We start from the raw sequence: 57671 nt of genomic DNA, 5'->3' as shown, positions 1-57671 counted from the left end.
TGCATTGGGCGTGACCGGACCCCCTCTGCGCGCTTCCGGTGTCGACTTCGACGTCCGCCGCGACATGCCTTACTCCGGCTATGAGAAGTTTCAGTTCAACGTACCGGTCTCCGATGTCGGTGACGTCTGGGCGCGCTACATCGTCCGCATGCAGGAGTTCCGCGAGTCGGTCAAGATCTGTCTTCAGGCTCTCGACGGTCTTCCCGAAGGGCCCATCGTCGCGGATGCCCCCAAGATCATTCTTCCGAATCGCGAACAGATGAAGACGCAGATGGAATCACTGATCCATCACTTCAAGATAGTGACCGAAGGCTTTGGAGTTCCTGCTGGTGAGGCAACCAGCTCCGTCGAAGCGCCACACGGCATGATGAACTACTACGTCGTCTCCGACGGCACCGCGAAGCCCTATCGTGTGCATATGCGCAACCCGGGATTCGCGACTTTACAGGCGTTAGAAACCATGTGCAAAGGCCGTCTGCTCGCAGACGTTGTAGCTGTCATCGGATCGATCGATATCGTCCTTGGCGAGATCGACCGCTAACCTCTGATGCTCGAAGCACGCCTCAGAGCTGAACTTTGGACCTCGTGGGCATCGCTGCTTCGCTCTTACGCGGCTGCCCACGGAATCAACAGCAAGCATCACGCAGTCGTCGAAGTTGGGGCTGAAGAGATTACACTTCGTGTGGCAAGCCGCTGGCTTCGCTTCACGCACGAGATGATGGAATTGAGTGACGGTGGTCGTTCCACCTTCGAGATGCAGGAAGATGGAACGGTTAAACTGAACGGTGTCGCCGAAGAGATGGACCTTGCCGCCGAACGGCTGGCGCGGGAGATGATGCAGAGTGAGTGAAATAGCCAATACGATCTTTTCGCCGGAGCTGGCCGCACGCTTCGACAAACTCGTTACCATCTACCCTCTCAGGCGCTCTGCGCTCGTCCCCATGCTGCTCTACGCGCAGGACGAGGTCGGCTACGTCTCCGATGAAGTGATCGCCGAAATCGCTGAGCGCATCGGCATTCTGGAGTTGGACGTTCGCAACGTACTTTCGTACTACTCCATGCTGCGCACCAAGTCCGCGGGCAAATACAACGTGCAGGTGTGCACCAACATCTCCTGCATGCTGCGCGGCGGCTATGAGATCCTCGACCACTGCAAACACAAACTCGGCATCGGGCACAAAGAGACGACATCAGACGGTGTCTTTTCTCTGGAAGAAGTTGAGTGCATCGGAGCCTGTTGCTGGGCTCCTGCCATTCAGATCAACTATGACTTCCACGACGACCTCACGCCTGAGAAAGTGGATGTCCTCTTCCAGATGTACCGCGACGGCCAGGGAAAGGACGTGAAGTAAATGCCAACACTCGTCTCGCATCCCGATGAAGTAAAAGTAGTCTCCCGCCGCTTTGGCATGGGCGCTACGGACATCGACAAGTACGTTGAACTCGACGGCTATAAGGCTGTTCAGGAAGCCATCGCCAAGGGACCGGAGTGGATCATCAACGAGATGAAAGCCAGTGGTCTACGTGGCCGCGGCGGTGCTGGATTTCCGACGGGCATGAAGTGGTCTTTCGTCCCGAAGCAGTCCGAAAAGCCGAAGTACGTCCTGGTCAATGGCGACGAATCCGAGCCCGGCACCTGCAAAGATCACGTCCTCTTCCTGCACGATCCCCACGCCGTCATTGAAGGGACGATGATTGCCGGTCTCGCCATCGGCTCCAAACTCGGCTTCATCTATCTGCGCGGCGAGTACCGTTATCTGCTCAAGATCGTCGAAAAAGCCGTTGCTGACGCGTACGCGAAGGGCTTTCTCGGCAAGAACATCTTTGGCACCGGCGTGGACTTCGATGTCATCACGCAGACGGGAGCCGGGGCGTATGAGGTTGGCGAAGAGTCCGCGCTCATGGAGTCGCTCGAAGGCAAGCGCGGGGTGCCTCGCATCAAACCTCCCTTCCCTGCCGTGGTCGGTCTTTATGGTGGTCCTACCGTCATTAATAACGCAGAGACAATCGCCAATGCCCCACACATTCTGCTGATGGGTGGCGAGGCTTACGCGAAGCTCGGCAGCGAGCGCAACGGCGGCACACGCCTGTTTGGCATTAGTGGCCACGTTGAGCGGCCTGGCGTCTATGAGCTTCCAATGGGTTACTCGCTGCGTAAGGCAATCTACGACGTAGCAGGCGGCATCAAGGATGGCAAAAAACTGAAAGCAGTCGTTCCCGGAGGCTCGAGCTGCCCGGTCATGCTGCCGGAAGAGATCGACGTAGGTCTCGACTTCGACCAGATGGGCAAAGCCGGCACCATGCTCGGCTCAGGCGGTATCGTGGTGCTCGATGAGACCGTATCCATCGTCGAATTCGCTCTGCGCACAATTGCTTTTTACCAGCACGAATCCTGCGGCTGGTGCATTCCCTGCCGCGAGGGCACGGATTGGATCAAGAAGACTCTCACCCGCGTCTACAATGGCGGCGGCAATAAGAAGGACGTCGACAACGTTCAGTATCTCGCCGAAAACATGCTGGGCCGCACCTTCTGTCCGCTCGGTGACGCAGCAGCCATGCCTACCATCGCGTTCGTCAAGAAGTTCCGCAAAGAGTTTGAAGACTACATCGCAGGCAACAAGGCCGGAACCCCCATCATCACCGTAGAACAACTGGTCGGAGCACATTAATGCCAGACGTAAAATTCACCGTAGACGGCAAACAACTCACTGCCCCCGCAGGCACCTTCCTCATCGAAGCCTGCAAGACCAACGGCATCGAGGTTCCCGCCTTCTGCTACTACCCCGGCATCTCGCTGAAGGCCGCCTGTCGTATGTGCGTGGTCCGCATCGAGAAGATGCCCAAGCTCCAGACCGCCTGCACCACCCCAGTAGCTGAAGGCATGGTCGTCCAGACTGAGACGCCTGAGATTGCTCAGGCCCGCAAAGCTACCTTGCAACTGCTCCTCGGCAACCATCCACTTGACTGTCCTGTCTGCGACGCCGGCGGCGAGTGCGAGTTGCAGGACATGACCTTCAAGTACGGCGCCGCCGAAAGCTTCTACGCCGAGCCCAAGCATCACCGCGAAGAGCAGAAGTGGTCGCCCGTTGTCTACTACGACCGCCCACGCTGCATCCTCTGCTACCGCTGCATCAGCATGTGCGGCGAAGGCATGGACGTCTTCGCCCTCGGCATTCAGGCTCGCGGCAGCTCCTCGGTAATCGCCCCCAACGTCCCGGCTCAGATGTCTCCCGATGACCTCGCCCATGTCGACTGTGAGCAGTGCGGTATGTGCATCGACGCATGCCCCGTCGGCGCCCTCACCTCCGGAACATATCGATACAAGACCCGCCCCTGGGAGATGAATCACGTTTCGACTGTCTGCACCCACTGCGGCGACGGCTGCAAGACCACCCTCGGCGTCCGCTCCACCTCCGACGGCAGCGAAATCGTCCGCGGCGACAACCGCGACAAGTCCGGCATCAATAATGATTTTCTCTGCAACAAGGGGCGTTATGCGTTCGACTTCGCCAACAACGAAGACCGCATCACGCAACCGCTGGTTCGCCAGCCGAATGGCGAACTGAAGCCGGTCAGTTGGGAGACGGCCTTTGACCACGTCGGAACGAAGCTCCGCGAACTTCGCGATACCCGGGGCGGCAAAAGCATCGGAGTCATCGGCTCGAACCGCACCACGAACGAAGAAGCATACCTGCTGCAGAAGTTCGCCCGCACCGTTCTCGGCACAAACAACATCGATCACCACCGCACCGCCGACTACGTCTCCTTCGCGCAGTCTCTTGCTGGCACGACCGGACGCACCGCATCGCTCAGAGAAACTCTCACTGCACCAGCGATTTTGATTGTTGGCGGTGATCCCACCGTTCAAGCTCCCGGTACAGCGTGGAACATCCGCACCAATGTACGCAACCACCGCGGCCGCCTTTACGTCGCGAACTCCGCCGAGATCAAGCTTCGCCGCCAAGCAAAGAGCTTCCTCCATCTCGCTCCCTTTGGCTACAGTGCCCTAGCCTCTTACCTCGCTGGTGACGCCGTCGCAGCCAACGAAGCGGTAGCCGACACCAATGCTCTGACGACATTCCGCGAAGCCATCAAGGCCGAGGAAAATCTGTTGATCCTCATCGGTTCCGAGCTGCGCGGCAAAGACCTCAAGAAGCTCATTGACTTCGGCCTTACCATTCCCGGAGCAAAGTTTGCTTTGATCTCCGACTACGCCAACTCTCGCGGCGCAGCCGACATGGGCCTTTTACCTGACCTGCTCCCCGGCTACACTCCACTTGCAGGCAACACCACGTTTGCCGAGTACAACACTCCCGCCGCTCCCGGCCTCGACATGATCGAAATATTCGAGGCAGCCGAACGCGGTGATCTCTCGGCCCTTTACGTCGTCGGATCGAATCCAGTCTCCCGCTATGGCATCGATCCTGCTTCGCTGAAGAACACCTTTGTCGTGGTGCAGGACATGTTCCTCACCGAGACCGCCGCTCTGGCCGATGTCATCCTTCCGGCCGCGAACCTCTACGAGAAATCCGGTTCCGTCACCAACAGCTACGGCGACCTTCAGCTCGTCAGCAAGGCCGGCGACCGCGCTGGTGTCCGCACGGACTTCGAGATGATCGTTCGCATCGCCGACAAGATGGGTGCCAACATGCGCGAGCTGATTCCCTTCGGCAAAGGCACTCGCGCCGACATGGGCCAGTCCCGCGGCGTTCACTCCGGCGAAGCAGACCGCCACGCCGTTTGGCTCGCCGCGAATAACATGGAGCCGAAGCTCAGCCCATTCGACCCGTTCGCCATTCTCGATGAGATCCAGCGCCTGGTCCCGGGATACAACCTGCTGCGTCTCCAGTTGCTCAGCGGCAATGATCAACACCTGCAACCTGCGGCATCCAACGACCTCGTTCAAATCGGCAGCCGCCGCGACCTCGTCCTGCCAGCGAACGATACACTGTTTACCTCGGGCACCCTGGGCCGCTACTCCGCCATGCTCTCCGACCTGCAGCACAACGAGAGCCTTCGTCCTCCAACCGGACTCACCCAGATCCAACCCGCTGCCGACTAAAAAACACTAAACTAGCAGACGCACACAACTACAGGAGCCCAACCGACCGCCGTGAGCCACCTCAGCCCATTTCAGACATTTCTGCTGCTCAGTATCCTCAAGGTTGTGGTGGTGCTCGTCCTCACTTTGATGGCGGTCGCCTATACAGTCCTGCTGGAGCGAAAGTTTTTGGGCCGCATCCAGAACCGCTGGGGACCCTCCCGCGTCGGACCCTTCGGCCTGATGCAACCGATGGCAGACGGCATCAAACTCTTCCTCAAAGAAGATCTCCTGCCAATCGCGGCGGAACGTCCTCTCTTCATCATCGCGCCCATCATCGCGCTGGCCTGTTCGCTCATCTCCATCTCCGTCGTTCCCTTCGGTCAGGTCACCCGCGTCAAGGGAGTCGATATCTTTCAGATTGCCGACCTCAACATCGGCCTGTTGGTAATCCTCGGCATCACCTCCATCGGCGTGTATGGCATCGCGCTCTCCGGATGGTCGTCGAATAACAAATTCGCGCTGCTCGGCAGCCTCCGCGCTACTTCGCAGATGATCAGCTACGAGCTCGCCCTTGGACTCTCGCTGGTCGGAGTGGTCCTCCGCGCCCAATCTCTCAGCCTGCGTGACATCGTCAACAGCCAAAGCGCCCACGGCATGCTCAGCTGGAATGTCTTCGGTGGTTTCCAGTTCGTCGCGTTTTTTATCTACCTCATGGCCGCATACGCCGAAACCAACCGCGCTCCCTTCGACCTTCCCGAGGCTGAATCCGAACTCGTCGCCGGCTACCACACCGAATACAGCTCCATGAAGTTCGCCATGTTCTTCATGGCCGAGTACGCCAACATGATTACCGTGGCCTGTGTGGCGAGCCTGCTCTTCCTCGGCGGCGCTTCCAGTCCGTTGGGTCATCTCCTCCCCGACAACTTCGGCGGCCCGTTTCTGACTGCCGTCTTTCCCATCCTTTGGTTCATCGCCAAGGTCCTGTTTTTTCTCCTGCTCTATATTTGGGTGCGCGGCACGCTGCCTCGCTTCCGTTATGACCAACTGATGAGCTTCGGCTGGAAGTTTCTCCTGCCGCTCGCGATGGCCAATATCATCGTCACCAGCCTGGTCATGGCTTTACGCAGTTAACTTCACCGAAGGTAGCAACAAGCTGTTTTACAATCAGCAGATAGCCCCTAACGCCGTCTGCTCCGTTTCAAGCGTCTCAAACGATTCAAGAGATCCAAAAAGGAATCGCGGAACATCATGCAACTGGCACTCTTCCTCATCTTTGGCGGGCTGGCCGTAGCGGGAGCAATCAATCTCCTTCTGCAGCGTCACCCCATCAACAGCGCTCTCTCGCTGGTCGTCGTCATGATGTCGCTCGCCGTCCTTTACTGGTCGCTCGGAGCCGAGTTCCTCGCCGCCTCACAGGTCATCGTCTACTCCGGCGCCATCATGGTCTTCTTCGTCTTCGTCATCATGCTCCTCAACGCCGGCGAAGAAGAGCGCACACACGGCAGCCGCGCAGCATACATCGTCGGCTTCCCAGGCGCCGCCGCGATCTTCTGCCTGCTCAGCTTCGTCTTCCTGTCAGAGCGCCATGCCCTTGGCTCCTCAAACATCGGCGGCTATCTGAACCACGTCACCAGCAACATCGCAGAGATCAGCACCCTGCTCTTCACCAAGCTTCTTCTCCCCTTCGAAGTTACTTCCGTCCTGATCCTGGTCGCCATTCTCGGAGCCGTCGTGCTCGCGCGAAAGGAGCAGTAGCCCCATGAACTCTTTTGCAACCGCGCAAGTCCCCGTCGCTGCCTACCTCATCCTCGCTGCCGCGCTCTTCTCCGTCGGCGTCGCCGCCTTCCTCATCAAGCGCAACCTCATCACCATCTTCATGTCGATCGAGCTCATGCTCAACGCCGTCAACCTCACCTTCGTCGCCTTCGCGCACATGTGGCACGAGGTCTCCGGACAGATCTTTGTCTTCTTCGTCATGGTGGTCGCTGCAGCCGAGGCCGCCGTCGGCCTTGCCATCATCATCGCCATCTTCCGCACTCGCCAGACACTGAACGTCGATCAGATCGACCTGATGAAATCGTGACCTCTATGCCTTCTGACTATCTCTGGCTCATCCCGATCGTGCCCTTCGTTGGATTCCTCATCAACGGAACCATTGGCCGTAAGTTTCCGCGCTCGCTTGTTACCGCCGTCGCCCTCATCTGCACTTCGATTCCCGCCATCCTCGTCGCCTGGCTCTGGATCACCATGAAGACCGCTGGCGCGCCCGAAGTCCTCCGTGTCGTCAGCGCGCCCTGGATCGCAATTACCGGCCTCCAGATCGACTTCGCCTTCACCGTCGATCACCTCACTCTCATTATGCTTGGCGTCGTCACCGGCGTAGGCTTCCTCATCCACGTCTACGCTGCCGGCTACATGGCTCATGAAGAGGGCTACTGGCGCTTCTTCGCTTACCTCAACCTCTTCATGTTCTTCATGCTGATCCTGGTCCTCGCCGAAAGCTTCCTCCTCCTCTTCGTCGGTTGGGAGGGTGTCGGCCTTGCCTCGTACCTGCTGGTTGGCTTCTACTTCACGAAAGACTCCGCCGCCAACGCCGGAAAGAAGGCCTTCATCGTCAACCGCATTGGCGACTTCGGATTTCTGCTGGCGATGTTCCTCATCGTTCGCGAGTTCGGCTCGCTCGACTTCTCCCACGTCTTCCAGGCCATCAGCGTCAATCCCGACTGGAACGGCGGTGTTATCACAGCCATCGCCCTTCTTCTTGTCCTCGGGGCAACCGGCAAGTCCGCACAGATTCCGCTCTATGTCTGGCTCCCAGACGCGATGGAAGGCCCTACACCCGTCTCCGCTCTCATTCACGCGGCAACGATGGTCACGGCCGGCATCTACATGGTCGCCCGCTGCCACGTGCTCTTTGATCGCAGCCCCTACGCTCTCGGCGTCGTCGCCATCATCGGAGCCGCCACAGCCATCTTCGCCGCCTGCATCGGCATGGTGCAGCACGACATCAAGCGGGTCCTCGCCTACTCCACCGTCTCGCAGCTTGGCTACATGTTCCTGGCCTGCGGAGTCGGAGCGTACACCGCAGGAATCTTCCACCTCCTGACCCACGCTTTCTTCAAGGCCCTCCTCTTCCTCTCCGCCGGCGCCGTCATTCACTCGCTCTCTGGCGAGCAGGACATGCGCAAGATGGGCGGCCTCCGCAAGCGCATTCCCATCACCTTCTGGACCATGACGATGGGCGTCTTCGCCATCTCAGGGATTCCGCCATTTGCCGGCTTCTTCTCCAAAGACGAGATCCTCTACCAGGCTTTTGTCTCAACCAATCCTCTCGGCAAGCTGCTCTGGTTCGTCGGCCTCGTAACCGCCGGCATGACCGCGTTCTATATGTTCCGCCTCTGGTTCAAAACTTTCTTCGGACCCGAGCACTTTGAGGAACACACCGACCTCCACGCCCACGGAGCAGCTGTCCACACGCACTCGGACTCTCATACCGTGATGGTCGCGGATCACGAAGAGAACCACGCTCACGGCATCCACGAATCGCCAGCGATCATGACCGTCCCGCTCGCCATCCTCGCCCTGTTGTCGATCATCGGCGGCTGGGTCGGTGTTCCAGCAGCTCTTGGCGGTCATAACGAAATCGAACACTTCCTCGAGCCTGTTTTCAGCAGCGGCACCGCCGTAGAAGCAGCAACAACAAGTCAGGGCTCCGAGTTAGGACTTGCTGCCGTCTCTGTCGCCGTCGCTCTCTTCGGCCTGTTCATCGCCTACCTCTTCTACTATAAGAAGCCCGGCACCGCCGCAGCTCTCGCCAGACGCGCTCCAGCCCTCTACAACCTTGTCCTCAACAAGTTCTACATCGACGAGCTTTATCGCGCCGTGATCATCACCCCGTTGCTTATGTTCAGTCGCCTCTTCCTCGGCGGCCTCGTAGACGGCGGCATCGTCAACGGCTCCGGCGCAGTTGCTGGCGCCACCACACGAGGTCTCAGTTCCCTGGTTCGCCGCGTTCAATCCGGAAATATCCGTTCCTACGCCGGCTGGCTCGCACTTGGAGCCGCCGCCGTCCTGCTCGTCATGATCTTTGGCCGTTCCATCTGGATGCATTAAGAAGAACTCGCTCTATTCGGCATTTGCTTTCGCAACACCTATAAGGAAACGATGAATATCGACCACACCATCCTGACCATCATCACCTTCGTCCCTCTCGCGGGCGCGGTCCTGCTGGCCCTGCTGCCCGACAAAGGCAGGTTGATGCAATGGGGTGCTCTCGCTGTCACCCTGATCACCTTTTTCTGCACCCTGCACCTGCCCGCGCGCTTCGACTATTCAGCCGCCGCAGGCTCCTTCCAGTTCGAGCAGAACTCCGCCTGGATCAGTTCTCCCGCCATCCGTTATCACCTCGGCGTCGATGGCCTCTCCATGTGGCTCATCGTTCTCACCGGCTTCCTCGCTCCCCTCGGCGTTCTCATCTCATGGAACACCATCGGCGACCGCAAAAAGCTCTTCTACACCCTCTTCCTCCTCCAGCAGGTCGCGATGCTCGGCATCTTCGTTTCGCTCGACCTCTTCCTCTACTACGCCTTCTGGGAGCTCTCCCTCGTTCCAATGGCGCTTCTCATCGCCACCTTTGGCCGCACCGCCAATCGCCGCCGCGCCGCCATCAAGTACTTCCTCTACGCCTTCATCCCATCGGCCATCCTGCTGGTGGGCATGCTTTGGATCTACGCGCGCACCGGCACCTTTCAGTTCCCAGAGCTCGCCCAGCTTGCCGCCACGCACAACATCTCCGGCAATGAAGCTGCCCTCTGGCTTGCCTCCCTCTCCTTCCTGATAGCCTTCGCCGTCAAAGTTCCGGTCTTCCCTCTCCACGGCTGGCTCACGGACGCCATCTCTGAAGCACCCACCGCGGCCGTCATGGTTTTGGTCGGCAAGCTCGGCCTCTACTCCATCCTGCGCTTCTCCTTCGGCATCTTCCCCGAGCAATCCCGCCACATCGCCCCGCTCATGATTGCCCTCGGAGCCATCGGCATTGTCTACGGCGCTCTCATCGCTCTCGTCCAAAAAGACCTCAAGCAGCTAGCCGCCTACGGTGCACTCGGACACGTCAGCGTTGTCGTCCTCGGCATCTTCACCTTCACCATCGCCGGCCTGGACGGCGGCATCTACGCCACCCTCAACGAAGGCATCGGTGCTGGAGCCTTCTTCATCCTGCTCGGCATCCTCTACGAGCGCTACGGCACCTACGACATGCGCGACTACGGCGGCCTCGCAGCCAAGCTTCCCTGGATGGTGACTCTCTTCGTGATCACCACGCTGTCCGTCATCGGCCTTCCGATGCTCAACGGCTTCATCGGCGAGTTCCTCGTCCTCACGGGCGCCATGCAGTCGAGCGTCACCCACCACATCGGCTGGACGGTTCTCGGGACCACCGGCGTCATCCTAACCGCTTCCTACATGCTCTGGATGATTCAACGCGTCTTCTACGGCGACCTGAACGAGAACACCGCCGACGTGCCAGTCCCTGACGTCACCGCTCGCGAGCATCTCGCGCTCTGGCCCCTCATTGCAGTCATGCTGGCTATGGGTGTCGCATCCCCCTATTGGTTGCGAGCCATCGACACCGCAGGCAGCTATCTCGCGCAGGAGCCCCAGCCCGTAGAGCCTGCCGCTTCCTTGAGCCCGACTGATACCCAGACGCAGATCCCCGCCGCCCAGGAGGCCACGAAGTAAATGTCATCCAACGTCCTGGCTCTCCTTCCCGAACTTATCCTCACCCTAGTCGGCGTCATCGTCATGTTGGCAGAGCCATGCCTGAAGCCCGGCTCAAGCCGCAAACCCCTTGGCTGGCTCGCCATTGCCGGCACTGTCGGATCTCTCATCGCCAGTTGGTACCAGATCCAGTTCGGCACCATCCATGCCTTCTCCGGCACTATTCAAGTTGACGCTTTCTCAGTCCTCTTTCACTTTGTCATTGCCTCAGTAGTCCTGGTCACACTCCTCGGCTCATTGGACTTCTTCGAAGGCAACGCCAGCCACGCCGGCGAATACTTCGCCCTTACGCTCTTCGGCGCCGTCGGCATGATGCTGATGACCTGTTCGGTTGAACTCCTCATGATCTTCGTAGGCCTCGAGATCTCTTCCATCTCGACCTACATCATGTGCGGCTTCCGCAAGGGGCAAGCCACAGGCACCGAATCCTCCATCAAGTACTTCCTCCTTGGCTCCTTCGCCACGGCCTTCTTCCTTTACGGCGTAGCCCTCGCCTTCGGAGCCACAGGATCGACCAACATCTACGCCATCGCGCACGGCCTAGAGACCACCGCGACTCCAGCCCTGGCCTTCACGGCGCTGGCCCTTATCATCATTGGCCTCGGCTTCAAAGTCTCGGCTGCCCCCTTTCATGTCTGGACCCCCGACGTCTACCAGGGCGCACCAGCACCGGTCGTCGGACTCATGTCGACCGCACCCAAAGCCGCCGCTTTCGCCGTCCTTCTCCGCATCACCTTCACTGGCTTCCCCACGTATCAACATCGCTGGGCCATCTTGTTGTGGGTGCTCGCGGCACTCTCAATGACCATCGGTAACCTCGGTGCGCTCCAGCAGCGTGACGTCAAACGTATGCTCGCCTACTCGAGCATCGCCCACGCCGGTTATCTGCTGGTCGCCTTCACGGCATTTCCATTCGACGGAATCGCCGCAGCCTGCTTCTACACCGCCACCTACGCCGCGATGAACGTCGGCGCCTTCGCCGTCGTCACCCAGATCGCCGGCTACGACGAACGCGCCCGAACCATCGACGACTTCACCGGCCTCGGCCAAAAGCGGCCCTACCTTGCTGCCCTGCTCGGCTTCTTCCTGCTCTCGCTCATCGGAATCCCCTTCACTGGCGGCTTCTTCGGCAAGTTCTACGTCTTCTCCGCTGCCATTCATGGCGGGAACATGTGGCTCGCCGTCATCGGCCTGCTCAACAGTGGCGTCGCCTGCTTCTACTATCTCCGCCTGCTGGCCGCCGTCTATACCCGCCCCGGCAGCGAGAGCACACGCCTCAATCAGCTTCGACGCATCAGCGTCCCCGCAGCGATCGGTATTGCCTTAGCCGCTGTCGCGACAGGGGCCCTTGGCATCCTGCCCAGTGGAGCAGTCTCCTTCGCTGAGTATGCGAGCCACTCCACCTTGATCGAACAAGGCCGACAGGAGTGCGCCGCCTCGCCCGACAGCTGCAACCTACAGCTCAACTACGACGTGAAATAACACCGTCCTACAGCGGTCCTCCTGTTGGCCGGAATCATGGTTGCCGACCAACGGGAGGCCCAGCCGAAGGCGTATGCAAGTCACGAAGTGACCGCCCCGCGCGCAGCGGGCCCGTCCGGCAGGAGACCCCCACCAAAAAAGAAAAGCCCCCGCAGAAGCGGAGGCCTTTCCCAAAAACAACTTTAAACCTTACTGAACCTTCAAGAAGATGATAACGAAGGTGAACAGCGCAAGCGACTCAATAAACGCAAGGCCGAGAATCAGGAAGATAAAGATTCCAGGACGTGCGCCCGGGTTGCGTGCCAGCGCTTCAGTTGCCGAGGCGGTCGCCTTACCCTGACCCAGACCGCAAAGACCAGCAGCCAGCGCCATGCCAAGACCAGCAGCCAGAGGAACCCACTGGGCTCCGGGGCTTGGAGCGGCAGCGCCCTGCGCAAAAGCCGGCGTCGCAAAAAGCAGCGCGGCCAACGACATAAACAGATATTGCAACTTCTTCATGGTGTTACTCCTGCCTCCGTGGATACGCCGCCAGTGGGTGGTTGATGCTCACCGTGCTGGCACCCTCACGCTATGCGGCGTTGTTGCACACTGCGAGAGGAGGCCCCAACGCAGCGAAACTTAGTAGCCGAAGACTGGAAAGCCTTGGCCGTCTGGAGCATTAGTGATCGTGCGCCGTTGCCAGCGAGAGATAAATCGCCGCCAGCAAAAAGAACACATAAGCCTGAACCACGGCAACGCCAAGGTGCAGCCCGAGAAAGATCAGCGGAATTCCCACCGGCACCAGCGAAAAGAAGGCCAGCGTTACCAGATCGCCCGCAAACATATTGGCGTAAAGACGAACCGTGAGCGACAGAACGCGTGCAAGGTGCGAGATGATTTCAATCGGCAGCAGCAGCGGGTACAACCACCACACCGGCCCGAGAAACTGCTTGATGTACGCCCAGCCATTCTCCCGAATACCGTGGTAGTGGTAGTACACGAAGGTGACAAGCGCAAATCCCAGCGGAACCACTGCATACGCAGTAGGCGACTTCAATCCCGGAATAATGCCCATCAGGTTCGCCAGCAGGATGAACAGACCCAAAGCCGTCAGATAGCTCGTAAACCGCTCGGACCCGTGCCCAATGATCTGCGAGCCCTGCTCCGAGACAAACTCATGGGTAATCTCCGCCAGATGCTGCACACCGGCTGGCTTTTCGACGCTCAACGTCATCCGCACCGCGATGAAGTAAGCGATCAAAACCAGGAACACCAGCAGCTCCATCGCGAACGCATCTGTAATCGGATACGCCGGATGCTTCGGCTGCACGTGCAGCGTCTGCAGAAAAGAGGTCGTAAACGCACCGAAGTGCTGATTCAAAAATTGGGTGAACAGTGTCTGTGTTGGCATATAAAAATAAGCTTCTGCGAAACGTAATCTGCGAACGCCCGGCCTAAACCGTCCACGCTTTCATAAGCCTCAAACCCTCGACCGTCAGTGCAAACACACCCAGAGCGAGGCCAGCGGCAAGCGCGTAGACCGAACCATTCAGAATCTTAAGGCTAACATAAAGCAGCACCACGGTCAGCCCCAGGCGCAGGAAGAAACCGAACAAAATCAGTCCCATCGGCTTCGCTTTGCCCCCGCCGTCCATCCTCACCATCACGGCAGTCATCAGCCGCAGCCACTCGAACAAGCCCGACCCCGAGATCAACGATCCCACCAGCAGCAATACCGCGGACTGCCATCCCATCTTCCACCAGATCACCGGGGCCGCAATCGCAGTAATCACCACCAGCAACCGCAACGCACTCCAGATCGTCCGCTTGAAGTCCGCGTCGCTGAAGCTCTCCAACGTTCTCACAAAATCACCCTCGTCCGACCCGTTATCCACGCTTGATGTACCGCGATGCCGTCCTGAAGATTTGCACAAAACCCGCCGCAGCCCCCAGCAGAATTCCCACAATCGAAATCCAGCTTTGATGAAGGTGCCGATCCAGCCAGCTCCCCACCAGCCACCCGATCACGCATCCAGCCGGCAGCGCAACCGCCAGCTGAATCATCGACTCCGCCTTCACCAGCTCGCCGAGCGCACCCTTCCCTCCACCTGCCGCGCCATTGCCGCTCTTACCTGATCCCTCATCCGCCATAGCAGACTATTACACCACGCACGCCCCCAACGTGGCACACACTTCTCTCTCGAGAAGATCCTCCAGGCACGCCTCGCTATACTGAGATGTCCGCAACATCAAGCTAAAGGAATCCCTGTGTACGAGTCTGAATTTGAAAAGAATCTTTACCAGCAGCGCCGCGAGAAGCTCCAGCAGATTGCCGCCCTCGGCCAGCTCGATGGCCTCAGTCACGCCGACGCGACCTACCCGAATCACTACGCCTTCAGCCATACCATTCCGGAGCTTCGCGCCGCCTACGACTCCCTGACCGCCGAACAGTTCGAAGCGGATCACATCAACGTGAGCGTTGCCGGCCGCATCATGGCCATTCGCGTCCAGGGCAAAGCGGGATTCGCGCAACTCCAGCAAGGTGGCCAGCGTTTTCAGATCTACGTCCGCAAAGACGACGTCGGAGAAAACACCTTCGCGCTCTATAAACTCCTGGATCTCGGTGACCACATCGGTGTTCGCGGCCGCCTCTTTCGCACTCGCACCGGCGAGCTCACCGTCCACGTCGGCAGCTTCGACAACCTACCCGCCATAACCTTCCTCACCAAGGCAATGCTCGCCCTACCCGACAAGTACCATGGCCTCGAAGACACCGAACTCCGCTATCGCCAGCGCTACGTTGACCTCTTCATGAACACCGGCGCATCCAAACACTCCGCCTCAAGCGAAGCGCAAACCGAACCGACCGAACCAGAGACCCCGAACGTCCGCGAAGTCTTCGTCAAGCGTGCCGCCATCCTGCGCGCCATCCGCAAATTCTTTGACCAGCGCAGCTACCTTGAAGTCGAAACCCCCATGATGCATCAGGTAGCCGGAGGCGCAGCCGCTCAGCCCTTCACCACGCATCACAACGCGCTCGACCTCGACCTCTTCCTCCGCATCGCGCCCGAGCTCTACCTCAAGCGCCTCGTCGTCGGCGGTATGGACCGCGTCTACGAGATCAACCGCAACTTCCGCAACGAAGGCATCAGCACCCGCCACAACCCCGAGTTCACCATGCTCGAGTTCTACCAGGCCTACGCGAACTATCACGACCTGATGAAACTCAGCGAAGAACTCATCATCTATGTCGCCAACGAAGTCAATGGAACCACGATCACCCACTTCAATGGCCACGAGATCGATCTAGGCAAATGGACGAAACTCTCCATGCGCGAAGCAATCATGAAGTGGTGGCCGCCGAACGCACCCGTCCAGCCGACTATGGAAGATTTTTCGTCGGATGCGAAGTTCAGGGCACTCGTGAATGAAGGCGAGAAGTTTGCCGATCCCGAAAAATCCTCCTTCGATCGAGCTCTCAATCGCCTCGGCGCGGACTGTCACTTCGTTCGAGAGTTCGTCCTCGACAAAGGCGCACCCTACGGCAAAGCCATCTCCGACCTCTTCGAGCTCCGCGCCGAAGCCTTACGAGGCGGTGAGATGGGCATCGAGGAGCCCCTCATCCAGCCCACCATCATCTACGACTTCCCCCTGGCCGTCAGCCCGCTCTCCAAAAACAAGCCCGACGAACCAGACTGGGTCGAGCGCTTCGAGTTCTACATCGGCGGCTTCGAGGTCGGCAACGCCTTCTCCGAGCTCAACGACCCCGACGACCAACGTACCCGCTTCGAGCAGCAGATGGCCGAAAAGGCCCGCGGCGACGCGGAGGCTCACCAGATGGACGAAGACTACGTGCGCGCCCTCGGCTACGGTTTGCCTCCGACTGCTGGCGAAGGCATCGGCATCGATCGCCTAACCATGCTCCTAACCAACTCGAAGTCGATCCGCGACGTCATCCTCTTCCCACTCCTCCGTCCTCAGGCCAAACAGCCCAACGCAACCGTAGAGGCCCCCCACGGAGAGTCTGCCGAATAGCGCCCACTCGGGCGACGCCGCCCCGCCGCGTCGCCCGAAACCGCGTTATCCTTACACTGTGGCTACCTCCGCGACAACCGATCACGTCCTCGCTCCCGCGAAGCCCCACTCGCTGCTCGCCGACTACGCCACCCTCTTCAAACTGCGCATCTCCACCATGGTCATCATCACCGCCGGAGCCGGCTATTATCTCGGCAGCCTTCGCAGCGGAATAAGTCCCTTCCACGCAGGTCTTCTGCAAGCCCTCATCGGAATCGCGGTAGTCACCTGCGGCAGCAGCGCGCTCAACCAGGCACTCGAGCGAAAATCAGACTCCCTCATGCGCCGCACCGCCGACCGCCCCATGGCAGCGGGTCGCATCTCCCTCGCCCACGGCCTCATTCTAGGCTTCGCAGCCACTTTTCTCGGCTCGCTCTATCTCGCCTACACCACCAACCTCCTCACCGGCACCCTGACGCTGCTCACCGCCATCGGCTACGTCGCCATCTACACCCCGCTCAAGCGCGTCACCACCATCAACACCTTCATCGGCGCCTTCCCCGGCGCTCTGCCCCCGCTCATCGGCTGGACCGCCGCACGCGGCGTCATCGAGTGGCCTGGCGTCGCCCTCTTTGCCATCCTCTTCGTCTGGCAGTTCCCGCACTTCATGGCCATCGGCTGGATGTACCGCGACGACTACGCCCGCGCCGGAATCCGGCTCACCCCGAATCTCCCGAACACCCGCTACGCCGCTCAGAGCACCGTGATTCAGGCCCTCTTCTACGCGGTCCTTATGATCCCAACCAGCCTTTGGCTCAGCTGGCTCCACATCACCGGACTCCCGTACACCATCGTCGCGACCCTTCTCGGCCTCTGGTATCTCTATGCGACCATCCGCTTTGCCCGCATTCTGCACAGTTCCAACGATGCAGACAACACCGCGATCGCCCGCAATCTTCTCAAAACTTCGGTTCTTTATCTGCCCCTGCTAATGCTCGCCATGATTCTCAACGCACAGGGCCGCCTGCTCTTCTAACCAATCTTCTATCCCGTAAGGAACGAATCAATGCCCGCACCCGTCGTCGCAGTCAATCCGGACTATCGCACCCCACCCTCAGTCATCGCCGCGATCATCGGAATCAGTGCAGTTGCCTCGCTCTTCCTCGCTTGGTTGGTCTACTATCATCCTCCCATTGACGTCGCCGGAACGCACCTGGCCTTCCTGCCCGCGCTTGACGCTGTCCTGAATGCCCTATGTGCCTTCTTCCTTGTCCTTGGCTTCCGCTACATCCGTCGCCGCCAGATCACTGCACACAGAAACAGCATGTTCGGCGCCTTCATCGTCTCGAGCGTCTTCCTCGTCGCTTACATCGTGAACCATGTCCTCCATGGTGACTTGCTCTTCCCCAGGGCCTATCCCATCGCTCGCTTCATCTATCTTTGGATCCTGCTGACACCACACATTCTTCTTGCCGTCGTCTGCCTTCCCATGATCTTGATTACTTTCTTTCTCTCGCTCACCGGTCGCTTCCCTGCGCATCGCCGCCTTGCGCGCTGGACCTATCCGATCTGGCTCTACGTCTCCGTCTCCGGTGTCATCGTCTACGCCATGCTGGCCGCCTACCGCTAACGCAATCCCCGTCATCGTCCGCCTGGAAATCGTCTCACCCTATGCAGCCAGACACTCGCAAACTCCTCCGTACCGGCTTCCTCATCTTCGGCGCCGGAGTCATCGCAGCCGCACTCATCTTCACCAGCTTCGGCGGCATCTCCCGTCATCAAGGACCCCACACAAACCTCGGATGGCTCTCCTTGATGCTCGCGATGGGCTGCCTGCCCACAGGCTTCCTCACGCTTCTTCTCGCCGCGATCAAACTCATCGGCGACCGCCACCGCTAAGCAATCCCTTCTGGCCTAAGCAAGAAAAAGCCCCAGCCGTCAGACTGGGGCTTGTCGAAACAATCTCTCCCTACTTGCCTAAAGTCGGCGGATTCGAACTGCTTCCCACCGCCGCTCCCGTCGCGCCCGTGCTCACTCCGTCAAGCGATGCCTGGTACGACACAATCGTCTTCAACGTCTCGTAAGGAATCCCAGTCAGCGGCAACAGGTGCCCATTCACCGCAAGCATCGGTGTCTGCTCGACATTGACATCCTGCGCCAGTTTGATCGAAGCATTCACCTGGTCCTTGGTCGCCTGCGTCGCCGCACAAGCATCAATCGCCGCCGGGTCCAGCCCAGCCTTGGTCACCGCGTCTTTCAACGTCTGGTCCCCGGTCTCCGGAGTCAAAGCGCCCTGCGTATCGAACACCGCCGCAGCGTAAACGAAGTATGCATCGTTCTTCTGCTTCTGCACGCAGTACCCATACGCCGCCGCCTTGAACGCGAACGGATGCAGATCGACCAACGGAAAGCTCTGGTACACAACACGAGCATTCGGGAAGTCCTTCACCAACTGATCCATCGTGGACTGAGCTTCCTTGCAATGCGGGCACTGCAGATCCGCAAACTCCACCAGCAGCAGATCCTTGCTCGCCACCCCACGAGTCGCACCATCAGCCCGAGTCTGCAACGTCCTACGCAGGTCCGCAAACGGAGTCACGCCAAACGGCACCACCGCGTCACCTGCAACGGCATGCTTTCCATCCGGCATCACAAAAAATGCCGTCGGCTGAACCTTCGCGTTAGGAGTTTTGTCCGAAACAAACACCACCACCTTGCTCACATTCGGAGCAGCGGTCGTCTGAATCGCCTCGACTCGCCAGATGCGGTTCGGATCATATCCCCACAACGCCTTCAAAAAACCGTTGACCGTATCCACCGTCGGCGTAGAAGCCGTAAAGAACTTCTCATTCACAGGTGGAAATGGATCTGCCTTTGTCTGCTGTCCCAGGCTCTGCAACTGCAACGGAGCGCCAGCCTTCTGCGCCGCCGGAGCCGATTGTGCTGCCGGAGCCGGCTGTGCCGCCGCTCCTGTCCCTGTTTGCGCACCCGCCGTTACCGTAATGCTGAGAGCCCCCACCAATCCTGCCAACATCCACTGTGAAATCTTCAAAGACACCATCCTCCGCCGTCGCTATGCGCGCAGCTCCTCTATTACACCTGAACTTTGACCGCAATGGGAAATCGCCGGCCCATTCCGAACGACTTTCTCGTAACTTTCAACACCGGAGCCGCTTGCTGTCGCTTATACTCGCTCTTCTCCACCAGCTGCAGAACCGATCGCACCAGCGCCACATCCACGCCCTGCTCCTCGGCAATCTGCTCCGCCGAGCAATACCGCTCCACATACGCCTCAAGTATCGGATCGAGCACCTCGTACGGTGGCAGCGAGTCCGTATCCTGCTGCCCCGGCCGCAGCTCCGCCGAAGGCGCCTTCGAAATCGTCGCCCGAGGTATAACCTCTCCCGCACGGTTCACATACCGGCTCAGCGCATACACCCGCGTCTTCATCACATCGCCAATGACGGCCAGTGCCCCCACCATGTCGCCGTACAACGTGCAGTACCCGGTCGACATCTCGCTCTTATTTCCGGTCGTCAACACCAGCGCGCCGAACTTATTCGACAATGCCATCAACAGCGTTCCGCGAATTCGCGGCTGCAAGTTCTCTTCCGCCAGTCCAAACGGCGTTCCCTTGAACAGCGGTTGCAACAAAAACTGAAACTGCGCGAACACGTCATGGACCGGCAGCAACTCAAACCTCACCCCAAGATTCTTCGCCAGCTTTTTCGCATCCTCAATCGAGCCCAGCGACGAGTACTCCGTCGGCATTCCGACACCGATCACGTTCTCCTTGCCCAGGGCCTCCACCGCAATGGCCGCCACCAGCGCCGAATCAATCCCGCCGCTCAGCCCCACCAGCACCTTGCTGAATCCGCACTTCCTCACATAGTCCCGCGTCCCAAGCACCAGCGCATCCCACATCGCCGCAACTTCATCCACCGGCTTCTCGACTGCAACAGCCGCGCCATCCTCCGTATCGAAGACAATCAGGTCCTCAACAAACGAAGCAGCCTGCGCCACCACCTCGCCATCGGGCCGAATCACCAGTGACGTGCCGTCGAACACCAGGCTGTCATTGCCTCCCACCTGATTCGCCATCGCCACAAACGCACCATGCCGCCGCGCCAGTGCAGCCAGCATGCTCTGGCGCACCTGCTGCTTTCCCTGCCAATACGGCGAAGCTGAGATATTCAAAATAACCCGTGGCTGGCCTGCAATCTCCGTCGACTGCGCCTCCCACTTGCCCATCAGCTTCTCAACGGGATCCACCGGATACATCTGCCGCGGCCAGAATCCCTTATCGTTCCAAGCGTCCTCGCAGATCGTAATCGCCAGCGGCTCACCGCGCACACAAACCAGCGCTTGTTCCGTTGCAGGCTCAAAGTATCTCTGCTCGTCGAAGACGTCGTAGAACGGCAGCAGCATCTTCTGCTGCACAAAGCTCAACTTACCCCCATCAAGCAGCGCCGCGACATTCCTCACCTGCTTGCCGACATTCGCTCTGGTGGCCATCACCGTTCCGCACAAAATCGCCGGTCGCCCCGCACCCGCAGTCCACTCCGCAAGCTCAGCCGCAACCTCTTCGGCCCGCGCGACAAACGATGCCTTTTCCAAAAGGTCCGCCGGCGGATATCCACATACGGCCAGCTCAGGAAAGACCACAAGACCCACGCCGAGAGCTTCGGCACGAGCCGCATATTCAAGAATCTTCTTCGCATTCCCGGCGAAATCCCCCACCGTCGGGTTGATCTGAGCAAGCGCTATCTTCACTCTTCAAGTTTACCGCTTAGATCATTTTTTCGTGTTGGCGTACAGGGAATCCGCAGCTCGGATTACCGCTCTTCCAGGAAAAACGGCATCTGCAAATATAGCTAAAAAAAGATTTAGGAGCCGGTCCCGCTCAGCACAACACCCACCGTACGTGCCAGAATGCGAAGATCCATCATCAGATTCCAGTTCTCCACATAAGCCGTATCGAGCGAAATATAACTGTCGAACGACGGGTCCTGCCTCGCCTCTACCTGCCACAATCCGGTAATGCCCGGCAATACGTCCAACCGACGCAGATGCGCAAGATCGTACTGTTCCACCTCGGCCGCCATCGGTGGCCTCGGTCCAACCAGGCTCATATCGCCCTTCAGCACGTTATAAAACTGCGGCAACTCGTCCAGCGAATACTTCCGCAACACTTTGCCAACCCGCGTAATCCGCGGATCTTTCTTGATCTTGAACAGCACACTATCTCGCTCGTTCATATGCTCCAGATCGGCCTTCAGCTTGTCCGCGTTCTGCACCATCGTCCGGAACTTGTAACAGGAGAAGGTACGTCCCTTTCGACCAATCCTCTGTGCTTTATAAAAAATCGGCCCGGGCGAGTCCAACCGAATCGCAAGAGCAATCGCAAGCATGATCGGCGAAGTCGCCAACAGACCAATCACCGATACAGTAGTGTCGAGCACCCGCTTCAACATGAATCCGCCCATCGGAAAATGCCGACGATGCAGCGGAATCGTCGGAAACTGACCGACATACTCCACTCTTGCATTCCACGCCAGGCCGTCGTACATGTCCGGAACCACGCGGACATCGATACCCGCTATCCGGGCCTCCTCCACCATGCTGATCACCATCTTCTCTTCAGCCGGAACAGAAAAGAAGATCTCGTCCACAAACAGCGACCGTGCCAGCGACAGACAGTTCCTCACATCGCCCACCACATCTGCATTGCCGGACTCCGCCTCGCGTTCGGTCAACGCGACAAAGCCCTTGAAGCGAAATCCCAGATGCTGCAAGGTGTCGATGTGATTCCTCAGTGCATGCCCAACACGCCCCGCTCCCACAATCAAAACATTTCGCGTCTCAATCCCGGCTCGGAATCTCCGTTGAACCATTCGCCGCCACAACGCGCGCCGCAGGCACAGCAACACCGTGGTAAACAACACCATCAAGGCAACAACAATCCGCGAGATCGCCTCGCCGCTCGATAGGTAGAGCGTCCCACACAAGAGCAGTCCAGAGGTCAAAGACGCCTGAATAGTCATTCTCTGTTCATGTAACCCGCTGTGGTGCTGAATCGTTCCGTACAGGTTATACGACCGCGTAAAGAAGATCAGACAAACCCCATACCAGCCGATGTAGAAGGGCAGAAGATTGGGGGAAGATTTGATGAGGTGCGGCAACACACGCAAAGTAGAAACATCAGCAGGTGGCTGCACGCGAAACCGTAAGGCCACCAGCGCCGCAATCACCACCGTCACCAGGTCAAGAGACGCCCAGACCGTACTGGTGATCGATGGCCTGCGGAATATACCGCCGCCAGCTCTCGACGCGCGCCTTCCATTCCCCGCGAATTTTCTCTCTGAGACAATGACCTGCTGCAGATAATCCGGTGTCGCCATAGCGAACGCCTTTCAACTCATAATCCTGGGCCTTAAGTCGGTAGGATGCCTGAATCGAAGCTCAGGAATACCGTCGATAAAAAAAAGCAATCGCTACAATTTGTGCGGGTCACTTAAATTACTGGTGCTATTTCGAGCATACGTCTCAGACAGGGGCTTGGCAACAGTTACTGCAATACTTTGCATCATCGAGATAAGGGCTCACTGAACTCGATTTAGCCAGAAAATGTTGCATCTCATGCACAATTCCTAGACCGGGGTAACCAACTCGTCAAGCGCCAGAAATTCCTGAAGAATCGGATCCTGGCTTCTCTCCATCTCTTCCATGGTTCCAAAGAAAATCGCCTTCCCTGCGCTCAAAAACACAACTCGATCAGCCAGCTTCTTCGCCAGCCTCATATCGTGTGTCACAACGATACTGGTCAGGTGCAGCTGCTGTTTTAGCCGTTCGATTAAATCTCCAAGAAGATGTGCCATCAGAGGGTCCACCATAGTTGTAGGCTCGTCGTACAACACCGCCTCAGGCTGCGAAGCCAACGCCCGCGCAATCGCAATCGACCGTTTCATCCCCGTCGACAGGTCAGACGGCAGCAGGCTTTCCATCCCGGCCACACCCACCATCTCGAGCAGTCCCTTCACCACCTGAAGTATCTGGTCTTCCGCCATCTCTCCGCGCTCACGCATCGGGAAAGCGACATTCTCCCCCACCGTAATCGAGTCGAACAACGCTCCATTCTGAAAGACCATCGTCACCTTCCGACGAATCTCTTGTAACTCTTTCTCCTTGAAGCCACAGATATTCTCCCCCGCGACCTTGATCATTCCTTTATCCGGCTTCAAAAAACCCAGCAGCATTTGCAGCGACACCGATTTCCCCACACCGCTTCGTCCCAAAATGCACAGCGTCTCCCCCGGGTAGACAAAGAAGCTCACATCCTCCAACACCACAAACTCGCCGAACGACTTGTACACATGCTCGAACGAGATATACGGCCCTGGCTTATTCTTCACATCCGGCAAAGCATCGGCTGCCGCCTCGTTCTGCTCAGCCGCCTGCTGAATAAAATCGCCCACCTCCGCCGACACATCCTCCGACACGCTATCAATCAGTGGCGTATCCGCGGTGACCTCAACATGTTCTCCCTCTAACTTCTTATCCGGCTCAGCCATAATCGCCACTCCCAGCACCCAAATCTCAACGCAAATCTAGCCTAACCCATCCCCCCGGCTAAGTATCCAGCGCATCAATATGCCGTTCCGCGTCTGCAAACTCCTCAGGCGTATTCAAGTTCGCAAACCACAGCGACTGGTTTTCCCGTTGAGCCTTCGTCAGTGTCCGCCACGACTCGCTGTCATCCTTCATCTCAGGAGCGAACAGATCATCCCATTGCATCTCAACAAAAACGTTCTTGCTCTTCACTTTAAGCTTGGCTGCGATGTCATCGCACGCCGATCGAAGCACCGGAAGTAACTTCAACTCGCTGCGCTCCAGGGAAGCCGTCAAATAAGGCACAATCTGTCGATGAATTATCAATAACGCCGGATGGGGATGGCTATCAACCGAGAGCATCGCAAGTTTGATATCCCGAATCGGACGATGGAGCACCGACCAAAGCCAGTCCTCTAGAAGAGCGGTAGGCAGAAATGGCACATCCACTGGGAGCACCAAATTCCAGTCATACTTCGAACTCCGCAGCGCAGCTTCTATCCCACCCAGCGGCCCACATCCCGGGTGCAAATCCCGCACCAGAGCACCGAATCGCTCCAGTGCAGAATCGTTGCCTAGAATGCTCACCTCCGCGCAAAGCCGTCGAAGCTTCGTACTCGCATGCCGCACAAGCGGCTTCCCCGCCAGTTCAAGCAGCGCCTTATCGCTCCCCATCCGCGAACTCTTACCTCCGGCGAGCACATACCCGCCAACCGGAGGCAAGCCCTCCCGCATCAAGCTGCGACACCACTCAAAAACCGCACAATCGACTCGATCCCCCGATGAAAGTTCGCCAGATGAAACTTCTCGTTCGGCGCATGCAGGTTGTCATCCGGCAGCCCAAACCCCATCATCACGGTCGGAATCTTCAACTCGCGCACAAAGTCCCCCACTATCGGAATCGATCCTCCCCCGCGCACAAACACCGTCTCCTTTCCAAACACCTCGCGCATCGCCTCCGTCGCAGCCTTCACATAGGCGTTATCCGTGCTCACCACAATCGGATCTCCAGCATGAATCAGTCGCACCTCAAGCTGCACTCCCTTCGGCGCAATCGACTCCACATAGGCTTTGTACTTCGCAAAGCTCTCCGCCGGCGTCATATCCGGCACCAGCCGCATGCTCACCTTCGCCACAGCCTTTGCGGGAATTACAGTCTTCGCCCCAACTCCAACAAACCCGCCCGGCATTCCATGCACATCAAGCGTAGGCCTCGCCCAAGTCCGCTCCTGCACACTCAACCCCGGCTCTCCCGTCAACACAGTCGACCCAACCTCCGTCTCGCGATAGTGCTCTTCATCAAACGGCAGCGCCTTCCAAGCCTTCAGCTCATCCGCCGTAGGCTTCTGTACCTTGTCATAAAATCCCGGAATCAAAATCTTTCCATTCTCATCCTTCAACTTCGCAATCACCTGCGCAAGCGCGACAAATGGATTCGGCGCCGCGCCGCCATACATGCCCGAGTGCAGATCGACCTTCGCCCCTCGCGCTTCAATCTCCGTATAAATCATCCCTCGCAATCCCACACACAACGTCGGCAACTCCGGCGCAAACATCTCCGTATCGCTCACCAACGCGACATCCGCCTTTAGCTGATCTCCATGCTCGCGCACGAACGCAGCGATCCCCTCGCCCCCAACCTCTTCTTCGCCCTCAACGATCACCCGCACATTCACCGGCAGCTTCCCACTACCCGCAGCCATCAACGATTCCAGCGCCTTCACATGCATCCACATCTGCCCCTTGTCATCCACCGCACCGCGAGCATAGATATTTCCATCGCGCTCCGTCGGCTGAAACGGCGGCGTCTTCCACTCATCCAGCGGTTCCGCCGGCTGCACATCATAGTGCCCATAGCAGAGCACCGTAGGCTTCGCCTTCCCATCAGCTCCCGGCGCCGCATGCAGCCAGTCCGCATACACCAACGGATGCCCCTTGCGCTCCGCCGTCGTCGTCTCGATCAGACGAACGTTCTCCATCCCAATCCTCTTCAGCTCCGCCGCAACAAACTCCGCAGCCCGCCGCACATCGCCCACATGCTCAGGAGCGGTAGACACCGAAGGAATCCGCAACAACGCCTTCAACTCCTCCACAAACCGCGCCTTGTTCTCCCGCCCAAACGCAACCCCTGCTGTCATCGTCGTAGTCACTGATCCACTCCTCAAAATCATTCTTCCGCCGCCGCAATCTGCTACCGCAGCGAAACATAAGTATAGGCAACAACCGCCCGCGCGGCCTCGAAACCCATTCACCATCGCCCCTCTCCCAGTGGAAGGAGTAAACTCTCAGCCAATAAAGGAGCATCTGCCCATGACAACCTCCCAGCAAGACGGCACCATGATCGACAAGATCGCGCAGTTCGACCTCGCCAGGGAGATTGCCGACGCCGAGCAAAAAAAGCCCTGGCCAGCCGGCATCTGCTCCAAAACTTTATTCAAGAAGCACGACCTCAGGGTCGTCCTCATCTCCATGCAGAGCGACGCCCGCATGAAAGAGCATCACGCCGACGGCACCATGTCTCTCCACGTCCTCAAAGGCCAGATCCGCGTCTCCGTCAACGGCAAGCCGCACGATCTCCCTGCCGGAACCCTCTTCACCCTTGGCGCCTCCATCCGCCACGACGTAGAAGCCAGCAGCGACTCTGCCTTTCTCCTGACAATCTCCTGGCCCAGCAACGAGGAACTGGCCGCCATGAAGCACCGCGGCTACGGCTCCTGATTTCCAGAGAGAAAGAATCAACCGTGACCATCCGAATTAAACGGGTCTACGAGGAACCCTCCGAAAAAGACGGCACCCGGATTCTCGTCGACAGGCTCTGGCCGCGCGGCCTGACCAAAGAAAAAGCTCACGTCGATTTATGGCTCAAAGAGATCGCCCCCACCAACGATCTACGAAAGTGGTTCGCTCACGACCCTGCAAAGTGGGCCGAATTCAAAACCCGCTACCAGGCAGAGCTGAAACATAACCCCGAGCATATGACCCTCCTCCATCAAGCCATCGCCAAGGCACCCGCCACTCTCGTCTACGGCGCGAAGGACACCGACCACAACGAAGCCGTCGTTCTTCTCGAAGTATTGAACCGCAAAAATCCTCGATGAACTCGATCTCCGAACCGCGTCCATCCCCTAATAAAACCGCGATATTCGAAGACCAACCATCCAGCTCAACTTATCCCACTGTCGTTAATTCTTATCTTCTTCGCCGACGCGCTCTCCCTGTCGGACAATAACCCTATGACGACTCCCGGCAACTCCGCACCGCCCGCCATCGGACAGACCTGGAACACTGAAGCCTACGCCACCAACGGCCGCTTCGTCGCGACACTCGCTGGAGACGTCGTCGCCCTCCTCGCCCCACAACCCGGCGAACATATCCTCGATCTCGGCTGTGGCGACGGTGCCCTTACCGAGCAACTCGCCGCGACCGGCGCCATCGTCACCGGCGTCGACGCATCACCTTCCATGCTCGCCGCCGCGCGCGAACGCAGCCTCCACAGTGCCAACAGCTTTGCGTTAGACCATCACAACGCCACCGCGCTGCCCTACGACCAACAGTTCGACGCCGTCTTCTCCAACGCCGCTCTCCATTGGATCACCGGCGTCCCTGGCCATCAGGCAATGCTCTCCTGCGTCCGCCGCGCACTCCGCAGCGAAACTCCACGCGCACGCTTCGTCGCCGAGATGGGCGGCCAAGGCAACGTCGCTGCCATCCGGACCGCGCTCCAGGCCACACTCGCACCCTTTCACATCGACGCCGAAGCCACCGCCGCGAGCTTCTTCCCCTCACCCGCACTCTATCGCCGACTACTCGAATCCGCCGGCTTCACGGTCCAATCCATCGAACTCATTCCTCGCCCCACCCCGCTACCCAACGGCATGGAGTCCTGGCTCAACACCTTCCGCAACGGCGTCCTCGACCGCCTCAATCCGCACGATCGCGCCGTCGCCGTCACCAACACCATCGCCCTGCTCGAGCCCATCCTGCGCGATGCCGACGGCAACTGGACCGCCGACTACGTTCGTCTCCGCTTCCACGCCACCCTCAGTTAGTCACAGAGACAAATAAGCACAGATCACAGTGGGAAAATCTGCGTCTTACTCCTGTCTTTTCGCTGGTTCGCACGTGTGACAATCAAAATGACGGTGGAATGAATCAACTCAGTTAGACCAATCATCGTACTTCTGCGTCTAACCAACCAACAACAAAATTAGGGCCTATGAAAATAAAACCATCCCACGCAGTCTGTGTCACAAATTTGTTCCTGTCACTGTATCTTTTCTGCGGAACCGCGCAAGGACAAGACAACAGGAACTCCCTATCAGACCCGCCAGCCACGCTCAAAACAGTAAGCGCCGAAACCTACTCCTCCTCACTTGGCAACACGGACTATCCCGACGCGCCACAGGCTCAGCAGGCATCGCACGACTCAGCCGCCGAAGCCGCGCAAGGCGAGGGCCAGCAGACCAAGCGTATTCTCGGCATCTTCCCCAACTTTCGTGCCGTCAGCGCAAACGTCCATCTCCCGCCGCAGACCGTAAAAGAGAAGTTCCTCACCGCCACCCACGACAACTTCGATTACTCCTCCCTCTTCCTGCCAGCCCTCGTCGCAGGCTACAACCAGGCCACCAACAACACGCCGGAGTTTGGTCAGGGAGCCGCCGGATATGGCCGTTACTACTGGCACGCCTTTGTCGACCAGGCCAACGAAAACTACTTCGTCGAGTTCATCGTCCCCGTCATCACCCACGAAGACACCCGCTACTACACTCTTGGCAGCGGAGGCTTCTGGAAGCGCACAGGATACTCTCTCAGCCGCGCCATCATCACCCGCAACGACGCTGGCCACGACACCTTCAACATCAGCGAAGTCGTTGGCGCCGGCGCCGCAGCAGGAGTCTCAAACCTCTACTACCCCTCGCGTGAGAGAACCTTCGGCAACACAGCAGACCGATGGGGCCAGAACATCGGCATCGATGCCGGAACCTTCCTCTTCCATGAGTTCTGGCCCGACATCAATCACGCCCTCTTCCACAAAAAATCAACCGAATAAACTCAAGCCGGCATCTGCCCAAATCAGATGCCGGCCGCAACCTGACTCCGCAACCCAACTCATAAGGCCCAACTCTAAGCCCCGTTCGATTCCGACCCAAGATTCGCCAGGCATTGCTCCAACACCGCATTCAAAGCCTCGACCGAATCTTCCGTCACTCCCCGCCACAACTTCCCCTCTATCACCTTCGCTGCCTTCTCCGCAGTCTCCAGCAGCTTCTCTCCCTCGGGAGTCACACGGGCCGCAAGAATCCGGTCATTCCCCCGCCCTTTACTCCGTACAACCCATCCATCTCGTTGAAGCCCCGTCAGAAGCGACTGCGCAGACTGCGGAGTCATGTAGCACGACCGAGCCAACTGGGCCCCCGACGCCCCCGGCTCTTCCCGAATCGTCTTCAACAAACGCAGCTGCGCGATCGTAACTCCCTGAGGACGCAGCGCCTCGTCCATCTGGCTGTGAAAATGGATCAGGATGCGCTTCATCATCTGCGCAGCCCGTCTCCTTTCCACCTGCTTTTTTTTCTCGTTCAAATTTAAAGAAGCCATATCAGTCTCCTGATATCATATCAGGAGACTGATATGGCAACGATGACCGCACCCTCCCCAGCACTCGCCCGGCCAAAGCCCGCCCCTGCCGCGCCAGCTGCCTGGAAGCCGCACCACAACCCCTGGGCCATCGCCCTCACGGTCACCCTCGCCACTTTCATGGAGGTCCTCGACACTTCCATCGCCAACGTTGCCCTGCCCCATATCGCCGGCACGCTAGGCGCAAGCTCTGAAGAAGCCACCTGGGTCCTCACCAGCTATCTCGTCTCAAGCGCCGTCGTGCTCCCCATCTCCGGCTGGCTCTCCGACCGCTTCGGCCGCAAGCGCTTCTACATGACCTGCGTGGTCATCTTCACCATCTGTTCGTTCCTCTGCGGCATCGCCAACACGCTCCCTCTCCTCATCGTCGCGCGCATCCTGCAAGGCGCAGGCGGCGGCGGCCTCGCGCCCAGCGAGCAGGCCATCCTCGCCGACACCTTCCCCGTCGAAAAACGCGGACAGGCCTTCGCCGTCTACGGCATGGCCGTCGTGGTCGCTCCCGCCATCGGCCCCACACTCGGCGGCTGGATCACCGACAACTTCAACTGGCACTGGATCTTCTTCATCAACATCCCCTTCGGCCTGCTCTCGCTCTTCCTCTCCAACCGTATGGTCGAAGACCCACCCCATCTCAAGGCTCGCAGAGAAAACTCCAAGCACCGCAAAGTCGATTTCATGGGACTCGGCCTCGTCGCCATCGGCGTAGGCTGTCTCGAGTTCACCCTCGACAAAGGCCAGGAAAAAGATTGGTTCGGCGATCCCATGATCCGCACCTTCGCCATTCTCGCCGCCGCCACCCTCATCTTCTTCACCTGGTGGGAGTGGCATCACCCTGACCCCATCGTTGACCTGAAGCTGCTAAAAAACCGAAACTTCGGGACCGCCGTCTTCCTCCAGCTCATCCTCGGCATGGTCCTCTTCGGCTCCACCGTCCTCATCCCCCAGTACCTCCAGGTACTTCTGGGCTACACCGCCGAACGCGCGGGCATGGTGCTCTCCCCCGCAGGCTTCGTCATGATGGCCATGATGGCCGTCGCAGGTCGTACCGTCGGCAAATTCGACCCCCGCGTCATGGTTTGCCTGGGCTATCTCGCCACAGCAATTGGCCTCTACAACCTCACCCGCCTCGACCTCAACACCGCCTACGGCACCGTCACGCTTTGGCGTATGTTCCAGGTCATCGGCCTGGCTTTTATCTTTATCCCCATCAGTACGCTCAACTACGTCGGCGTCCCCCCCACCAAGATGAACCAGATCTCCAGTCTCTCCAACTTCGCCCGCAACCTCGGCGGAAGCGCCGGCACGGCTCTACTCACTACCTTCCTCGCGCGCAACGCCCAGGTGAATCAGGTCACTCTCTCGGCGAACGTCACCCCCGGCAGCATTCAGTACAACCACTACATGGACCGCATGAAAGAGATGATGATGTCGCAGGGAATGTCCGCTGCAAATGCCTCGCAGATGGCCGTCGGCCAGGCCTATCAGCAGATGCTCCGCCAGGCCTCCATGCTCAGCTACAGAAACGCCTTCGCTATCCTCGCAATCACCATCTTTCTGCTCACGCCGCTGCCCTTCCTCATGCGGCTCCCTAAAAAAATGGTCAAGCTAGACCCCGAAGCCCTGGGTGGACACTAACCCCGCACCACCCGCGCACGCAATCCCCAACGAGCAGGAAAGATGAGTGCCCACATCTCGATTTTGAGATGTGGGTCTTCTTTCAAAGCATCCTCGCCAACACCCAAAGCTCTAACGAGCCGCATCCAACTGCATAATCGTCTGTACCCGCTGAAACGCAACCGGGGTCACCGACACCGCACCCTCAAACGGCCTGGCCAGATCCGCAATCGCAGACAGCGTCACCGCCACCACAAACGTCAACGCCAGGACCTGGCAATAGTGCAGCCACTTATTGTCATTCCCCAACACGCACGAAGACCCCACCGTAGCTCCTCCGCCCGCCAGCAGCAAAATCCACAACACCAGCGGCAGCCTCACGCGAAGCTGCTCCTCCCGCAGGCTCCGCCTCTCCGAAAGCTCGCCAAGCACCTGAGTCAAATGATCCACGCTATTCGCCGACCCGGCACTGTCCTTCACCGCCGCAAGCAGCTTCCACATATCCACCTCGACCAGCTCCCCCGCGCGGCTCTCCTCCTGGCGCTGCATCGCCGGCCATTCTTGATTCACCACTGCATCCGCATACTTCATCCCCAACGTCCGAAACTGCTCCCGCGCCTCAACCGGCAACGCCGACGCAATCCTCGTCACCGTCAGCAACGAGCTTGCCTCCTGCGTCGCATTGATCTCAGCCGCGCGAAAGTCAATCCAAACCGTGTACAGCATGAACCCCAGAATCACCCCATACGTCGTTCCCAGAATCCCCAGCTGCCATCCCGTCACATCGTTGATCAGCTTGCGATTCGGAATCGGCCACACCCAGTTCAGCACCAGCACCATAAACACCGACACCAGCATCGCCACAACCACCAGCATGCTACTCTGCGCGTAACTCAACATAGAAGCTCCACCTAACGGAAAGCCGCACTGACAAGCCAGCTTACATCGTCCTCCGCTTCTCACCATCGCGAAACATCACGGTGCTACCCTCTCCAAAGACATTGGTTCAAGCGCGACCGCTCCTGGCCGCGCACAGGAATCCATCTTCCTCGAGCCCGACAGCCATCGAAATAACGCCCGCATCCAACCGCAACGAAAACATCTCAACAGATCAACAAAGAAAGACTAAAATTCTCGCAGTGACCAAACCAGCCTCAAGCGCGGCCTATGTAGTAGTCGCAGTGGTGCTCATCCTCGCCTCATCAGCGAGCGCGACCCCGCTGCAATCCGCGTCGACTCTTCTCGCATGCACCGCCGCCCAACTCTCGCTCTCCTTCGACAGCGAAGGCGGCAACTTCGACGGCATGTCGCAGTCCGGCACCCTCCTCGTCCTGCGCAACATCGGCTCCCAAACCTGCACCGTCCCCGGCAGCCCCGCCCTCATCTTCGAAGACGCCTCACACACCAAGCTTCCCATCTCCCTCGAAACCCCACCCGGAATGCACCCCGGCCCCGTGATCCTCCCGGTAGCCGTCCCTGCAAACGCCGAAGCCACCGGCGAACTCCACTGGGTCTCCGGCGAAGTCTACGACAATAGCCATTGTTTCTCCCCGGCCTTCGTCGCCATCACCATCGGCACCAACGTCCTCCGCGCCCCCTTCACCGGACATCTCTGCGCGCCCTCCGGACAAGACGCCAAATACCGTTTTGCCTACCTCAAACGCGACCCAGTCTACGTGCGTTCAAAATCCTGAACCACGCCCAGACTCCCTCCCGCGTATAGAACGGCCAGCCAGGCCGTTAGCCCGCCACCCTCCCGCACCATTTACACTAGTATTTGGGACAAAGTGCGCCCAGAAGGATACCCGTTTTGCTCAACTCTGTCGTAGCTAAGGTCTTCGGTACCAGTAACGAACGCGCCATCAAGCGCATCACGCCCACGGTTGCGCAGATCAACGCGCTCGAGCCGGCCATTCAGGCGCTCTCCGATGAGGCTCTGCGCAACAAGACCGCCGAGTTCCGCCAGCGCATCGCCGCGGCCATCGCAAACATCCCCGACACACCCGAGAACGCCGACGAGCGAATCGCCGCCGAAAAGGCCGCCCTCGACGCCATCCTGCCCGAAGCCTTCGCCGTCGTCCGCGAAGCCGGAAAGCGCGCCGTAGGCATGCGCCACTTCGACGTCCAGATGATTGGCGGCATCGTCCTCCACTCCGGCAAGATCGCCGAGATGAAGACCGGCGAAGGCAAAACCCTCGTCGCCACGCTTCCCTGCTACCTCAACGCCCTCGCCGGACGCGGCGTCCACGTCGTCACCGTCAACGACTACCTCGCAAAACGCGACGCCGAGTGGATGGGCAAGATCTACGGCTTCCTCGGCCTCACCGTCGGCGTCATCGTCCACGACCTCGACGACCAGCAGCGCCGCGACGCCTACGCCTCCGACATCACCTACGGCACCAACAACGAGTTCGGCTTCGACTACCTGCGCGACAACATGAAGTTCGAGCTCAAGGACCAGGTCCAGCGCGGCCACTACTACTGCATCGTCGACGAAGTCGACTCCATCCTCATCGACGAGGCCCGCACCCCGCTCATCATCTCCGGCCCCACCGACCAGACCACCGACAAGTACGCCCGTGTCAACGTCATCATCCCCAAGCTCGAGCTCGGCGAACTCATCGAAACCGTCGAAACCAAAACCTGGTCCGGCGACTATGTCGTAGACGAAAAAACTCGCTCCATCACCGTCACCGACGAAGGCTGGGAGAAGATCGAAGAACTCCTCGGCATCGGCAACATCGCCGACCCTGAAAACTGGGACCTCAAGCATCACGTCGAAGTCGCCATCAAAGCCCACTCCCTCTACAAGCGCGACGTAGAATACGTCGTCAAAGAGGGCGAAGTCATCATCGTCGACGAGTTCACCGGCCGCCTCATGCCCGGCCGCCGCTGGTCCGACGGGCTGCATCAAGCAGTAGAAGCGAAAGAGGGGGTAGCAATCCGCAAGGAAGACCAGACCCTCGCCACCATCACCTTCCAGAACTACTTCCGCATGTACAAAAAGCTCAGCGGCATGACCGGCACCGCCGAGACCGAAGCCGCCGAGTTCGACAAGATCTACAAGCTCGACATCGTCGTCACACCCACCAACCGCAAGATGCTCCGCATCGAAAGCCCCGACGTCGTCTACCGCACCGCGAAAGAAAAATACTTTGCCGTCGCCGACGAAATCGCCCGTCTCCACGCCGAAAAGCAGCCCGTCCTCGTCGGCACCACGTCGATCGAAAAATCCGAGCTCCTCTCCGAGATCCTCAAGCGCAAAGGCGTTCGCCACGTAGTCCTCAACGCAAAGTTCCACGAGAAGGAAGCCGAGATCGTCGCTCAGGCCGGTCGTCTCGGCATGGTCACCATCGCCACCAACATGGCAGGCCGCGGCACCGACATCCTCCTCGGCGGCAACGCCGAGTTCATGGCCCGCCAGGACCTCGTCCGCAAGCAACAAGCCCGCGCCGTCTCAGCCGCCGAAGGCGCAATCAATCCCGTAGCCGGCCCCGGCATGGTCCGCTTCTACTACACCGGCCAGGAGTTCGAAACCACGCAAGCCGCATGGGACGCCGCCACCGCCGCCCACGAAGGCGCAGCCAAAGCCGAACACGAATTGGTCATCAACGCGGGCGGTCTCCACATCCTCGGCACCGAGCGCCACGAGTCCCGCCGCGTCGACAACCAGCTTCGCGGCCGCGCAGGCCGTCAGGGCGACCCCGGCTCCTCGCGCTTCTTCCTCTCGCTCGAAGACGACCTCATGCGCATCTTCGCCCGCGAGTGGGTCTCCACGCTCCTCCAGCGTCTAGGCATGGAAGAGGGCGTCCCCATCGAATCCGGCATGATCTCCCGCCGCATCGAAGCCGCGCAGAAGGCCGTCGAAACCCAAAACTTCGAATCCCGCAAGCACGTCCTCGAGTACGACGACGTCATGAACAAGCAGCGCGAAGCCGTCTACGGTCTCCGCCGCCAACTCATGGAAGGCGTCGACCAGAAGCAGCTCATCACCGAGGACTACACCTCCACCATCCTCTCCAACATCCTCGACGAGAACGCCCCGGAAAAAGTTCACGCCGACGAGTGGAAGCTCGAGCCTCTCTTCTCGCAGATCTACGACATCTTCGGCGCTCATCTCGAAAAAGAAATCGATGCGACTGCGCTCAACCGCCACGAACTAGGCGAAGCCATCTTCCAAAACCTACGCGCCCGCTACGATATCAAGGAGAGCATCCTCGGCGCCGAAGCCATGCGCTACCACGAGCGCATCGTCATGCTCTCCGTCCTCGACGGCCTCTGGAAGGATCACCTTCTCGCCATGGACCACCTCAAAGAGGGCATCGGCCTCCGCGGCTACGCGCAGCAAGACCCACTCGTCGCTTACAAGAAAGAATCCTTCGAGATGTTTGAAGGCATGATGATGCGCTTCCAGGAAGACACCGCACGCCATCTCTTCCGCATGCAGATCATCGGCCCCGACGGCACCCCGATCGAATCCGCCGAGCAGCTCGCACAAGCGCAAGCCCACGCACAGGCTCTAGCTATGGCCCAACAAGCCCAACAACAGCTAGCCTCCGCCGCTCCTCAAAACGCGCTCCCCCCATCCGGCCCACCGCAACACACCAACGCCCCGGCCGCTCGTCAAAACGCACCGGCACCGTCACCCAACCGCGCACCCTCGACCACCATCGACGCACTCGAGCGCGAGTTCCAGAAGAAAAAGCAGCGCGAGCTCGAGCAAGCCCGTTCCGTAGGCGCAGCCACTGCCGAAACCAACGGCTCAGGCCCACGTCACGCCGGCGAAAAAGTAGGCCGCAACGACGAGTGCCCCTGCGGCTCCGGCAAAAAATACAAAAAGTGCCATGGAGCCACCGCCTAAGCCTGCAGCAGTCTCATCGCTGCAAACAAGCCATGCATCGCTAGGACGTAGCTCCCGGCCGCAACCTCGCAGGGTTAAGGGCGATGCCTATCGGCGCCACCCCCTTGTCGTTTCCTAATAAGGCGTGACAATCACCTTGCCAACCATGCCAAGTTCATCATGCAACGCGCATATGTAGTTGTACGTCCCCGCCTCCGTGAAGGTAATGCGAAAACGCGTATTGCCCGGAGGAGACTGCGGCACGCCAACCTGGTTTTCCGGCGACGCGAGAATAAGGCCCGAATGCACGTTGTCCCCCTTCGAATTGATCGTTGCATGTAACACACCATCCGCATCCAGAGTTATGGGCACATTGCCCGACGGAGGAGTGGGATTGGCCGGCTCCGTTCCGAAGGTGATCGTATGCGGCAAGGCCGGGTCTAAATTAGTCCACTCGATCGTGTCTCCCTTATGGATTTCAATCGTTCCGTTCAGAAAACGCACCACAGAAAGCGACTCAAATCCAGCGCCGGTCACGTTCATCTGTCCAATGCCCGCAGTCACGCTGTTCTTGTTTGCCAGCACGTGCGCGGAGAGCATGTCGTCCATGTCCCTCTGCTTGTCGGTATCGGCAAGCAGGCTCTTCCGCTGGTCCGCCCCCTGCGCGTCATAGAAAGCTTGGTTGTGCGGAAGAATCGCCGACGCGGCGAGAACATGGATGACTCCAGTCATGTGCGGATGGACCAAACAGACAAGGCTATAGTTGCCAGGTTTAGGGAAGTTCACGGTAAAACTTTGCCCCGTCGTCAACGGAGGCGCGCTCACGCATTTAGTGCCGTCGAAACTCGTGCCACTTGGCGAGAATCCCGGACAACCCACCATGAAATTGGTATACGCCTGACCTGCTATCAGGAATGACACCGTATGAATCTCGCCGCTGCCGGAGGTCCAGGTGATGTTGTCGCCCTCGTGAATCCAAAGCTCATTGGGAAGAAAGGCAATAGCCAGCTTGCCCATATCCTTGCTTTGAGCCCCCAACTCAGCTTTCCAGTTTTGTTGGGCATAAACGCTACTTGGTATACAAACCGCCAGCGCCGTCAGCGCCGCAACGGACACAAACATCGAGATTCTCGATTTCATGATCGCCTCTTGAAAACATAGATTTTTGGGGAGCAGGCCCGGAGCCCGCCGGAATTATAGTCTTCGTCGCGATGGTGTGAACATCGTCTGCATTCGAAGGGCCGCGACTACGCCCATCGCTCAAGATGCGCCAGCTCGCAACTTTTTGATAACAGGAGATCGAGAGGCGGAGATTCCCGCAAATACGCTACTGAAAGAACGAGTATCCCTTACTTCTCCAAATCATCCAGCAGCAACTTAGCCTTCGTCGCCAGCGTCTTCGCCCCCTCCGCATCGCCGGACTTCAGAGCCTCCTGAGCATCCTTCCGGAAGTTCCGCACCTTGCTCACCTGGGCCTTCTGCTCCTCCACCTTCTGCGCCGGCAGCGCATTCAGCCTCTTATCAATCGAAGCAATCAGGTCCTCCGCCTCCTGCTTGGTCTGCGGATTCGTCTCTCCCCCCGCCGTCAACGCACCAACCGCAGCGTCCGGTGTCGGCGGTCCAGCAGCGCTTGCAATCTGTGTCTCGGGCGCCGGTTCAGGCGGCGCGACAACCTTCGGCGGCTGCTTCTTCTTCCTCTTCGGCTTCCCTGCCTCGGTCGAAACCGGCACCGGCGGCAGATTCTCAGGAGCCGCCTCTACCATCGGCAGATTGTCCGGCTCGGGAATATCCTCAAGCGCCACCGGAGTCATCACCGGCGGCAATGGAGCAAGCTGCGGCTTATGCCGGCATCCTGCCAGCCCTATTGCCAAACCAAACCAGAGAGTCGTCCATGCGATCTTCTGCATAATGTTGCTCGTACCCTTCAAACCCGTTCCTCTAACTCTTTGTGAACTGCTCCAGCTGCGGCGGCCTTTCTGCTCTCCGTGGCCGCTCCTGCCGCTATCGGCAGCCGAAACGTAAAGGTTGTCCCTCGCTCGACCGAATTAGGATCGGCATTGGATCTTACCTCCATCGCTCCGCCATGTAACTGCAAAATTCTGTACGTCATCGCCAATCCAATTCCACTGCCCTTCGGTTTTGTGGTGAAGTACAGTTCGAAGATACGCGGTAATAGCTCTGGCGGTATACCTACTCCTTCATCAATTACTTCGACAACAACAAATTGATGATCCCGTCTCAACCGCACCACCATCGCTCCGCCGTCGGGCATCGCCTGCATCCCGTTCAGCAGCAGGTTTAACAACGCCTGCTGCATCAGTTGCGCATCCACCCGCACGATCAGAGGCTCTTTCGGAGCGTTCACCTTTAACACCACGCGATTCTCCTGCATCTCGGTGGCCATTAACTCCATCACTGTCCCAACAACCTGCCGCAGATCGTGCTCCCGCAGGTGCAGCTCCATCGGCCGCGAAAAGTCTGCCAGCGTCTGCACCACCCGATCCAGACGCTGCATCTCTCCCGCCAGAATATCCACATGCCGCTGTGCCCCGCCAAACGCCTCAACTCCCCCATGCACCAGCTTTCCGCGCAGCAACTCAAGGTGCAGCACCATGGCGTTGATCGGATTTTTCACCTCATGTCCGACCCCCGCCGTCAGCCTGCCAATCGCAGCCAGCCTTCTCGCAACTTCAATCTCCTGCCCCAGCTGCGCCACTGACTCCATATCCCGCAGCGTCAACATCGTCGCCACATTGCCTATCCCGCCCAGCCCATTGTCGATCCGGTCCAGCGAGAACTGCACCTGCTTCCCATCTTCCAGCGTCACCGCCTGCGCGCTCACCTGCCCACCCTCGGCAAACGCCTCCAACACCGCCTCTCCCAGAACGCTATCCGGTGCAAAGATCTCCTCCAGCCGCATCCCCACCAGCTTTTCGTGATCTTCGTTCAACGGCGCTCCCAGAAAGTAAGCCACCGCATCCGACACCATCACCGCGCGCCGGTCCGCCGTAAACAGCAACACGCCATCGCGCAGCGTATCCAGCATCTGGTTCAAATTCGCCTGCAGCGCCGTGTAGCCGGCCTCCTGCGTGCGCATCTGCTCGCCCAGCCGGTCCAGGGTCCGGGTCACACGAACCACCTCATCGGTCCTCGTCCCGCGGCTCTCCGCCAGTCGCTCCGGAATCGCTCCTGCGGCCCGCGTCAAAATCTCCAGCCGCGCACTGATCGCCTCCAGCGGACGCAGCGCCACATTCGCCAGCAGCCCCGCCGACAACATCGCCGCCACCGCCGCCAGCGCCGCAAAGATCAGCGCATCCAGCAGCCACGGCTCATAACTGTTCTTCAGAAAGGTAGACCGCACTCCCACATGCACCACCAGAAACGGAACCCCATTCCGCTCCAGCGACTGTGAGATATCCAACACCCGCGGCCTGCCGAACACAACCCTCATCTGCCGCGAGATCGGGCCATTCTGCACACTCGCCAGGCTGAACCGAAACACCGATTGATCGCCCACCGCATCCGGGTCCGTGCTTACCAGCGTCAGCCCATTCGCGTCCGTCACGCTCACGTCCTGCACCGTAGGCGAGTAGCGAACAATCGTGTTCATTACATCCGACAGCGCCGTCTGACTCCGCAGCGCATTCACCACCGCCTCATGCAGCGCCGCATCGCTCTTGTCCACCGGAGGATTCGCCCGCAGCCCCGTCTCCACCGCCTTCCGCGTCTCGAGCCACACCTCATGCACCAGCACGTCGTTCGCCGACGCCGTCTGTTCGATTCTCTGCCGCAGCAACTCGCTCAGGAACAGTGCCGAAAGCACCAGCACGATCGCAAACGTCAACCCAGTCGCCGCAAGTACGAGCTTCGTCTTCAGCCGCATCGTTACTCCGTCACTGCAGCGTTCGAATACTCCTTCAGCTTATTCTGCAGGGTCTTCGAACTGATCCCGAGAATCTCAGCGGCCTTCGTCTTATTGTTGTGCGTGGCCACCAGCGTCTTCAGAATCAGCTGCCGCTCCGCCTCATCCACCGTAGTCCCCACCTCAACCCGCACCGAGTTCGACTCATCCAGCCGCCGCTGATTATCCTCAAACGCCGCCTCTTGCGAAACCACAACGGTCTCCGCACCGCCATTTCTATTAGCTGGCGGAGCAAATCCCGGCTCCCCAAAGTGCGGCGGCAGATGCTCAATCCCAAGCATCCCCGAGCCCGCAAGAATCACCGCGCGCTCAATCGTATTCCGCAGCTCTCGCACATTGCCCGGCCACTGGTATCCCTCCAGCCGATTCATCAGCGAATCCTTCAGCCCGGCCACCGTGCAATGGTGTCGCTGGTTCATATCATCGATCATCTTCTCCGCAATCGCGGACACGTCCATCAAATGATCACGCAGCGGAGGCATCTGGATATTAAAAACATTCAGCCGGTAATACAGATCTCCACGCAGGTCTCCGTTCGCAACCGCCTTCTCAGGATCTTTATTCGTCGCTGCCACTACTCGTACATCCACCGGCGTCTCGATCTTGCTGCCCAGCCTTCGCAGCTTTCGATCCTCCAGCACGCGCAGCAGCTTTGCCTGCGTCGCCATCGGCATCTCGCCAATCTCATCGAGCAGCAGCGTTCCTTCTTCTGCCAGCTCAAAGCACCCAGCCCGTCGCTCGAGCGCCCCCGTAAACGCACCCTTTTCATGACCGAAGATCTCGCTCTCAATCAGCGTCTCCGGAATCGCCGCACAGTTCACTGCCACAAAAGGCTTCAGCCTCCGCGCACTCAGGTCATGCAGCGCCCGCGCCACCAGCTCTTTGCCCGTTCCGCTCTCGCCCGTCACCAGTACCGACACATTCGACGGCGCAATCCTCTCGATCATCGAGAAGATCTCCACCATCTGCGGCGACGAGCCCACCATCGGCCCCAGCACGCCCGTATCGCGTTGCTGCCGCCCCTCCGCCTCCATCTCAGCGTCCGCCTCACGTTGCCGGCTCGCATTATGCAGAATCGTCTTCAGCCGATGCGGGTCCACCGGCTTCGGAATGTAGTCGTACGCCCCCAACCGCATGGCGTCCACAGCCGACTCAATCGAACCCTGCGCCGTCAGCATCACCACAGCCATCCTCTGCGGCAGCTCGCCAATCCGGCTCAGCAACTCCATACCGTCCATCCGCGGCATCTTTAGATCGGTCACAACAATCGCGGGAGCCCAGGAGACAGCCTTCTCCAGACCCTCCATCCCATCGGCGGCACACTCCGCCCTGTAGCCCCAGCTTTCAATCAGCTCTGTAAGGCCACTCCGCGCATGAACCTCATCTTCAACAATTAAAACCTTTTCCAACACACTCTCCAACCCCAAATAAAATCCGGAACCCAGGAAAACCTTCCAAGGCAGTCATCAATACCCAATTAAAACGACAAGCTTACCAACCGGGATGCAGCCTGCTCAACCACATTCCCAACCCGACACGCTCCATTCAACAGCCGCAACTGGCCAATCCGTCACCAAAGACCCGCTAAGACCCGTCCGGCCCCTGTGACTCATGCCATCTATAAGGATATCCTTGAAATCATGTTAGAGCCCGAAATTACCGCAGAAGCCTTCTCGAAACTCCGCCAGCAGCCCAACGCCCCTCTTTTGTTGGACGTCCGCGAGCCCTGGGAGTTCCAAACCGCCAGCCTCCCCAACTCCACCCTCATTCCCATGGGCGATATCCCCTCCCGCGCCCACGCTGAACTCGATCCCGACGCCCCTATCGTCGTCCTCTGCCATCACGGCGCCCGCTCCCTCAGCGTCACGATGTGGTTGCGCAATCAGGGCTTCGAGCACGCCCAATCCCTCGCCGGAGGCATCGACGCCTGGTCCCGCACCATCGACCCAACCATCCCCCGCTACTAAAAAGACAGAAATATCGTCATTCTGACGCTGACCGAAGTCGAAGGGGAAGAATCCCTGTATTTGTATTTGTATTTGCAGTTGCCCTTGCAGTTGCGGTTGCCGTTCTGGTTATCATCCCCGAAGGGGATCTGCTATCCCACCCAGGCAATCCCCTCAGAACACCCAGCCACCTAAGCCATCACACAGGAAACCCGGCATGAACAAGCTTCTCCCCCTCTTACTACTCCTCACCACTCCCCTCACCACCCCCGCCCAGCAAAACCCCAGCCTCCCCCCGAACTACACCACCATCCTCACCAACCACACCTTCAAAGTCATTCGCGTCCACTACGGCCCCCACGAAAAAGTCCCCGTCCACGACCACCCCGCAATCCCCACCGTCTTCGTCTACCTCAACAACTCCGGCCCAGTAAACATCATCCACGATGAACCGAAGCCCGAGACCATCACCCGTCCCCCAACCCACCTTGGCGCCTTCCGCATCGGCCCCGGCATCATCGAGCGGCACGCCATCGAAAATCTCAGCGACCTCCCCTCAGACTTCCTCCGCGTCGAACTCCCTCACCTCGACGACAAGATCACAGAATTCCGCGGCCCCGCCCCCACCACCCTCACCCACAACATCGACGCCATCGAATTCTCCTCCCCTCACCTCTCCATCCGCCGCGTCGTCTGCATCGACACGACCCCCTGCGCCGTCCCGCCCACATCCGCACCCGCCGTCCTGGTGGCCTTCTCCAACACGTCTCTAATTCAAAACGGCCACGCCACAAAGATCGAACCAGGCGCAGTAGTCTCCATAGCTGCCGACCAGCCTTTCCAAATCTCCCCAGCGGCCGCCTCAGAACCCGCCCACATCCTGCTCATATCTAGCCGCTGAAACCAGCAACCTAGAAGTTTTGTGGCGGCTGACCCTGTTGCGCAGGATCACTCTGCTGCTCCGAGTTCCCCTCAGTCGGCGCTGGCTCCATCGGCGCCTGCTGCGGCATGTTCGGATTATCCTGAATCCGCGGAGGCTCCTGCCCCGGCACAACCGGCTGCGTAATCGGCACCTCAGGAAGATCCTGAATCCGCGGCTCAGCCTGCTGTTCCTGCTGAAGCTTTTGACTCCGCTGCACCACCCCATTCAACTCCTGCTGCTGCCTCTGAGAAGCCGCCTGCTGCTGCTGAAACAACGTCGCATCTCTCTGCCTCTGCGCCTCCGCCAACGCATTTGGATCAACCACCGGCCTCGGAGCCTGCACCACCGGAGGAAGCGCAGCCCGGTGCACCGAGTGATGCACGGGCTGATCCACATTCACCGGCTCCGGAGGATCATCAGGAAAATCAACCGGCGTTGGCCGCGGCGCCGCGCGCACCACCGGCTGCGCAACCGCAGGAGCCGGCTTCTTCTTGCAACCCTGCCCCATCATCAGAGCCAATCCCATCGCCGCTAAACCTGCACCCTGCCCAAGCCGTCCCAGCATTCCGTACCTCTCGCTCATTGGATGCATCACCCCGTCCCCAAGCCTTTCTTTCCCGCAACCTCACTGCAACGAACCCACGCAATAGAACTTCAGATAGTTACCCGCCGGTTAAACAACGGCCCACATAATTTCAATCTGCCAACCCCCTTGTCCCCTTTGCATCTAAGTAGTTAAAGTCCAAAGCTCACGCACTATTCACGCAAAACCAGGAGAGTTGATGCTCAATAGCGTAAAGTCCTTCCTGAAGAATGTCCCAGGGATTGGCCCAGGTCTGGTTCAACTGCGCAGAGGAAAGTTCAAGAGTTCGGACCTCTATTGGGACCAGCGCTACCGCGCAGGCGGCGACTCAGGCGCCGGCAGCTATAACCGCCTGGCCCAATTCAAGGCCAAATTCCTCAACGCCTTCGTAGAAAAAAATCGCATCTCCTCCGTCATCGAACACGGCTGCGGAGACGGCGCCCAACTCAAACTCGCCCGCTATCCCAGCTACACCGGCATCGACATCTCTCCCAAAGCCGTTGAGATCTGCCGCACCCTCTTCGCGAGCGACCCCACCAAACGCTTCTTCGAAGCCAATCTCCTCCCCGCAGGCACCCGCGCCGATCTCGCCATGTCTCTCGACGTCATCTACCACCTCGTCGAGGACCACATCTTCGAGGCCTACATGCAAAAACTCTTCGCCTCCGCCAACAACTTCGTCATCGTCTACTCCAGCAACATGGTGAAAGAGTGGCCCGACAAGCACGTCCGCCATCGCCGCTTCACCGACTGGATCGCCAGGCACCATCCCGAGTGGTCGCTGCAATCAACAACGCCCAACGAATTCCCCTACGACCCCGCCCATCCCGACAACACATCCTTCGCCGACTTTTACGTCTTCGCCAAACACTAGGCAAAATCAGAAGCCACGCAAAATCATTGACGGCCCATATCGAATAAAGTTGCAACATGCGGGTGCCCCATGCCTCGATGCTGAGACATGGGTTTCAACCACCCTCGAACTCCACGTCCAAACCAACGCAACCAAAAATAAATCTCAAAAGCCTGTCACTTTTTCCCACCACGAAAAAAGCACCATCAGCAAACCACAAACTCACCACAACCCACCACGATCCCACCATCAAAACACCACACCGAAAACGCCATAATCACCAAAACCCCCAGCAAAAACGCCCTCCCACCACCGCAGAAAAAAATCACTTCGCTCGAGGATGCGTCTCGTCATAAACCTTCTGCACCTGACCCACCGTCAGCTGCGTATATCGCTGCGTCGTCGACAGCCGCTCATGCCCCAGCATCTCCTGAATCGCCCGCAGATCCGCCCCCTCCTCCAACATATGCGTACCAAACGCATGCCTCAGCGTATGCGGATGCACATCCGCCGCCAGCCCCCTGCTCAGCGCAATTGCCTTCACAATCCTTCCCACACTCCGCGTCGTCAACCTGCAATCCCCCCGCATACGAAGGTTCATCATCAGCGGCCCCTCCTGCACCAACCCACCCTTCCCCGCCGCCATCAGCTTCGCCTGGCGCAAAGGAAGATACGCCCGCAGCGCCGTCGCCGCCTCATCTCCCAACGGCACCAGCCGCTCCTTCCGCCCCTTTCCACGCACCAACACCGCGTCATCACGCCACTTCACGCTGCCCATATTCAGTCCCACCAGCTCCGAGTTCCGAATCCCGCACCCATACAACAACTCGAAGATCACACGATCCCGCTCCGGCCACGCCGCAGTCTCAGGCTGATCTTTCTTCGCCGCACCCACTCCATCCAGCGAATTCAAAACTCGATTCACCTCTTCCACGCTAGGCACACGCGGCAGATGCTTCGGCAGCTTCGGAGTACTCACCAGCAGCGCAGGATTCTGCGCCACCTTCCCCTCCTTCGCCAGCCACTTGAACCAGCTCCTCACCGCCGCCAGCGCCCTCGCAGCACTAGCCTTGGTCAACCCCCGCTCATAGAGCAATCCCATATAAGCGCGAATATGCAGATGCTCCACCGTACCCACCTGCGCATCTTTGCCAAGCGTCTCGCCAAGATAAGCCGCGAAGCTCCGCACCTCCCGCGCATAAGCCCGCACCGTATGCTCCGACGCCCCGCGCTCATTCGCGAGCATCGCCAGAAACCCCTCGGCCAACCTGTCGAATTCACTGACTTCTTCCGGCATAAATCCTCAACTTTCAGGGACTCTGCACATCAACGGCACCAGGTGCATATCAACAAAAATCAGACCGACACCCCGCGAATCGGGTACGGCATATATCAATTCGTCGAGTGAACGTCCGAACAAGCGGGTGCCCCATATCTCGATTTTGAGATGTGGGCACCGTGCGAAGCACGACCGCTCTCCCATCCCGTTCCCACCTCAACTCGCCTCAGCCCGTCTCTTCCCCCGCGGATGATGCTCCCGATGCACCTTCTTCAAATGTCCCAGAGCCACATGGGTATAAACCTGCGTCGTAGCAATATCGGCGTGCCCTAGCAAAGTCTGCACACTACGCAAATCCGCCCCATGCTCCACCATGTGTGTCGCGCAGCTATGCCGCAGCATATGCGGACTAGCCTTACTCCCTGTCCCCGAAACCGACCGCACCATCTCCCAAACCCACTGCCGCGTCAGCGCATGCCCCCGCACACTCAGAAACAGCGCTCTCTGCACCACGTGACTTCCACGCTCCAGGCCGCTCTTCACCAGCTCAGGCCTGCCTACCGCCAGATATCTCTCCAAAGCCTCCACCGCCGACCGCCCCAGCGGCACAATTCTCTCCTTATCGCCTTTGCCCCGAACCTGCGCCCGCCCCTGATCGAGATGCACATCCTCCACCCGCAGCGCACAGATCTCCCCCACCCTCAGCCCACCCGCATACAGCATCTCCAAAATCGCATGATCCCGCAGTGCCAGTCCATCGGCGCCATCGCTCCTCGCCGCGACCCCAGTGCGCTCGAGCATCTCCGCCACCTCGCCCTCTGCCAGCGACTTCGGCAGCACCTTCCAGCTGGCAGGCGTCTCCACATTCACCGTCGGGTCATGCGCGATCCGCTTATCCATCAGCAGCCAGCGATAGAACCCACGCAGACAACTAAGCTTCCGCGCAATCGAACGCGACTCCACCCCATGCCCCCGCAGTCCCTCCATGAATCCACTCACATCCGCCTGCGTGGCTCCCAGCAACAACCCATTCCGCATCTCAACATGCTCGGCAAACTGCTCTAGATCCCGCTGATACGCCTCGCAACTCGCGGGCCGAAGCCCTTTCTCTACGCGCAGATACGCAACAAACTCCCGCACAACTCGAACATTCCCCGAAGCTTGACCTGTATCCTGCATAGACCGATTATCCGGCCCCCCAAACCTCCGTGCGCCTCCGACTCACACCCCGAACCAATCTGGCCACGCACCAAGCCCGCCACTTGCGAAGCTCTTACCTCACCGGCACAAAAAATCCACCCGCCACCATAGTCGTTCCGCAAGATAATCAGATCGAGATCTCTACTCAAACGAGGACAGTTCCCCATGCTCATCCGTTCGGCCGACGAGTCCGATCTACCCGAAATCCTTGCAATTTATAACGACATCGTCGCCAACTCTACCGCCGTATACCGCGACCAGCCAGTCACTCTGGAAGAGCGCCTCGCCTGGTTCCGTTCTCGAACAGAATCGAGTTATCCCATTCTCGTAGCGTGCGCCGAATTGGCCTGCGAGGAATCCCTCAGCCCCACACACATCGTCGGCTTCTCAACCTTTGGAGACTTCCGCAGTGGCTCAGGCTACCGCTTCACCGCCGAGCACACGGTTCACGTCCATGCCGCCCAACGTGGTCGCGGCATCGGCACCAAACTACTTCTCGCTCTATTGCCTCATGCCCAACGTCTCGGCAAGCACACACTTATCGGCGGCGTCGACGCAGAAAACACCGCCTCCGTTCGATTCCATGAGCGCCTGGGCTTCGAACGCGTAGGCCACCTCCGCCAGGTCGGCTTCAAATTCGACCGCTGGCTAGATCTGATCCTCCTCCAGCGCCACCTCTGATCTTCAACAAAACCACAACAAAACTTGCTAATGCATCGCTTTGCCATCCCCACAAAAGTGTTTGTAGCAGGTTCATTCATAGGATAAGGTTCCTACACAATGCGCTCGACGACTTTCAGGCCCGCTCTCCTCGCTCTCTGCCTCACCGTCCTCCCCCTCCATCTCCCCGCCCAAACCTTCACAGTCCCTCCGATAACCTTCGAAGGAACCCCCGCCTACTCGCAAGCCGATCTCCTCAAAGTCACCGGCCTCACTCCCGGCGCAACCTCGACCCAAGACGCGCTTCAAGCTGCCGCCCAACACCTCGGCGACACCGGCCTCTTCTCTGACATCAACTTCGCCTCCAACGAAAAAGGCCTCCTCTTCACCCTGAAGCCCATGCCGGACTCGAATCTCCTCCCCGCCACCTTCACCAACTTCGTCTGGTGGTCTCCCTCCGAACTCACTACCGCGCTCAAGGCCCGCGTCCCCCTCTACACCGGCGTCGTCCCCACAACCGGCAACTTCCAGAACAGCATCATCTCCGCCCTCAAAGCCATGGTCGCGGAAAAGGGCGTGACCGCCAACGTCGTAGCCATCGCCAACAGCGCAAAGCCCGGAGCCGCGCCAACCTCCATCGGCTTCGCCATCGACTCCCCCCAGGTTCGCGTCCATACTCTCACCCTCGTTCGCGCCTCGCCCACCATGCAGCCCAGGCTCGACCCCGTAATCAAAAGCCAGACCGATCAACCCTTCGACAACAACACCACTCGCACCACCATCACCAACGCGCTCACCTCGGCCTACCACGATGCGGGCTACCTCGATGTGGCCGTTCTCAACCTGGCCCAGGCCCCGCCCCAAGTCACCCCCAACAGCGTCGACGTCGCCTTCACCGCCACCCTCAAAGAAGGCCAGCCCTACCAACTCTTTCAGCTCAACTGGCCCGGCTCCGACGTCATCAGCACCGCCGACTTCAACAAACAAGTCAAGATGAAGCCCGGAGACATGGCCTCCGAAGCAGCTCTCAACCAAAGCCTCTCCGTCATCACCGCCGCCTACTTCGCCAAGGGCTTTCAGGATGCCAAGGTTAAGGCCTCACCCACCTTCGACCACCTCAGCCACCACGTCTCCTACACCATCACCGTCGACCCCGGCACCCAATACCACATCCACAGCGTCAAAGCCCTGGGCCTCTCCGCCGAGCAGCAGAAGCAATTCGACTCCGCGTGGCATATGAACCCCGGCGACTTCTACGACACCAACTACCTCACCAACTTCCTCCACAACAACAGCGCCCTCCAATCCCTCTCCGGCTACTCCGCCACCTACGACGCCATCGCCGACCCCAACACCCACCTGGTCGATCTCACCATCACCTTCGCTAAAGGCGGCGTATTAAATTAGCCGCAGCTCCACCATCGCGACCAACGGGAGCGCCACCCAAAGGGGGACACAAGTCACGAAGTGACCGCCCCGCGCGCAGCGGGCATTTGCGCGCGTAGTGGGCATTTCCGCGCACCCCGTCATTCCCTGTAAACTTGTAGCAGTCATGTTTGAAAACCTAAGCGACAAACTCCAGCGTTCCTTCAAGACCCTCCGCGGCCAGGGCACCATCTCCGACGAGAACATCTCCGACGCCATCCGCGAGATCCGCCTCGCCCTCCTCGAGTCCGACGTCAACCTCACCGTCGTCAACGAGCTCGTCGAGCACATCCGCACCCGCGCCATCGGCGAAAAGGTCGCCACCGCCCTAAGCCCGTCAGAGCAAATCGTAAAGATCGTCCACGACGAGCTAGTCAACCTCCTGGGCCGCGACACCGCCCGCTTCCAAAAAAGTTCCCAGCCGCCAAGCGTCATCCTCATGGCAGGCCTCCAGGGTTCCGGTAAAACCACCACCTCAGGCAAGCTGGCCAGTTGGCTAAAAAAAGCCGGCCACCGTCCCATGCTCGTCTCGGTCGACGTCTACCGTCCCGCTGCCCGCGAGCAGCTCGCCATCGTAGCCCGCTCCATCTCCGCCCAGCTCTATGAGGGCAAACTGACAGAAGAAAAACCCGGCACCGACGCCGTCCTCCGCCTCGCCAAAGAAGCCAAGCGCGAAGCCGCCAACTTCGGCTGCGACATGCTCATCGTCGACACCGCCGGCCGCAACCAGATCGACGCCTCCCTCATGGACGAGATGGCGCAGCTCAAAAAGCTCCTCAACCCCTCCGAGATCCTCTTCGTCGCCGACGCTATGACCGGCCAGGACGCCGTCAACTCCGCCAAGGCCTTCAACGATCTTCTCACCATCACCGGCGCCATCCTCACCAAGATGGACGGCGACGCCCGCGGCGGCGCTGCCCTCTCCATCCGCCACGTGACGGGAGCACCCATCAAATTCTTGGGCACTGGAGAAAAGCCCGACGCCTTCGAGCCCTTCCACCCCGACCGCATCGTCTCCCGCATCATGGGTCACGGCGACATCGCCACCCTCCTCGAACGCGCCGAAGCCACCCTCGACCGCGGCAAGGCCGAGCAGTTCGCCAAGAAAGCCCTCTCCGGCGACGGCTTCACCCTCGACGACTTCCGCGACCAGCTCCGTCAGATCAAAAAGATGGGCAGCATGAAATCCATCTTAAAAATGTTGCCCTCAGTAGGCCCATTCGCAGGCATGCAACAAGCCGTCGAAAACGTAGACGAAGGCCAGTTCACCCGCGTCGAATCCATCATCAACTCGATGACGCAAAAAGAGCGCCTCGACCACGAGATCATCAACGGCAACCGCCGCAAGCGCATCGCCCGCGGCAGCGGAACCACCGTACAGGACGTCAACAACCTCCTGCGCCAATACGCCCAGATGCGCAAGATGTTCAAGTCACTCGGCGGTGGCGGCGGCATCAAAGCCCAGCAACGCATGATGAGCCAAATGCAAGGCCGCCAAAAATTCGGACGATAGGATTGCGATATCAAATAAAGACTTTATAATCAGCTTCCATGCCGAGTTCGCCGCACGTCTTGCTTGCCGCGCCAAATGTCAGGAAAATGCAAGCAAATCTTACTCATCTTCTTAGCCCAGCCAGCAATGCGGCTATAGAAGCCGCTCTGACTCAGAGTGTGATCCAGCTGTATCGCCTTGGGAGAAACCATTACCTTTTCGCCCGACGACAGAACAACCGAGACTGGCGTCAGAAGATTTCTCGCTATTACTATGGCGCGTACAACGTCTCACGATCGGTCAGGCTTTGCAACAACGGTGACTACAGCGCCGATTCAACAGATCACAAGAAAATTGAAACTTTGCCTTCCGGATTCCCCAATATTGCTTCCTACCAAAATCAGCTTAGTGCCTTGCGAGAAGACCGAAATTTATGCGACTACGATCACACTTCATCGATCGGTATCCTCGCATTAGGACTTCTGACAACACAAGTTCTTGTCGCTGACTTTATCGCCGACGCTCGAACATTTTTAGTGGCTAAAGGAATAACACCGTGAATGTTAATGTCGGCATTGAGCCTGAAGTTTTGATCCAGTTTGCAAAACTGAGCGGATTAAAAAATCCTGATTTTGAAGTCAAACCACGGCCGAATGGAAATGCGATCGTCATCCGCATCGCTGAGCCTTCTGAGCGTTTTTTCCAGGCCGCATTGGACATCTCCGCTGCGGCCGAATCCTCTGGAATCACCTCGATAACAGTGAAGAAAGGAATACCAAAAAATCGCATTCAGAGTCCCGAAGCTCGTTACTTTCTGAGAGTTCTTTCGGAGTCTCTGAACATCAATAGATTTAGCTTCGGCAATGAATTCGTTGCCCGCTATACCCGCTCGGTCTCACATGCCGAGGACCAAATTCTTGCGAGAGCTAATCATGTCGTGTATGGACGTCGTGGTGCCGGAAAATCTAGCCTACTCCTGTATGCGATGCGCTCGAGGCAGGAAATCGAAGAGATCTCCGTTTGGATAGATATGCAGGTGTTCGAAAAACGTCATGACTCAGCGGTGGCGATAGACGTCTTTCTCGAAGTTTTTCGCCAACTTGCGGAAATTGTTCAGCTCAATCCGATTGCTCAATCTGTCGAAAGCGAACTGAAGCGGGTTCGAGGTGAGGGCCAACATGACGAGCAAAAACTGCGGATGATGCTTCCGAGCATACGCGGAGCTCTCGCGTCGATTGGTCCCATGTTTATCTTTCTAGATGATTTCCATGTTCTAGATATAGAAGCTCAGCCAAAACTTCTAGGCCTTATCTATTCCGTCACACGAGGGAACAATATTTACCTGAAACTCTCCGCAATTGAAACTTTGACTCGAACGTGGAATAACCCGGAACATGCTGGCCTTCAGATTCCACAGGACGCACAGACGATTAGGCTTGACTACAACTTAACGATGCCAGAGCGTGCTTCGGAACATATCGAAGGGATCCTCGACGCGCATGCAAAATACTGTGGTCTTCCCTCTGTGAAATTTCTTTGCAATAGTCCCGACGTATTGGCACGACTCGTCTGGGTGTCTGCCGGAGTTCCACGAGATGCTCTAAACATGTTCACGCAAGCAATCACGAAGGCCACGGCTCTAAACCGAGGGCGAGTAACTGTTAGCGATGTGAATATGGCCACCTCTGAAATGGTAAGTCAGAAAATGCGTGAGCTTGATGTTGATCTCGCTGGGTCATCAGATCGACCTTCGATATCGGAGGTGCTCGAAGAGGTAAAAGACTTCTGCGTAAAGCAACACAAAAAGAACGCATTTCTAGTCGAAATACGCAACTCAGAAAATCTATATCGAGATGTTCTAAAACTTGTCGATCTTCGACTTCTTCACGTAATCAGTGAGGGTGTAACTGTAGGTGAAGCAGGGCGGAAATACTTGGCACTAATCTTGGATTATGGACTTTATACAGGTGTAAGAGCGGCTCCAAGCGTCGATCTTTTCAACAAGACCATGCAAAGAGTTAGTAGGAAAGAATTGCGAACCCTCCCAATACTGAAGAGCAGTTGAAATTTGGGACGTAGGCATTCGCACCACTAGCGCCCCCCTTCAATCCCGTAGGCCCGAGTGCATGCTAAACTCCTCGCCACAAGGAGACACCCATGAAGCACGCCATCCACGTGGCCGCCTTCGCAGCGGCCGCCCTCAGCACCTCTGTCCTCATCTCACAGGTCGAACAGAAGACACAAAGATTCCCTCAATTTGAAAATCCAGACGTCAAAGTCTGGAAGACAATCGTCATGCCGAACCAGCCCCTCGCCATGCATCACCACGATCATCCCCGAGTCATCATCGCCCTCACCGGCGGCACCATGAACATCGTCGACCCCTCCGGCAACATCGAGCCACACGTCTGGGAGACAGGCAAAGCCTACTGGCTCCCCGCCATGCCCCCCAACACCCTCCACTCCGACATCAACGCCGGAGAAAAACCCATGGAGGTCATGGTCGTCGAACTCGAAAAAGAAAACTAGCCGATCGCATCAAAGCGTCACTTCAATCCACCGTTCCATCCGACCACGTCGTCACCGGAACCATAAACGTCGTCACCGGCTCAGGAGCTCCCTGCGCGGCATAGACCGGCGATCCATCGAGGTTCGCGCCCCACTTCGCCGCCTCCGTAGTCGGCAGGAAGAACATCACATGAGGATGCCAGTGGCCGGCACTGTCGTTTAAATATCCCTGCTTCGACATCATGTAGCACATCGCTCCCTCCTCGGGCACCCCAATGACCTTCGTCGCCACCGCCTCCTTCATGCGTGCCTCCACCTGATCCTTCGGCAATCCGGACAGCACCAACTCCGTCCGCTTCAGGTATGCCGGCATCACCGACCGCGCAGCAGCCGCATTGAAGCAGTGCGGCGCGCGCAGCTTCGAGTTCCAGAACTGAGGGTCGTCAAAGTTAGTAGCCCACGAACGCTCAACCAGGCAGACGAAGCCGTTTGTCCCCTTCGCCGCTGTCTCATAGCCGTGGCTGCCGAGCACCATCACCTCAGCATCGCCGCTCACTGACGCATTGGCCGCACTGCGCGCCAGAGCAACCTCCTCCGCCACGCTCGCCACGCGGTACTGCTCTATCGGAGCCATCGCCGGATACACCGCCTTCGCTCCCTGCCCCCGGCCGACGCCACTAGCACCGAGAAGAACCACACCAAACACCACGCCAGACGCAATCGCTCCTACCATTCGATTTGTCATTGCACGAGCCTCCTAAATAAGTCGATTCACCTGCCCGGGCCGTCATTCATAACTGTGAGACCGTTTACACGCAGCAATGTTATGCCCGATGCCCATTCATTTCGTCGCATCGAACCAGTGGGCACTCGCTCCGCGTCAAACACACAAGCCACCGAAAGAGGAGCCTCCCATGACGGATCCCTCCGCCAACACCCCAAAGACCACCCTCGTCCCCTTCCTATCCGTCCGCAACGCAGCCAAAGCCGTCGACTTCTACAAATCCGCCTTCGGAGCCGACGAGATCCGCCGTCACGAAGACCCCGCCGGTGGAGTGATGTCCAACCTCACCGTCAACGGCTACGGATTCTGGGTGGCCGACGAAGAGCCCCAATACCAGAAGTTCAGCCCCGAGACCCTCAACGGAGGCACCGTCCACATGGTCCTCACCACCGAAGACCCCGACGCCGCTTTAAACCGCGCCGTAGCCGCCGGCGCCACCGTCGTCTGCCCCATCAGAACCGAGCAAGCCTGGCGCATTGGCCGCGTCCTCGACCCCTTCGGCCATCACTGGGAGATCGGCAAGCCCCTGAAAGAAAGCACCGAACCCTCACACCAGCAAGCGCCAGCGAAATAATCTCAAAAACAACCCAAAAATCGCATGTCAAGCCCCAACCACGCGAAAACCCGCTCCAGACGCTCATTTTCGCGTGGCGTATTCACCCCTGTCGGCCAGCTATCCTATTATTAACAGCACCCGAACCCGCCGCAAGATCAGTTTGATGAGACAGAAAACCCCGTAAATGACTCAAAAGAAGTATTTTGCAAACAAACCTTTTAGTTTGAATATTTTACAGACGCACACCACCCGCAAGCCATTGAAAATAAAAGAGTTCCTCCCAAAATACCCCCCACCGAGGAGGGGGAGGGGTCAGTCGTACGATCCCATCCCCGACCCGCACCAGCACGCGCAGATTCTTCTTGCGTCTGTAACAAAATCTGCATCACACCTCCATCTGGCGAATTTTCGCCGAACGGAGAAAACTAGATGCTTATCCTCTTGCTCATTCTGATTTTGGTGTTCGGCTTTGGCGGTTATCGCATGGGACCTGGCCTCGGCTACTACGGCGGAGGCGGCATCAGCCTCATCCTGCTCATCGTCCTCATCCTGCTTCTGATGAAGGTTATCTAGCTGCTGCAGGCCCATTCCGCACCACCGAATGGGCCAACTCAGCCCTCCCCATAAAACCATCTAGTTGAGAGTATCTTCGCAACACGCTAGGATAAGACGCTACCCAAGCGTGCTCATGCCAACCACGGTCCAGACCCGGAACACCCGCCAGAAAGACGCCATCCGCGCAGCCTTCCTTGAGGCCGATCGCCCCCTCTCACCCGACGAAGCCCTCGCCCTCGCCCAGAAAGAGGTCGATGCCCTCAGCATCGCCACCGTCTACCGCAACATCGGCAGCCTGGTCGACGACAACTGGCTCACCCCGGTCGACGTCCCCGGCCACTCCACCCGCTACGAAGTAGCCGGCAAGGCCCACCACCACCACTTCCAGTGCAACATCTGCGGCACCGTTCACGAACTCGAAGGCTGCGAGATGCAATCCCGCCCCAAGCTCCCCCGCGGCTTCAAGTACTCCAGCCACGAGTTCTTCGTCTACGGCACCTGCTCCTCCTGCACCAAATAGCCCAGCGAACCCACCACCGCCGTCTACCGTTTCGACCCGCCCAGCAGCGAACCCAACACCCCACGGATCAGCTGCCGCCCCACCGTACTCCCCATCGTCCGCGCCGCACTCTTCACCGCCGCCTGCAGCACAGTATCCCCGCGCCGAGATCCCCCCGACCCCAACACCCCACCCAGCGCACTACCCGCAGCCTCCATCCATCCCGAGCCCGCTGCCGCAGGAGCACCCGCAGGCGCAGCCCCCACCTTCCCCTTCAGCCGCTCATAAGCCGACTCCCGGTCCACCACCGTCTCATACACCCCCGCCACCACCGAATTCTTTATAATCGCAGCCCTCTGTTCCGGCGTAATCGGTCCAATCTGACTATGCGGCGGGCACACCATCGCCCGCTCCACCATCCCGGGAATCCCCTTCTCATCCAAAAACGAAACCAGCGCCTCACCCACGCCCAACTCGGTAATTACCGCCTCTACATTCACCTTCGGATTCGCCCTGAATGTCTGCGCCGCTGCCTTCACCGCCTTCTGATCTCGAGGCGAAAACGCACGCAACGCATGCTGCACACGATTCCCCAACTGGCTCAGAACCGTATCCGGCACGTCGATCGGATTCTGCGTCACAAAGAACACCCCAACCCCCTTCGACCGAATCAGCCTCACCACCTGCTCAATGCGATTCTGCAAAACCGAAGGCAGATCATTGAACAACAGATGGGCCTCGTCGAAGAAAAACACCAGCTTCGGCTTTTCGAGATCGCCAACCTCCGGCAGCTTCTCAAACAACTCACTCATCAACCAAAGCAAAAACGTTGCATACAGTTGTGGCGACTGCAATAACTTATCGGCCGCCAAAATGTTCACGACCCCTTTGCCGCTCGAATCTACTTGCAACAGATCATCGATGTTCAACGCTGGCTCGCCGAAGAAAAGGTCTCCTCCCTGCTGCTCCAACGCCACCAACCCCCGTTGAATCGCACCGATACTTGCTGCCGAAATATTTCCATATTGCGTCTGGTATTCCTTCGCGGCTTCGCCCACGTGCTGCAGCATCGCTTGCATGTCTTTCATATCCAGCAACAGCAACCCACTGTCGTCGGCGATCTTGAAAACCAGAGTCAGCACCCCTGTCTGCGTGTCATTCAGGTTCAGAATCCGGCTCAAGAGCAGCGGCCCCATCTCGCTCACCGTCGCACGCACCGGATGCCCCTGCTTCCCAAACACATCCCAGAACACCACCGGCCATCCAGCAAAGCTCCATTCGCCCAGTCCCATCGCCGCAACCCGAGCGTCAAACTTCGGCGAACTCTTCCCAGCCTGGGAAATACCCGACAAATCCCCCTTCACGTCCGCGGCAAACACGGGCACGCCGATCGAACTCAGTGATTCCGCCATCACTTGCAGCGAGACGGTCTTACCTGTCCCAGTAGCTCCTGCTACGAGCCCATGCCGATTCGTCATCCCTGGCAGCAAGTAAAGCTCATCAACACCCTTCGCAATCATCGGCATTTCAACCATCGAGCAGGACCTCCATCTACCTGAAGACTACACACCCGCTCGCCAACGTCAACACTTTGTCACGCTCATCGCAGTCACTGCCTCACTCAGCAATACATTTGAAAGTCTCAAGCAAGTATGCCGTGCGATTGAAAAACGCTCCCTTGCTCTCAAGTGCGACTCAACGACAGGTCTCGCTGGCAACCTTCACCATACGAACCACCTCAATTGTCTCGCCGCCACTCACCGGCACCTTCTTGCGTTCGACTTCACGATATCCCTTCTGTTCATAGAGCGTGACACCCGTCAAGGTACTGCCCATCTCGAAGCGAGTGAACCCTTCTGCCTTCGCGGCTTCTTCAGCGGTGGCGAGAATCAGGCTTCCCAGACCCATCCGCGCAAAATCCGGATGCACAAAGATCGCTCGAATCTTCGCAGCGTCCTTCTGTGCGTCCAACCTCTCCGGCGCAATCTTCTCCATCTGATGATCCCCTCCATATAAAGTCTTCCGGAAGCTCCATCCGCCACATCCAGCCATCACTCCGCCCTCAGCGATCGCTACAAAGTAAGTGCCATCCGCAATCAACTGACTATCTACCGTGAACACCGTAGCCAAAGCTCCCTCTCTTTGCGCTAAGGAATAGTCCGCGACCTGCAGCCCCCGCACCGAGGCTTGTATCAGCTCACGGATCGCAGCAACATCGTCTCCGCCTGCAACCCGCATATGAAACTTGTCCATCCGCGAAGTATAAAAGCCCACCTATCGCCGTTGCGAAGTTGCATCGCTCCTGCGCCATTTATTGACCCTCACAATAATTCGGCAGCAAATCAAGAGCCGCATCTTGTCCCTCCCCTCCATCGCGTACTACACTCCTCCCCATGACTTTCACGATGCCTCGCGCCATCCGACTCTTCGCTGCAGCTCTTCTCCTTCCCCTCGCCACCGCTACGATCCACGCACAAGACTGGGCCAAAGCCCGTCT

Annotated in this window: 57 protein-coding genes (2 of these 57 only partly in view); 35 read left to right on the top strand and 22 right to left on the bottom strand. The window is 58.7% G+C overall.

Features of this window, described 5'->3' with window-relative positions:
• The 11 genes from nuoD to RBB76_RS18110 all read left to right on the top strand — a co-directional run.
• Window positions 1-541: the 3' end of an NADH dehydrogenase (quinone) subunit D gene (gene nuoD, locus RBB76_RS18160; protein ID WP_429629103.1), read on the top strand. It extends 737 nt beyond the left edge of the window; the window shows 541 of its 1278 coding nt (coding positions 738-1278); its start codon lies beyond the left edge, outside the window; its stop codon occupies window positions 539-541.
• A 6-nt stretch (window positions 542-547) separates the two neighbouring features.
• Window positions 548-850 carry a transcriptional regulator gene (locus tag RBB76_RS18155; RefSeq protein WP_429629102.1) on the top strand — a complete coding sequence of 101 codons (303 nt, stop codon included), beginning with the start codon at window positions 548-550 and terminating at the stop codon, window positions 848-850.
• Window positions 843-1352 carry an NADH-quinone oxidoreductase subunit NuoE gene (nuoE, locus tag RBB76_RS18150; RefSeq protein WP_429629101.1) on the top strand — a complete coding sequence of 170 codons (510 nt, stop codon included), beginning with the start codon at window positions 843-845 and terminating at the stop codon, window positions 1350-1352. The genes RBB76_RS18155 and nuoE overlap by 8 nt, the downstream gene beginning before the upstream one ends.
• Window positions 1353-2669: an NADH-quinone oxidoreductase subunit NuoF gene (gene nuoF, locus RBB76_RS18145; protein ID WP_429629100.1), complete on the top strand. Its 1317-nt coding sequence runs from the start codon at window positions 1353-1355 to the stop codon at window positions 2667-2669.
• Window positions 2669-5062, top strand: coding sequence for a molybdopterin-dependent oxidoreductase (locus RBB76_RS18140; protein WP_429629099.1), 2394 nt, complete (start codon window positions 2669-2671; stop codon window positions 5060-5062). Before nuoF ends, RBB76_RS18140 begins: the two co-directional genes overlap by 1 nt.
• Before the next feature lie 51 nt (window positions 5063-5113).
• Entirely contained in the window at window positions 5114-6175 is a 1062-nt protein-coding gene (nuoH, locus tag RBB76_RS18135; RefSeq protein ID WP_429629098.1) for an NADH-quinone oxidoreductase subunit NuoH, read from the top strand.
• A gap of 117 nt (window positions 6176-6292) precedes the next feature.
• The gene (locus RBB76_RS18130; RefSeq protein ID WP_429629097.1) at window positions 6293-6799 is read left to right on the top strand and encodes an NADH-quinone oxidoreductase subunit J family protein; all 507 of its coding nucleotides are present in this window, start codon (window positions 6293-6295) and stop codon (window positions 6797-6799) included.
• Between the two features lie 4 nt (window positions 6800-6803).
• Window positions 6804-7127 carry an NADH-quinone oxidoreductase subunit NuoK gene (gene nuoK, locus RBB76_RS18125; protein ID WP_429629096.1) on the top strand — a complete coding sequence of 108 codons (324 nt, stop codon included), beginning with the start codon at window positions 6804-6806 and terminating at the stop codon, window positions 7125-7127.
• Between the two features lie 5 nt (window positions 7128-7132).
• On the top strand, window positions 7133-9157 hold the full coding sequence (gene nuoL, locus RBB76_RS18120; RefSeq protein ID WP_429629095.1) for an NADH-quinone oxidoreductase subunit L: 2025 nt from the start codon (window positions 7133-7135) through the stop codon (window positions 9155-9157).
• 51 nt (window positions 9158-9208) lie between these two features.
• Window positions 9209-10780 (top strand): complex I subunit 4 family protein, encoded by a 1572-nt coding sequence (locus RBB76_RS18115; protein WP_429629094.1) that lies wholly within the window; start codon window positions 9209-9211, stop codon window positions 10778-10780.
• Window positions 10781-12301, top strand: coding sequence for an NADH-quinone oxidoreductase subunit N (locus tag RBB76_RS18110; RefSeq protein ID WP_429629093.1), 1521 nt, complete (start codon window positions 10781-10783; stop codon window positions 12299-12301).
• A gap of 189 nt (window positions 12302-12490) precedes the next feature.
• Here RBB76_RS18110 and RBB76_RS18105 read toward each other — a convergent pair whose 3' ends face one another.
• From RBB76_RS18105 to RBB76_RS18090, 4 genes are all read right to left on the bottom strand, one after another.
• Entirely contained in the window at window positions 12491-12799 is a 309-nt protein-coding gene (locus RBB76_RS18105; RefSeq protein WP_183975390.1) for an ATP synthase F0 subunit C, read from the bottom strand.
• Window positions 12800-12959: 160 nt separating this feature from the next.
• Window positions 12960-13691: a F0F1 ATP synthase subunit A gene (atpB, locus tag RBB76_RS18100; protein ID WP_429629092.1), complete on the bottom strand. Its 732-nt coding sequence runs from the start codon at window positions 13689-13691 to the stop codon at window positions 12960-12962.
• Between the two features lie 43 nt (window positions 13692-13734).
• Window positions 13735-14145, bottom strand: coding sequence for an ATP synthase subunit I (locus RBB76_RS18095; protein ID WP_429629091.1), 411 nt, complete (start codon window positions 14143-14145; stop codon window positions 13735-13737).
• A gap of 22 nt (window positions 14146-14167) precedes the next feature.
• Window positions 14168-14431 carry an AtpZ/AtpI family protein gene (locus tag RBB76_RS18090; protein WP_429629090.1) on the bottom strand — a complete coding sequence of 88 codons (264 nt, stop codon included), beginning with the start codon at window positions 14429-14431 and terminating at the stop codon, window positions 14168-14170.
• Window positions 14432-14548: 117 nt separating this feature from the next.
• On the opposite strand from RBB76_RS18090, the gene RBB76_RS18085 reads away from it, so the two are divergent.
• From RBB76_RS18085 to RBB76_RS18070, 4 genes are read left to right on the top strand one after another with little or no spacing between them, the layout of a single operon-like run.
• Complete coding sequence (locus RBB76_RS18085; RefSeq protein ID WP_429629089.1) at window positions 14549-16315, top strand: lysine--tRNA ligase; 1767 nt, start codon at window positions 14549-14551, stop codon at window positions 16313-16315.
• 58 nt (window positions 16316-16373) lie between these two features.
• Entirely contained in the window at window positions 16374-17330 is a 957-nt protein-coding gene (gene cyoE, locus RBB76_RS18080) for a heme o synthase (RefSeq protein WP_429629088.1), read from the top strand.
• A 30-nt stretch (window positions 17331-17360) separates the two neighbouring features.
• Window positions 17361-17924: a DUF420 domain-containing protein gene (locus RBB76_RS18075; RefSeq protein ID WP_429629087.1), complete on the top strand. Its 564-nt coding sequence runs from the start codon at window positions 17361-17363 to the stop codon at window positions 17922-17924.
• Window positions 17925-17965: 41 nt separating this feature from the next.
• Entirely contained in the window at window positions 17966-18193 is a 228-nt protein-coding gene (locus RBB76_RS18070; RefSeq protein ID WP_429629086.1) for a hypothetical protein, read from the top strand.
• A gap of 70 nt (window positions 18194-18263) precedes the next feature.
• On the opposite strand, the gene RBB76_RS18065 is transcribed toward RBB76_RS18070, so the two are convergent.
• From RBB76_RS18065 to RBB76_RS18040, 6 genes are all read right to left on the bottom strand, one after another.
• The gene (locus tag RBB76_RS18065; RefSeq protein WP_429629085.1) at window positions 18264-19355 is read right to left on the bottom strand and encodes a DsbA family protein; all 1092 of its coding nucleotides are present in this window, start codon (window positions 19353-19355) and stop codon (window positions 18264-18266) included.
• Between the two features lie 32 nt (window positions 19356-19387).
• Window positions 19388-21067, bottom strand: a complete 1680-nt coding sequence (locus RBB76_RS18060; protein ID WP_429629084.1) for an NAD+ synthase — start codon at window positions 21065-21067, stop codon at window positions 19388-19390.
• 113 nt (window positions 21068-21180) lie between these two features.
• On the bottom strand, window positions 21181-22695 hold the full coding sequence (locus RBB76_RS18055; protein ID WP_429629083.1) for a sugar transferase: 1515 nt from the start codon (window positions 22693-22695) through the stop codon (window positions 21181-21183).
• A gap of 249 nt (window positions 22696-22944) precedes the next feature.
• Window positions 22945-23865: an ABC transporter ATP-binding protein gene (locus tag RBB76_RS18050; RefSeq protein ID WP_429629082.1), complete on the bottom strand. Its 921-nt coding sequence runs from the start codon at window positions 23863-23865 to the stop codon at window positions 22945-22947.
• A 58-nt stretch (window positions 23866-23923) separates the two neighbouring features.
• Window positions 23924-24637 (bottom strand): molybdenum cofactor guanylyltransferase, encoded by a 714-nt coding sequence (gene mobA, locus RBB76_RS18045; protein WP_429629081.1) that lies wholly within the window; start codon window positions 24635-24637, stop codon window positions 23924-23926.
• Window positions 24637-26040, bottom strand: coding sequence for a dipeptidase (locus RBB76_RS18040; protein ID WP_429629637.1), 1404 nt, complete (start codon window positions 26038-26040; stop codon window positions 24637-24639). Before RBB76_RS18040 ends, mobA begins: the two co-directional genes overlap by 1 nt.
• A 172-nt stretch (window positions 26041-26212) precedes the next feature.
• On the opposite strand from RBB76_RS18040, the gene RBB76_RS18035 reads away from it, so the two are divergent.
• The 4 genes from RBB76_RS18035 to RBB76_RS18020 all read left to right on the top strand — a co-directional run bounded on the left by RBB76_RS18035 (window position 26213) and on the right by RBB76_RS18020 (window position 28952).
• A complete protein-coding gene (locus RBB76_RS18035) occupies window positions 26213-26620 on the top strand; it encodes a cupin domain-containing protein (protein ID WP_429629080.1) in 408 nt (135 codons plus the stop codon).
• Window positions 26621-26643: 23 nt separating this feature from the next.
• Window positions 26644-27000 (top strand): DUF488 domain-containing protein, encoded by a 357-nt coding sequence (locus tag RBB76_RS18030; RefSeq protein ID WP_429629079.1) that lies wholly within the window; start codon window positions 26644-26646, stop codon window positions 26998-27000.
• A 135-nt stretch (window positions 27001-27135) separates the two neighbouring features.
• On the top strand, window positions 27136-27951 hold the full coding sequence (locus tag RBB76_RS18025) for a class I SAM-dependent methyltransferase (protein WP_429629078.1): 816 nt from the start codon (window positions 27136-27138) through the stop codon (window positions 27949-27951).
• A gap of 167 nt (window positions 27952-28118) precedes the next feature.
• Entirely contained in the window at window positions 28119-28952 is an 834-nt protein-coding gene (locus RBB76_RS18020; protein WP_429629077.1) for a hypothetical protein, read from the top strand.
• A 74-nt stretch (window positions 28953-29026) separates the two neighbouring features.
• On the opposite strand, the gene RBB76_RS18015 is transcribed toward RBB76_RS18020, so the two are convergent.
• Window positions 29027-29497 carry a MarR family winged helix-turn-helix transcriptional regulator gene (locus RBB76_RS18015; protein WP_429629076.1) on the bottom strand — a complete coding sequence of 157 codons (471 nt, stop codon included), beginning with the start codon at window positions 29495-29497 and terminating at the stop codon, window positions 29027-29029.
• Between the two features lie 42 nt (window positions 29498-29539).
• Between RBB76_RS18015 and RBB76_RS18010 the strand changes: the two genes are divergently transcribed.
• Window positions 29540-31171 carry a DHA2 family efflux MFS transporter permease subunit gene (locus tag RBB76_RS18010; protein ID WP_429629636.1) on the top strand — a complete coding sequence of 544 codons (1632 nt, stop codon included), beginning with the start codon at window positions 29540-29542 and terminating at the stop codon, window positions 31169-31171.
• A 111-nt stretch (window positions 31172-31282) separates the two neighbouring features.
• Here the strand turns inward: RBB76_RS18010 and RBB76_RS18005 are convergent, their stop codons facing one another.
• Complete coding sequence (locus RBB76_RS18005) at window positions 31283-32050, bottom strand: DUF4239 domain-containing protein (RefSeq protein ID WP_429629075.1); 768 nt, start codon at window positions 32048-32050, stop codon at window positions 31283-31285.
• Between the two features lie 239 nt (window positions 32051-32289).
• Here RBB76_RS18005 and RBB76_RS18000 point away from each other — a divergent pair, with 239 nt between their 5' ends.
• A complete protein-coding gene (locus RBB76_RS18000; RefSeq protein WP_429629074.1) occupies window positions 32290-32844 on the top strand; it encodes a DUF4232 domain-containing protein in 555 nt (184 codons plus the stop codon).
• A 116-nt stretch (window positions 32845-32960) separates the two neighbouring features.
• A complete protein-coding gene (gene secA, locus RBB76_RS17995; RefSeq protein ID WP_429629073.1) occupies window positions 32961-36011 on the top strand; it encodes a preprotein translocase subunit SecA in 3051 nt (1016 codons plus the stop codon).
• Window positions 36012-36125: 114 nt separating this feature from the next.
• On the opposite strand, the gene RBB76_RS17990 is transcribed toward secA, so the two are convergent.
• The 4 genes from RBB76_RS17990 to RBB76_RS17975 form a co-directional block, all read right to left on the bottom strand.
• Window positions 36126-37130 (bottom strand): cupredoxin domain-containing protein, encoded by a 1005-nt coding sequence (locus tag RBB76_RS17990; RefSeq protein ID WP_429629072.1) that lies wholly within the window; start codon window positions 37128-37130, stop codon window positions 36126-36128.
• Window positions 37131-37339: 209 nt separating this feature from the next.
• Complete coding sequence (locus RBB76_RS17985) at window positions 37340-37897, bottom strand: hypothetical protein (RefSeq protein ID WP_429629071.1); 558 nt, start codon at window positions 37895-37897, stop codon at window positions 37340-37342.
• Window positions 37898-37914: 17 nt separating this feature from the next.
• Window positions 37915-39873, bottom strand: a complete 1959-nt coding sequence (locus RBB76_RS17980; protein WP_429629070.1) for a sensor histidine kinase — start codon at window positions 39871-39873, stop codon at window positions 37915-37917.
• Between the two features lie 2 nt (window positions 39874-39875).
• Window positions 39876-41324, bottom strand: coding sequence for a sigma-54-dependent transcriptional regulator (locus RBB76_RS17975; protein WP_429629069.1), 1449 nt, complete (start codon window positions 41322-41324; stop codon window positions 39876-39878).
• Window positions 41325-41552: 228 nt separating this feature from the next.
• On the opposite strand from RBB76_RS17975, the gene RBB76_RS17970 reads away from it, so the two are divergent.
• Window positions 41553-41879, top strand: a complete 327-nt coding sequence (locus RBB76_RS17970; RefSeq protein ID WP_429629068.1) for a rhodanese-like domain-containing protein — start codon at window positions 41553-41555, stop codon at window positions 41877-41879.
• Between the two features lie 196 nt (window positions 41880-42075).
• Window positions 42076-42759: a hypothetical protein gene (locus RBB76_RS17965; protein ID WP_429629067.1), complete on the top strand. Its 684-nt coding sequence runs from the start codon at window positions 42076-42078 to the stop codon at window positions 42757-42759.
• A gap of 10 nt (window positions 42760-42769) precedes the next feature.
• Here RBB76_RS17965 and RBB76_RS17960 read toward each other — a convergent pair whose 3' ends face one another.
• On the bottom strand, window positions 42770-43363 hold the full coding sequence (locus tag RBB76_RS17960) for a hypothetical protein (RefSeq protein WP_429629066.1): 594 nt from the start codon (window positions 43361-43363) through the stop codon (window positions 42770-42772).
• A 199-nt stretch (window positions 43364-43562) separates the two neighbouring features.
• Between RBB76_RS17960 and RBB76_RS17955 the strand changes: the two genes are divergently transcribed.
• Window positions 43563-44237 (top strand): class I SAM-dependent methyltransferase, encoded by a 675-nt coding sequence (locus RBB76_RS17955; protein WP_429629065.1) that lies wholly within the window; start codon window positions 43563-43565, stop codon window positions 44235-44237.
• A gap of 304 nt (window positions 44238-44541) precedes the next feature.
• Here the strand turns inward: RBB76_RS17955 and RBB76_RS17950 are convergent, their stop codons facing one another.
• Together RBB76_RS17950 and RBB76_RS17945 are read right to left on the bottom strand one after the other, a co-directional pair.
• Window positions 44542-45513, bottom strand: a complete 972-nt coding sequence (locus RBB76_RS17950; protein ID WP_429629064.1) for a tyrosine-type recombinase/integrase — start codon at window positions 45511-45513, stop codon at window positions 44542-44544.
• Window positions 45514-45711: 198 nt separating this feature from the next.
• Window positions 45712-46674, bottom strand: a complete 963-nt coding sequence (locus tag RBB76_RS17945) for a site-specific tyrosine recombinase (RefSeq protein WP_429629063.1) — start codon at window positions 46672-46674, stop codon at window positions 45712-45714.
• A 186-nt stretch (window positions 46675-46860) separates the two neighbouring features.
• Here RBB76_RS17945 and RBB76_RS17940 point away from each other — a divergent pair, with 186 nt between their 5' ends.
• The 6 genes from RBB76_RS17940 to RBB76_RS17915 all read left to right on the top strand — a co-directional run bounded on the left by RBB76_RS17940 (window position 46861) and on the right by RBB76_RS17915 (window position 52801).
• Window positions 46861-47376 carry an N-acetyltransferase family protein gene (locus RBB76_RS17940; protein ID WP_429629062.1) on the top strand — a complete coding sequence of 172 codons (516 nt, stop codon included), beginning with the start codon at window positions 46861-46863 and terminating at the stop codon, window positions 47374-47376.
• A 99-nt stretch (window positions 47377-47475) separates the two neighbouring features.
• The gene (locus RBB76_RS17935; protein WP_429629061.1) at window positions 47476-48762 is read left to right on the top strand and encodes a POTRA domain-containing protein; all 1287 of its coding nucleotides are present in this window, start codon (window positions 47476-47478) and stop codon (window positions 48760-48762) included.
• 145 nt (window positions 48763-48907) lie between these two features.
• Window positions 48908-50293 carry a signal recognition particle protein gene (gene ffh, locus RBB76_RS17930; RefSeq protein WP_429629060.1) on the top strand — a complete coding sequence of 462 codons (1386 nt, stop codon included), beginning with the start codon at window positions 48908-48910 and terminating at the stop codon, window positions 50291-50293.
• A gap of 38 nt (window positions 50294-50331) precedes the next feature.
• On the top strand, window positions 50332-50832 hold the full coding sequence (locus tag RBB76_RS17925; RefSeq protein ID WP_429629059.1) for a hypothetical protein: 501 nt from the start codon (window positions 50332-50334) through the stop codon (window positions 50830-50832).
• Window positions 50829-52337, top strand: a complete 1509-nt coding sequence (locus tag RBB76_RS17920) for an ATP-binding protein (RefSeq protein WP_429629058.1) — start codon at window positions 50829-50831, stop codon at window positions 52335-52337. Before RBB76_RS17925 ends, RBB76_RS17920 begins: the two co-directional genes overlap by 4 nt.
• 92 nt (window positions 52338-52429) lie before the next feature.
• Window positions 52430-52801 (top strand): hypothetical protein, encoded by a 372-nt coding sequence (locus RBB76_RS17915; RefSeq protein WP_429629057.1) that lies wholly within the window; start codon window positions 52430-52432, stop codon window positions 52799-52801.
• A 22-nt stretch (window positions 52802-52823) separates the two neighbouring features.
• Here the strand turns inward: RBB76_RS17915 and RBB76_RS17910 are convergent, their stop codons facing one another.
• Window positions 52824-53525, bottom strand: a complete 702-nt coding sequence (locus RBB76_RS17910) for a hypothetical protein (protein WP_429629056.1) — start codon at window positions 53523-53525, stop codon at window positions 52824-52826.
• A gap of 169 nt (window positions 53526-53694) precedes the next feature.
• On the opposite strand from RBB76_RS17910, the gene RBB76_RS17905 reads away from it, so the two are divergent.
• The 3 genes from RBB76_RS17905 (at window position 53695) to RBB76_RS17895 (ending at window position 55195) form a co-directional block, all read left to right on the top strand.
• Complete coding sequence (locus RBB76_RS17905) at window positions 53695-54138, top strand: VOC family protein (protein WP_429629055.1); 444 nt, start codon at window positions 53695-53697, stop codon at window positions 54136-54138.
• Window positions 54139-54549: 411 nt separating this feature from the next.
• Window positions 54550-54693 carry a DUF3309 family protein gene (locus RBB76_RS17900; protein WP_183975324.1) on the top strand — a complete coding sequence of 48 codons (144 nt, stop codon included), beginning with the start codon at window positions 54550-54552 and terminating at the stop codon, window positions 54691-54693.
• 115 nt (window positions 54694-54808) lie between these two features.
• Window positions 54809-55195: a Fur family transcriptional regulator gene (locus RBB76_RS17895; protein ID WP_429629054.1), complete on the top strand. Its 387-nt coding sequence runs from the start codon at window positions 54809-54811 to the stop codon at window positions 55193-55195.
• Between the two features lie 23 nt (window positions 55196-55218).
• On the opposite strand, the gene RBB76_RS17890 is transcribed toward RBB76_RS17895, so the two are convergent.
• Together RBB76_RS17890 and RBB76_RS17885 are read right to left on the bottom strand one after the other, a co-directional pair.
• Window positions 55219-56709 (bottom strand): helicase HerA-like C-terminal domain-containing protein, encoded by a 1491-nt coding sequence (locus tag RBB76_RS17890; protein ID WP_429629053.1) that lies wholly within the window; start codon window positions 56707-56709, stop codon window positions 55219-55221.
• A gap of 160 nt (window positions 56710-56869) precedes the next feature.
• Window positions 56870-57448 carry a GNAT family N-acetyltransferase gene (locus tag RBB76_RS17885; protein ID WP_429629052.1) on the bottom strand — a complete coding sequence of 193 codons (579 nt, stop codon included), beginning with the start codon at window positions 57446-57448 and terminating at the stop codon, window positions 56870-56872.
• A 119-nt stretch (window positions 57449-57567) separates the two neighbouring features.
• Between RBB76_RS17885 and RBB76_RS17880 the strand changes: the two genes are divergently transcribed.
• A protein-coding gene (locus tag RBB76_RS17880) for a dienelactone hydrolase family protein (protein ID WP_433963451.1) crosses the window boundary here: on the top strand, window positions 57568-57671 show its start. Its footprint extends 853 nt past the window's final position; the window shows 104 of its 957 coding nt (coding positions 1-104); it begins with the start codon at window positions 57568-57570; its stop codon lies beyond the right edge, outside the window.

The sequence above is a fragment of the Tunturiibacter psychrotolerans genome, assembly GCF_051013365.1.
Taxonomy (GTDB): Bacteria; Acidobacteriota; Terriglobia; order Terriglobales; family Acidobacteriaceae; genus Edaphobacter; species Edaphobacter psychrotolerans_A.
Note: the sequence above shows the minus strand (reverse complement) of the source record. Positions and strands in the feature narration are given on the sequence as shown.

Excerpts from the sequence above, each read along its gene's own strand:
- RBB76_RS17955 (WP_429629065.1), top strand. The coding sequence starts at position 43,563 with ATGCTCAATAGCGTAAAGTCCTTCCTGAAGAATGTCCCAGGGATTGGC.
- RBB76_RS18155 (WP_429629102.1), top strand. The coding sequence starts at position 548 with ATGCTCGAAGCACGCCTCAGAGCTGAACTTTGGACCTCGTGGGCATCG.
- RBB76_RS17890 (WP_429629053.1), bottom strand. The coding sequence starts at position 56,709 with ATGGTTGAAATGCCGATGATTGCGAAGGGTGTTGATGAGCTTTACTTG.
- RBB76_RS18105 (WP_183975390.1), bottom strand. The coding sequence starts at position 12,799 with ATGAAGAAGTTGCAATATCTGTTTATGTCGTTGGCCGCGCTGCTTTTT.
- RBB76_RS17915 (WP_429629057.1), top strand. The coding sequence starts at position 52,430 with ATGAAGCACGCCATCCACGTGGCCGCCTTCGCAGCGGCCGCCCTCAGC.
- RBB76_RS18035 (WP_429629080.1), top strand. The coding sequence starts at position 26,213 with ATGACAACCTCCCAGCAAGACGGCACCATGATCGACAAGATCGCGCAG.
- RBB76_RS17895 (WP_429629054.1), top strand. The coding sequence starts at position 54,809 with ATGCCAACCACGGTCCAGACCCGGAACACCCGCCAGAAAGACGCCATC.
- RBB76_RS18055 (WP_429629083.1), bottom strand. The coding sequence starts at position 22,695 with ATGGCGACACCGGATTATCTGCAGCAGGTCATTGTCTCAGAGAGAAAA.
- RBB76_RS17970 (WP_429629068.1), top strand. The coding sequence starts at position 41,553 with ATGTTAGAGCCCGAAATTACCGCAGAAGCCTTCTCGAAACTCCGCCAG.
- RBB76_RS17945 (WP_429629063.1), bottom strand. The coding sequence starts at position 46,674 with ATGCAGGATACAGGTCAAGCTTCGGGGAATGTTCGAGTTGTGCGGGAG.
- RBB76_RS17950 (WP_429629064.1), bottom strand. The coding sequence starts at position 45,513 with ATGCCGGAAGAAGTCAGTGAATTCGACAGGTTGGCCGAGGGGTTTCTG.
- RBB76_RS17935 (WP_429629061.1), top strand. The coding sequence starts at position 47,476 with ATGCGCTCGACGACTTTCAGGCCCGCTCTCCTCGCTCTCTGCCTCACC.
- RBB76_RS17985 (WP_429629071.1), bottom strand. The coding sequence starts at position 37,897 with ATGCAGAAGATCGCATGGACGACTCTCTGGTTTGGTTTGGCAATAGGG.
- RBB76_RS18090 (WP_429629090.1), bottom strand. The coding sequence starts at position 14,431 with ATGGCGGATGAGGGATCAGGTAAGAGCGGCAATGGCGCGGCAGGTGGA.
- RBB76_RS18065 (WP_429629085.1), bottom strand. The coding sequence starts at position 19,355 with ATGGTGTCTTTGAAGATTTCACAGTGGATGTTGGCAGGATTGGTGGGG.
- RBB76_RS17990 (WP_429629072.1), bottom strand. The coding sequence starts at position 37,130 with ATGAAATCGAGAATCTCGATGTTTGTGTCCGTTGCGGCGCTGACGGCG.
- nuoL (WP_429629095.1), top strand. The coding sequence starts at position 7,133 with ATGCCTTCTGACTATCTCTGGCTCATCCCGATCGTGCCCTTCGTTGGA.
- nuoF (WP_429629100.1), top strand. The coding sequence starts at position 1,353 with ATGCCAACACTCGTCTCGCATCCCGATGAAGTAAAAGTAGTCTCCCGC.
- RBB76_RS17980 (WP_429629070.1), bottom strand. The coding sequence starts at position 39,873 with ATGCGGCTGAAGACGAAGCTCGTACTTGCGGCGACTGGGTTGACGTTT.
- RBB76_RS18010 (WP_429629636.1), top strand. The coding sequence starts at position 29,540 with ATGACCGCACCCTCCCCAGCACTCGCCCGGCCAAAGCCCGCCCCTGCC.
- RBB76_RS18075 (WP_429629087.1), top strand. The coding sequence starts at position 17,361 with ATGCCCGCACCCGTCGTCGCAGTCAATCCGGACTATCGCACCCCACCC.
- RBB76_RS18140 (WP_429629099.1), top strand. The coding sequence starts at position 2,669 with ATGCCAGACGTAAAATTCACCGTAGACGGCAAACAACTCACTGCCCCC.
- RBB76_RS17940 (WP_429629062.1), top strand. The coding sequence starts at position 46,861 with ATGCTCATCCGTTCGGCCGACGAGTCCGATCTACCCGAAATCCTTGCA.
- RBB76_RS18050 (WP_429629082.1), bottom strand. The coding sequence starts at position 23,865 with ATGGCTGAGCCGGATAAGAAGTTAGAGGGAGAACATGTTGAGGTCACC.
- RBB76_RS17910 (WP_429629056.1), bottom strand. The coding sequence starts at position 53,525 with ATGACAAATCGAATGGTAGGAGCGATTGCGTCTGGCGTGGTGTTTGGT.
- RBB76_RS17965 (WP_429629067.1), top strand. The coding sequence starts at position 42,076 with ATGAACAAGCTTCTCCCCCTCTTACTACTCCTCACCACTCCCCTCACC.
- mobA (WP_429629081.1), bottom strand. The coding sequence starts at position 24,637 with ATGCGGGAGGGCTTGCCTCCGGTTGGCGGGTATGTGCTCGCCGGAGGT.
- RBB76_RS17900 (WP_183975324.1), top strand. The coding sequence starts at position 54,550 with ATGCTTATCCTCTTGCTCATTCTGATTTTGGTGTTCGGCTTTGGCGGT.
- atpB (WP_429629092.1), bottom strand. The coding sequence starts at position 13,691 with ATGCCAACACAGACACTGTTCACCCAATTTTTGAATCAGCACTTCGGT.
- nuoK (WP_429629096.1), top strand. The coding sequence starts at position 6,804 with ATGAACTCTTTTGCAACCGCGCAAGTCCCCGTCGCTGCCTACCTCATC.
- RBB76_RS18110 (WP_429629093.1), top strand. The coding sequence starts at position 10,781 with ATGTCATCCAACGTCCTGGCTCTCCTTCCCGAACTTATCCTCACCCTA.
- RBB76_RS18005 (WP_429629075.1), bottom strand. The coding sequence starts at position 32,050 with ATGTTGAGTTACGCGCAGAGTAGCATGCTGGTGGTTGTGGCGATGCTG.
- RBB76_RS18025 (WP_429629078.1), top strand. The coding sequence starts at position 27,136 with ATGACGACTCCCGGCAACTCCGCACCGCCCGCCATCGGACAGACCTGG.
- RBB76_RS18020 (WP_429629077.1), top strand. The coding sequence starts at position 28,119 with ATGAAAATAAAACCATCCCACGCAGTCTGTGTCACAAATTTGTTCCTG.
- RBB76_RS18040 (WP_429629637.1), bottom strand. The coding sequence starts at position 26,040 with ATGACAGCAGGGGTTGCGTTTGGGCGGGAGAACAAGGCGCGGTTTGTG.
- RBB76_RS17925 (WP_429629059.1), top strand. The coding sequence starts at position 50,332 with ATGCCGAGTTCGCCGCACGTCTTGCTTGCCGCGCCAAATGTCAGGAAA.
- RBB76_RS17960 (WP_429629066.1), bottom strand. The coding sequence starts at position 43,363 with ATGAGCGAGAGGTACGGAATGCTGGGACGGCTTGGGCAGGGTGCAGGT.
- RBB76_RS18070 (WP_429629086.1), top strand. The coding sequence starts at position 17,966 with ATGCAGCCAGACACTCGCAAACTCCTCCGTACCGGCTTCCTCATCTTC.
- RBB76_RS18015 (WP_429629076.1), bottom strand. The coding sequence starts at position 29,497 with ATGGCTTCTTTAAATTTGAACGAGAAAAAAAAGCAGGTGGAAAGGAGA.
- RBB76_RS17905 (WP_429629055.1), top strand. The coding sequence starts at position 53,695 with ATGACGGATCCCTCCGCCAACACCCCAAAGACCACCCTCGTCCCCTTC.
- RBB76_RS18130 (WP_429629097.1), top strand. The coding sequence starts at position 6,293 with ATGCAACTGGCACTCTTCCTCATCTTTGGCGGGCTGGCCGTAGCGGGA.
- ffh (WP_429629060.1), top strand. The coding sequence starts at position 48,908 with ATGTTTGAAAACCTAAGCGACAAACTCCAGCGTTCCTTCAAGACCCTC.
- RBB76_RS18115 (WP_429629094.1), top strand. The coding sequence starts at position 9,209 with ATGAATATCGACCACACCATCCTGACCATCATCACCTTCGTCCCTCTC.